The 57,671-nt window shown below is 72.5% G+C and carries 46 protein-coding genes and 1 pseudogene (1 of these 47 running past the window's edge); 31 read left to right on the top strand and 16 right to left on the bottom strand.

The annotated features are described in order from the left end of the window. On the top strand, window positions 1-310 hold the 3' portion of the coding sequence (locus ABZX40_RS25385; protein ID WP_355742568.1) for an MFS transporter. 1,343 nt of this gene lie to the left of the window's left edge; the window shows 310 of its 1,653 coding nt (coding positions 1,344-1,653); its start codon lies beyond the left edge, outside the window; its stop codon occupies window positions 308-310. Window positions 311-375: 65 nt separating this feature from the next. Then, entirely contained in the window at window positions 376-2,607 is a 2,232-nt protein-coding gene (locus ABZX40_RS25380) for a SpoIIE family protein phosphatase (protein ID WP_355742571.1), read from the top strand. A 241-nt stretch (window positions 2,608-2,848) separates the two neighbouring features. Here the strand turns inward: ABZX40_RS25380 and ABZX40_RS25375 are convergent, their stop codons facing one another. Both ABZX40_RS25375 and ABZX40_RS25370 read right to left on the bottom strand, forming a co-directional pair. Then, entirely contained in the window at window positions 2,849-4,474 is a 1,626-nt protein-coding gene (locus ABZX40_RS25375; protein WP_355742574.1) for a 2-oxo acid dehydrogenase subunit E2, read from the bottom strand. A gap of 33 nt (window positions 4,475-4,507) precedes the next feature. Beyond that, a complete protein-coding gene (locus ABZX40_RS25370; protein ID WP_355742577.1) occupies window positions 4,508-6,688 on the bottom strand; it encodes a thiamine pyrophosphate-dependent enzyme in 2,181 nt (726 codons plus the stop codon). A 245-nt stretch (window positions 6,689-6,933) separates the two neighbouring features. Here ABZX40_RS25370 and ABZX40_RS25365 point away from each other — a divergent pair, with 245 nt between their 5' ends. Continuing rightward, window positions 6,934-7,434 (top strand): VOC family protein, encoded by a 501-nt coding sequence (locus ABZX40_RS25365; protein WP_355742580.1) that lies wholly within the window; start codon window positions 6,934-6,936, stop codon window positions 7,432-7,434. A gap of 40 nt (window positions 7,435-7,474) precedes the next feature. Beyond that, window positions 7,475-8,164 (top strand): GntR family transcriptional regulator, encoded by a 690-nt coding sequence (locus tag ABZX40_RS25360; RefSeq protein WP_355742583.1) that lies wholly within the window; start codon window positions 7,475-7,477, stop codon window positions 8,162-8,164. Between the two features lie 39 nt (window positions 8,165-8,203). Here ABZX40_RS25360 and ABZX40_RS25355 read toward each other — a convergent pair whose 3' ends face one another. Further along, window positions 8,204-9,196: a hypothetical protein gene (locus ABZX40_RS25355; RefSeq protein WP_355742586.1), complete on the bottom strand. Its 993-nt coding sequence runs from the start codon at window positions 9,194-9,196 to the stop codon at window positions 8,204-8,206. Window positions 9,197-9,361: 165 nt separating this feature from the next. On the opposite strand from ABZX40_RS25355, the gene ABZX40_RS25350 reads away from it, so the two are divergent. Then, a complete protein-coding gene (locus ABZX40_RS25350; RefSeq protein ID WP_356162676.1) occupies window positions 9,362-11,617 on the top strand; it encodes a heavy metal translocating P-type ATPase in 2,256 nt (751 codons plus the stop codon). Between the two features lie 95 nt (window positions 11,618-11,712). Further along, window positions 11,713-12,240 (top strand): hypothetical protein, encoded by a 528-nt coding sequence (locus tag ABZX40_RS25345; protein ID WP_355742591.1) that lies wholly within the window; start codon window positions 11,713-11,715, stop codon window positions 12,238-12,240. 14 nt (window positions 12,241-12,254) lie between these two features. On the opposite strand, the gene ABZX40_RS25340 is transcribed toward ABZX40_RS25345, so the two are convergent. The 3 genes and pseudogenes from ABZX40_RS25340 to ABZX40_RS25330 form a co-directional block, all read right to left on the bottom strand. Beyond that, window positions 12,255-13,433, bottom strand: coding sequence for a serine hydrolase domain-containing protein (locus ABZX40_RS25340; protein WP_355742594.1), 1,179 nt, complete (start codon window positions 13,431-13,433; stop codon window positions 12,255-12,257). Between the two features lie 124 nt (window positions 13,434-13,557). Next, complete coding sequence (locus ABZX40_RS25335; protein ID WP_355742597.1) at window positions 13,558-14,250, bottom strand: glycerophosphodiester phosphodiesterase; 693 nt, start codon at window positions 14,248-14,250, stop codon at window positions 13,558-13,560. A gap of 22 nt (window positions 14,251-14,272) precedes the next feature. Next, window positions 14,273-15,392, bottom strand: a pseudogene (locus ABZX40_RS25330) (adenosine deaminase). A 137-nt stretch (window positions 15,393-15,529) separates the two neighbouring features. On the opposite strand from ABZX40_RS25330, the gene ABZX40_RS25325 reads away from it, so the two are divergent. Together ABZX40_RS25325 and ABZX40_RS25320 are read left to right on the top strand one after the other, a co-directional pair. Beyond that, window positions 15,530-16,222 carry a DUF4190 domain-containing protein gene (locus tag ABZX40_RS25325; protein WP_355742600.1) on the top strand — a complete coding sequence of 231 codons (693 nt, stop codon included), beginning with the start codon at window positions 15,530-15,532 and terminating at the stop codon, window positions 16,220-16,222. Window positions 16,223-16,322: 100 nt separating this feature from the next. Continuing rightward, window positions 16,323-16,775, top strand: coding sequence for a DUF4190 domain-containing protein (locus tag ABZX40_RS25320; RefSeq protein WP_355742603.1), 453 nt, complete (start codon window positions 16,323-16,325; stop codon window positions 16,773-16,775). A gap of 28 nt (window positions 16,776-16,803) precedes the next feature. Here ABZX40_RS25320 and ABZX40_RS25315 read toward each other — a convergent pair whose 3' ends face one another. Beyond that, window positions 16,804-17,403 (bottom strand): NADAR family protein, encoded by a 600-nt coding sequence (locus tag ABZX40_RS25315; protein WP_355742606.1) that lies wholly within the window; start codon window positions 17,401-17,403, stop codon window positions 16,804-16,806. Between the two features lie 211 nt (window positions 17,404-17,614). On the opposite strand from ABZX40_RS25315, the gene ABZX40_RS25310 reads away from it, so the two are divergent. The 8 genes from ABZX40_RS25310 to ABZX40_RS25275 all read left to right on the top strand — a co-directional run bounded on the left by ABZX40_RS25310 (window position 17,615) and on the right by ABZX40_RS25275 (window position 27,599). Beyond that, a complete protein-coding gene (locus tag ABZX40_RS25310; RefSeq protein WP_355742609.1) occupies window positions 17,615-19,150 on the top strand; it encodes a gamma-aminobutyraldehyde dehydrogenase in 1,536 nt (511 codons plus the stop codon). A 52-nt stretch (window positions 19,151-19,202) separates the two neighbouring features. Next, window positions 19,203-20,450, top strand: coding sequence for a spermidine/putrescine ABC transporter substrate-binding protein (locus ABZX40_RS25305; protein WP_355742612.1), 1,248 nt, complete (start codon window positions 19,203-19,205; stop codon window positions 20,448-20,450). Between the two features lie 7 nt (window positions 20,451-20,457). Continuing rightward, window positions 20,458-21,609, top strand: coding sequence for an ABC transporter ATP-binding protein (locus tag ABZX40_RS25300; protein WP_355742614.1), 1,152 nt, complete (start codon window positions 20,458-20,460; stop codon window positions 21,607-21,609). Beyond that, window positions 21,609-22,541 carry an ABC transporter permease gene (locus ABZX40_RS25295; RefSeq protein WP_355742617.1) on the top strand — a complete coding sequence of 311 codons (933 nt, stop codon included), beginning with the start codon at window positions 21,609-21,611 and terminating at the stop codon, window positions 22,539-22,541. The genes ABZX40_RS25300 and ABZX40_RS25295 overlap by 1 nt, the downstream gene beginning before the upstream one ends. Then, on the top strand, window positions 22,542-23,342 hold the full coding sequence (locus ABZX40_RS25290; RefSeq protein WP_355742619.1) for an ABC transporter permease: 801 nt from the start codon (window positions 22,542-22,544) through the stop codon (window positions 23,340-23,342). 36 nt (window positions 23,343-23,378) lie between these two features. Further along, window positions 23,379-24,806 (top strand): FAD-dependent oxidoreductase, encoded by a 1,428-nt coding sequence (locus ABZX40_RS25285; RefSeq protein WP_355742622.1) that lies wholly within the window; start codon window positions 23,379-23,381, stop codon window positions 24,804-24,806. Between the two features lie 140 nt (window positions 24,807-24,946). Next, window positions 24,947-25,447: a hypothetical protein gene (locus ABZX40_RS25280; protein ID WP_355742625.1), complete on the top strand. Its 501-nt coding sequence runs from the start codon at window positions 24,947-24,949 to the stop codon at window positions 25,445-25,447. 367 nt (window positions 25,448-25,814) lie between these two features. Then, complete coding sequence (locus ABZX40_RS25275; RefSeq protein ID WP_355742710.1) at window positions 25,815-27,599, top strand: glycoside hydrolase family 18 protein; 1,785 nt, start codon at window positions 25,815-25,817, stop codon at window positions 27,597-27,599. Here the strand turns inward: ABZX40_RS25275 and ABZX40_RS25270 are convergent. Further along, window positions 27,538-28,140, bottom strand: a complete 603-nt coding sequence (locus ABZX40_RS25270) for a phosphatase PAP2 family protein (protein WP_355742713.1) — start codon at window positions 28,138-28,140, stop codon at window positions 27,538-27,540. The two genes, ABZX40_RS25275 and ABZX40_RS25270, sit on opposite strands and share 62 nt — an antisense overlap. A gap of 341 nt (window positions 28,141-28,481) precedes the next feature. Between ABZX40_RS25270 and ABZX40_RS25265 the strand changes: the two genes are divergently transcribed. Further along, on the top strand, window positions 28,482-28,691 hold the full coding sequence (locus tag ABZX40_RS25265; RefSeq protein ID WP_355742628.1) for a DUF2180 family protein: 210 nt from the start codon (window positions 28,482-28,484) through the stop codon (window positions 28,689-28,691). Window positions 28,692-28,706: 15 nt separating this feature from the next. Here ABZX40_RS25265 and ABZX40_RS25260 read toward each other — a convergent pair whose 3' ends face one another. From ABZX40_RS25260 to gabT, 4 genes are all read right to left on the bottom strand, one after another. Beyond that, a complete protein-coding gene (locus ABZX40_RS25260; RefSeq protein ID WP_355742631.1) occupies window positions 28,707-29,159 on the bottom strand; it encodes a transcriptional repressor in 453 nt (150 codons plus the stop codon). A 105-nt stretch (window positions 29,160-29,264) separates the two neighbouring features. After that, window positions 29,265-30,173, bottom strand: a complete 909-nt coding sequence (locus ABZX40_RS25255) for an alpha/beta hydrolase (RefSeq protein WP_355742634.1) — start codon at window positions 30,171-30,173, stop codon at window positions 29,265-29,267. Window positions 30,174-30,240: 67 nt separating this feature from the next. Further along, complete coding sequence (locus ABZX40_RS25250; RefSeq protein WP_356162673.1) at window positions 30,241-31,113, bottom strand: hypothetical protein; 873 nt, start codon at window positions 31,111-31,113, stop codon at window positions 30,241-30,243. Window positions 31,114-31,779: 666 nt separating this feature from the next. After that, window positions 31,780-33,114, bottom strand: a complete 1,335-nt coding sequence (gabT, locus tag ABZX40_RS25245; RefSeq protein WP_355742640.1) for a 4-aminobutyrate--2-oxoglutarate transaminase — start codon at window positions 33,112-33,114, stop codon at window positions 31,780-31,782. A gap of 506 nt (window positions 33,115-33,620) precedes the next feature. On the opposite strand from gabT, the gene ABZX40_RS25240 reads away from it, so the two are divergent. The 4 genes from ABZX40_RS25240 to ABZX40_RS25225 all read left to right on the top strand — a co-directional run bounded on the left by ABZX40_RS25240 (window position 33,621) and on the right by ABZX40_RS25225 (window position 41,839). After that, complete coding sequence (locus ABZX40_RS25240; protein ID WP_355742643.1) at window positions 33,621-36,131, top strand: ATP/GTP-binding protein; 2,511 nt, start codon at window positions 33,621-33,623, stop codon at window positions 36,129-36,131. A gap of 135 nt (window positions 36,132-36,266) precedes the next feature. Next, entirely contained in the window at window positions 36,267-37,802 is a 1,536-nt protein-coding gene (locus ABZX40_RS25235) for a PucR family transcriptional regulator ligand-binding domain-containing protein (RefSeq protein WP_355742646.1), read from the top strand. A gap of 404 nt (window positions 37,803-38,206) precedes the next feature. Further along, a complete protein-coding gene (locus ABZX40_RS25230) occupies window positions 38,207-39,655 on the top strand; it encodes an aldehyde dehydrogenase family protein (RefSeq protein ID WP_355742649.1) in 1,449 nt (482 codons plus the stop codon). A gap of 249 nt (window positions 39,656-39,904) precedes the next feature. Next, the gene (locus ABZX40_RS25225; protein WP_355742652.1) at window positions 39,905-41,839 is read left to right on the top strand and encodes an acyl-CoA dehydrogenase family protein; all 1,935 of its coding nucleotides are present in this window, start codon (window positions 39,905-39,907) and stop codon (window positions 41,837-41,839) included. 76 nt (window positions 41,840-41,915) lie between these two features. Here ABZX40_RS25225 and ABZX40_RS25220 read toward each other — a convergent pair whose 3' ends face one another. Then, the gene (locus tag ABZX40_RS25220; protein ID WP_355742655.1) at window positions 41,916-42,377 is read right to left on the bottom strand and encodes a lamin tail domain-containing protein; all 462 of its coding nucleotides are present in this window, start codon (window positions 42,375-42,377) and stop codon (window positions 41,916-41,918) included. Window positions 42,378-42,575: 198 nt separating this feature from the next. Here ABZX40_RS25220 and dxr point away from each other — a divergent pair, with 198 nt between their 5' ends. The 6 genes from dxr to ABZX40_RS25190 all read left to right on the top strand — a co-directional run bounded on the left by dxr (window position 42,576) and on the right by ABZX40_RS25190 (window position 50,010). After that, a complete protein-coding gene (gene dxr / locus ABZX40_RS25215) occupies window positions 42,576-43,850 on the top strand; it encodes a 1-deoxy-D-xylulose-5-phosphate reductoisomerase (RefSeq protein ID WP_355742658.1) in 1,275 nt (424 codons plus the stop codon). Between the two features lie 8 nt (window positions 43,851-43,858). Then, window positions 43,859-45,151 carry a site-2 protease family protein gene (locus ABZX40_RS25210; RefSeq protein WP_355742716.1) on the top strand — a complete coding sequence of 431 codons (1,293 nt, stop codon included), beginning with the start codon at window positions 43,859-43,861 and terminating at the stop codon, window positions 45,149-45,151. Between the two features lie 171 nt (window positions 45,152-45,322). Next, the gene (gene ispG, locus ABZX40_RS25205; protein WP_355742661.1) at window positions 45,323-46,480 is read left to right on the top strand and encodes a flavodoxin-dependent (E)-4-hydroxy-3-methylbut-2-enyl-diphosphate synthase; all 1,158 of its coding nucleotides are present in this window, start codon (window positions 45,323-45,325) and stop codon (window positions 46,478-46,480) included. Between the two features lie 280 nt (window positions 46,481-46,760). Then, on the top strand, window positions 46,761-47,609 hold the full coding sequence (locus tag ABZX40_RS25200) for a GNAT family N-acetyltransferase (protein WP_355742663.1): 849 nt from the start codon (window positions 46,761-46,763) through the stop codon (window positions 47,607-47,609). 99 nt (window positions 47,610-47,708) lie between these two features. Further along, window positions 47,709-48,236 carry a GNAT family N-acetyltransferase gene (locus ABZX40_RS25195; RefSeq protein WP_355742666.1) on the top strand — a complete coding sequence of 176 codons (528 nt, stop codon included), beginning with the start codon at window positions 47,709-47,711 and terminating at the stop codon, window positions 48,234-48,236. A gap of 73 nt (window positions 48,237-48,309) precedes the next feature. Continuing rightward, window positions 48,310-50,010, top strand: a complete 1,701-nt coding sequence (locus ABZX40_RS25190) for a proline--tRNA ligase (protein ID WP_355742669.1) — start codon at window positions 48,310-48,312, stop codon at window positions 50,008-50,010. 84 nt (window positions 50,011-50,094) lie between these two features. Here the strand turns inward: ABZX40_RS25190 and ABZX40_RS25185 are convergent, their stop codons facing one another. From ABZX40_RS25185 to ABZX40_RS25175, 3 genes are read right to left on the bottom strand one after another with little or no spacing between them, the layout of a single operon-like run. Beyond that, the gene (locus ABZX40_RS25185) at window positions 50,095-50,994 is read right to left on the bottom strand and encodes an aminoglycoside phosphotransferase family protein (RefSeq protein ID WP_355742672.1); all 900 of its coding nucleotides are present in this window, start codon (window positions 50,992-50,994) and stop codon (window positions 50,095-50,097) included. A gap of 25 nt (window positions 50,995-51,019) precedes the next feature. Continuing rightward, on the bottom strand, window positions 51,020-51,490 hold the full coding sequence (locus ABZX40_RS25180) for a ferritin-like domain-containing protein (RefSeq protein ID WP_355742675.1): 471 nt from the start codon (window positions 51,488-51,490) through the stop codon (window positions 51,020-51,022). A gap of 10 nt (window positions 51,491-51,500) precedes the next feature. Continuing rightward, complete coding sequence (locus ABZX40_RS25175) at window positions 51,501-52,004, bottom strand: hypothetical protein (RefSeq protein WP_355742678.1); 504 nt, start codon at window positions 52,002-52,004, stop codon at window positions 51,501-51,503. A 333-nt stretch (window positions 52,005-52,337) separates the two neighbouring features. Here ABZX40_RS25175 and rimP point away from each other — a divergent pair, with 333 nt between their 5' ends. The 4 genes from rimP (at window position 52,338) to infB (ending at window position 57,567) form a co-directional block, all read left to right on the top strand. Continuing rightward, window positions 52,338-52,901 carry a ribosome maturation factor RimP gene (gene rimP / locus ABZX40_RS25170; RefSeq protein WP_355742681.1) on the top strand — a complete coding sequence of 188 codons (564 nt, stop codon included), beginning with the start codon at window positions 52,338-52,340 and terminating at the stop codon, window positions 52,899-52,901. Window positions 52,902-52,903: 2 nt separating this feature from the next. After that, on the top strand, window positions 52,904-53,914 hold the full coding sequence (gene nusA / locus ABZX40_RS25165) for a transcription termination factor NusA (RefSeq protein WP_355742684.1): 1,011 nt from the start codon (window positions 52,904-52,906) through the stop codon (window positions 53,912-53,914). Window positions 53,915-54,004: 90 nt separating this feature from the next. Further along, window positions 54,005-54,310: a YlxR family protein gene (locus ABZX40_RS25160; RefSeq protein ID WP_355742687.1), complete on the top strand. Its 306-nt coding sequence runs from the start codon at window positions 54,005-54,007 to the stop codon at window positions 54,308-54,310. A gap of 149 nt (window positions 54,311-54,459) precedes the next feature. Next, window positions 54,460-57,567, top strand: a complete 3,108-nt coding sequence (infB, locus tag ABZX40_RS25155) for a translation initiation factor IF-2 (protein WP_355742690.1) — start codon at window positions 54,460-54,462, stop codon at window positions 57,565-57,567. The last annotated feature ends 104 nt before the right edge of the window (window positions 57,568-57,671 follow it).

The raw sequence follows: 57,671 nt of genomic DNA, 5'->3' as shown, positions 1-57,671 counted from the left end.
CTCCCGCTACCGTCCCGGCCGCGCGACGACGGTCCGCACGTTCCTGTCCGGCTACCGCCCCGGCCGCAAGACGACGGCGGCAGCCCGTACGCTCCTGTCCGGCTACCGCCCCGGCCGCAAGACGACGGCGGCAGCCCGTACGCTCCTGTCCCGCTACCGCCCCGGCCGCACCACAACGGCCCGCACGTTCCTGTCCCGTCGCCGCCCCGTTCCGACCGTTCCGGCCCGTCACCACCCGGGCGGCGCAACGGCGCCCCGCACCCTCCCGGCCCGTCAGCGCCCCCGCCGCACCCCGGCCGGACGGTCCTGAGGCGGGTGCAGGCCACCGGGTTGGCCGCCGGGTTGTCCGGGCATGTCGGGCATAGCATGGAACGCATGGAAGGTGATCCCAGCCCGCGCGACGAGCGGCGCCGGGCCCTGCTCGACGGGCAACGGGACATGTCTCTGGCCCAGACCCTGCGCGGCGTCCATGTGGCGCTGAGCCCCGCCACCAGCACCATCTACCTGGCGACCGGCACCCCCGGACACCAGGTGGACGGTCACGGTGTGACCCCGATGCTGCTGCCCGCGATGTCCGTCGACACCCTGCTCGGCTTCACCATCACCCCCGGCATGCCCTGCGACGACAAGCGGTTCGCCACGGCCATCGCCCACTGCGCCGGACGCCCCGTCCAGTGGGACGAGGCCCGCATCCGCGACCTGATGCGCAGCGAGCCCGCGGTCTTCCAGTTCGTGCCCTACGCGATGAATGTGATCTCGGTGCCGATCCGCACCCAGCGCCGCCGCTTCGGCGCGCTCACCCTGCGCTGGGCCCCGCCCCGCCCGACGGGCGACGAGACCGTCGAGTACCTCACCGTCGCCGCCGACCGCCTCGCCCTCGAACTGGAACGGCTGGCCGGAAAGGGCGCCCGGATGGAACCGCCCCCCGCACCCGTCTTCATCCCCGAGACCGTCGACGAGCCCTGGGGACCGGCCTCCAGCACCGGCTTCCTCTACCGCTTCCAGCGGCTCGCCACCGGCCTCACCTCCGCCAAGACCGTCCGGGACGTCCTCGCCACCGCCCTGACGGAGGTGGTCCGGCCGTTCGGCGGACGGTCGATGGCGCTGTGCCTGACCGAACGGGGACGGCTGCGGGTCGCCGGGTCCGCCGGGTTCTCCCGTACCGAACTGCGCGGCCTGGACGGACTCGTCCTCACCGGCCGCTCCCCGGAGGCCGACGCCACCGTGGGACTGCGGATGCTGTTCCACCCGTCGGCCACCGACCTCCACCGCGCCTACCCCGGCCTGGACCGCTACGACGACGACAGCTGCGCCTGGCTGTTCCTGCCGCTGATCGCCGACGGCCAGGCGGCCGGGTGCTGCGTCCTGGCCGCCGAACGCCCCCGCCTCCTGCACGACGCCGATCTCTCCGCCCTCATGATCATGATGGGCCAGGTCGGCCAGTCCCTCCAGCGGGCCCGCTCCTACGAGCGCGAGCACCTCATCGCCCGCAGCATGCAGCACGGCCTGCTGCCCCGCACCCTGCCCCACCTCCCCGAGATCGTCTCCACCGCCCGCTATCAGCCCGCCGACGTCGGCGCCGAGGTCGGCGGCGACTGGTACGACATGATCCGGCTGCCCGGCGACCGGGTCGCCCTGGTCATCGGTGATGTCGAGGGCCACAGCCTGGAGGCCGGCGGCACCATGGGCCAGCTCCGCAGCGCCGTCCGCGCCTACGCCACCGAGGGCCACGACCCCGCCGAGGTGCTGATCCGCAGCAACCGGCTGCTGAGCGCCCTCGACACCAACCACTTCGCCACCTGCTGCTGCCTCTGGCTCGACCTCGCCACCGGCACCGCCACCCTGGCCTCCGCCGGGCACCCCGTCCCGGTCCTCATCGACGCCCAGGGCCGGAGCCTGAGCTGCGAGGTCCAGGTCGGCCCGCCGCTCGGCGTGGACGCCGACTCCGGCTACCTCCAGACCGAGTGCGCGCTGACCCCCGGCTCGGTCGTCGCCCTCTTCACCGACGGCCTGCTCGACCTCAGCCACCGGGACGTCGACACCGGACTCGCCCGGCTGCGCGCCACCCTCACCGGCGGTCGGCACGAGGACCTGGAGATCCTCGCCGACCGCCTCGTCGGCGAGACCGGCTCCGCCGCCCTGCGCGACGACGACCTCGCCCTGCTCCTGGTCCGCTACGACGGCCACAGCGAGAGCCCGTACGGCAGGGTCGCCCAGGTCTTCGTCCAGCGCCGCGATCTGCGCCATGTCGGACGGCTCAGGCACTATGTGCAGGATCTGCTGCCCGGCTGGGGGCTCGCCGGACTCCAGGACGAACTGGAGCTGCTGCTCACCGAGGTCGTCACCAACGCCCTGGTGCACGCCGACAGCGATGTGGACGTACGGCTGCGCGAGTACCCCGACCATCTGCGGGTGGAGGTCCGCGACAGCGACCCCCGGCCACCGCTGCTGGTCGCCGACCTCGGCCCCGGCGAGACCGGCGACGCCGAGGCGGAGTCCGGCCGGGGCATGCTCATCGTGGACGCCCTGGCCACGGCCTGGGGCAGCTCACCGGCCGGACGCGGCAAGACGACCTGGTTCGAACTGGGCGTCCCGCAGCGCGGCTGAGACCTCCGGCCGGGGTCAGGCGACCGACCGGGGCCCGGCTTGAGGCGCCCGCCCGGCGTTTCGGACGATCGGCCCGCGGCCCGGCCGAGGGTGCCCGTCAGATGATCGGCCGCAGCCCGGCCGACGGCGTCCGTCAGGCGATCAGCCGCAGCCCGGCCGACGGCGTCCGTCAGGCGATCAGCCGCAGCCCGGCCGACGGCGTCCGTCAAGTGATCAGCCGCAGCCCGGCCGGTGACATCCGTCAGGCGATCAGCCGCAGCGGCTCCTCCAGCGCCGTCACCAGCGTCTGCATCCAGCGGGCCGCCAGCGCTCCGTCGATCGCCCGATGGTCCACGGACAGGGTCAGTGCCATCTGCGTGGCCACCTCCACCCCGCCGTCCACCACCACCGGCGCCGGGCGGCCCGCGCCCACCGCGAGGATCGCCGAGTGCGGGGGGTTGATGATCGCCGAGAACTCCTCGACCCCGTACATCCCCAGGTTGGTGACGGTGATGCTGCCGCCCTCCAGCTCCCCCTGGCGCAGGGTGCCGTCGTCCGCGCGGGTCACGTACTCCCGTACCGCCTGGGCGATACCGCTCGGGGACAGCCGCTCCACCTCCCGGACCACCGGGGTCACCAGTCCCCGGTCCGAGGCGATGGCCACCGCCACATCGACCGAGCCGAAGCGGCGCATCCCGTCGTCGGTCCAGATGACATTGGCGTCCGGCACCTCCCGGTGGGCGACCCCGACCGCCGCGATCACCAGATCGTTGACCGAGATCTTCCGCGCCGCCACCGCGTTGAGCTGCTGCCGCAGCGCGAGCAGCGCGTCGATACGGGCCGTGCGCCGCAGATAGAAGTGCGGGATCTGCTGCTTGGCGGCCGTCAGCCGGTGCGCGATGGCGAGACGCAGCCGGGAGTGCGGGACCGGATCCCCGGCCGAGACCTCGGGCGCCCTCAGCGGCGTGACCGCTGGCACCTCCGGCACCGCCACCGCTGGCACCTCCGGCACCGCCACCGCTGGCACCTCCGGCACCGCCACCGCTGGCACCTCCGCCACCGCTGGCACCACCGCCTCCGCGACCGCCCGCTCCGCGTCCCGCCGGACGATCCGGCCCCCCGGACCCGTCCCGCGCACGCCGTCCGTGCTCAGGCCCGCCTCGCGCAGCAGGCGCCGGGCGATCGGGCTGATGAACACCCGCCCGCGCTCCGCCTCCACGACGCCCGACGGCGCGACCGGGCCCGCCTGGGCCTCCGGTGTCCGCGGCCCCACCGCCCTGGCCGCCTCCGGCGTGACCGGCCCCGCCTGGGCCTCCGGCGTCCGCGGCCCCATCGCCCCGGCCGCCTCCCGCGCGACCGGGCCCACCGGGGCCTCCGGCGTCCCCGGCCCCACCGCCCTGGCCGCCTCCGCCGCGCCCCGGCCCACTGGCGCCTCCGCCCGCACCGACCCAGCCGCCCCGGGAGGCCCCGCCTCCACCGCCCCGGCCGCCCCAGGAGGCCCCGCCTCCACCGCCCTGGCCGCCCCAGGAGGCCCCGCCTCCACCACCCCGGCCGCCCCGGAAGGCCCCGCCTCCACCACCCCGGTCGCCTCCCCCGCGCCCCCCACCCCCAGTTCGGCCAGCAGTCGGGTCACCTCCGTGTCCGTTTCCGCCCCGTCGCCGATCAGGGCCATCGGGGCGCCCACGGGGACCGTCGTCCCGCCCGGGACCAGCGCGCGCAGCAGCACCGCGTCCGTCTCGGCGGCCACCTCCACCAATGCCTTGTCGGTCTCCAGGACGACGATCGGATCGCCGGTGCGGTACGGGGCGCGTTCCTCGACCAGCCACTCGGACAGGACGGCTTCCGTCGCTCCGGCGGCGACTTCGGGCACCCGAAGCAGCGTTGCCATGGTCTTCTCCTAGCTGGGTCTGGGTCGGTGGGCTCAGTGGGCGGCGAGTGCGCGCAGCGCGGTGACGACTTCCTCGGTGCGGGCGATGGCCGCCCGCTCCAGCACCCTGCTGAGGTTGGGCGACGCCTCACCCCCGCTGACCCGCTCCACCGGCGCGTCCAGCCAGTCGAACAGCCGCCGCTGGATCTCGTCCGCCAGCCACCCGCCGTACGACGTCCCGCGCGCGCCCTGCTCCACGATCAGCACCCGGTTGGTCTTGCGGACGCTCGCCCCGACGGTCTCCCAGTCCAGGGAGGCGCGGTCGAGCCAGCGCAGGTCGATCAGGTCGGCGGACAGCTCCGGCACCTGGTCCAGCGCCTCCTGGCAGTGCCGGACCATCGAGAGGTACGAGATGACGGTGAGGTCGCCGCCCTCGCGGCGCAGCGCCGCCCTGCCCACCGGGATGCGGTAGTCGAGGTCGTCCACCGGCGCGCTGCCGGTCGCGGTGTAGAGGTCGGTGTGCTCCAGCACCACCACCGGGTCGTCGCAGGCCAGCGCCGTGTTCATCAGGCCCACGTAGTCGAACGGGGTGGACGGGGCGACCACCCGCAGCCCGGCCGCCGTGGTGAGCACCCCCGCCGGGTCCATGGTGTGCTGCGAGCCGTAGCCGCTGCCCGCCGCCAGCTTGGAGCGCAGCACGAACGGCACCGCCTCCGTCCCGCCGAACATGTGCCGGGCCTTGGCGATCTGGTTGAACAGCTGATCGGCCGCCACCCACATGAAGTCGGCGTACATGAACTCCACGACCGGCCGGAACCGCCCGTCCAGCGCCATCCCCCCGCCGAGCCCGGCGAACGCGTTCTCGCTGATCGGCGTCCCGAGCACCCGCTCAGGGAAGCGCTCAAGGGCCCGCTTGGTGGCCCCGTTGGTGCCGCCGCGCAGCCGGTTGACGTCCTCGCCGAGGACGACGATCCGCTCGTCGGTCTCCATCCGCCGCCCGATCACCTCGCTGACCAGGTCGATGAACCGCCGCTCGGCCAGCTCCCCGGAGAAGGTCTCCGCCTCCTCGTAGCGGCTGCCGTCCAGCTCGGTGAGGTCGCCGCGCACCCCGGTGTTCACGGACGCCGGATCGGGCCAGGCGGACGGGCGGATCCGGCGCACCCCGGGCCTGCCGCCGGGGTCCTGCTCCAGCAGCGAGTCACCGATCTCCCGGAGGACCTCCTCGACCCGGTGCTGCGCGGCCGTCAGCCGGCGGGCGGTGGCCAGCTTGCGCCGGACGACCTGGCGGCGCAGCTGGTCCAGCGGGTCGCGCTTCCGCCACGCCTGCTCCTCCGCCTTGTCCCGGTAGCCGAAGGCGCTGCCGGGGGAGGGGCCGTTCTGGTGGAAGTAGCGGTACACCTCGGCCTCGACGATCGTCGGACCGTGCCCGGCGCGCATGTGCGCCAGCGCCTCGGTCATGGCCAGCCGCACGGCGAGCGCGTCCATGCCGTCCACCCGCCAGCTGGGGATGCCGAAGCCGGGGCCGCGGCCGGACAGCCGGGGCTCGGCGGTCACCTCGGCGACCGGGGTGGAGACCGCGTAGAGGTTGTTCTCGATGAAGAAGCAGACCGGGAGTTTCCAGGCCGCCGCCAGATTGAAGGTCTCCAGCACCGAGCCGATGTTGACGGCCCCGTCGCCGAAGTAGGTCACGGTGACCGCGTCCGTCCCGGAGCGCAGCTGGTTGAAGGCGAACCCGGCGGCCTGCGGGACCCCGCCGCCGACGATGGCGTTGGTGCCCATCGCCCCGGCCTCCCGCCACTGGAGGTGCATCGAGCCGCCCCGGCCCCGGCAGAAGCCGTCGGCCAGCCCGCAGATCTCGGCGAGGGTCCGGCGCAGCACCATCCGTACGTCGTCGGTCAGCTCGGGCAGTCCGCCGGAGGGCGCGGGCAGGACATGGGTGAGGGCCTTGGCGAGGAACTGGTGATGGCCGCGGTGCGAGCCGTTGATGAGGTCGTCGCTCCGCAGCGGCAGCACCGAACCGACCGCGCCGCCCTCCTGCCCGATGCTGGAGTGCACGGGGCCGTGGATCAGCCCCTGCCCGGCGAGTTCGAGCGCGTACTCCTCGAAGGCCCGGATCCACAGGCCCTGGCCCAGCATGGCGAGCAGCGCACCGGGCTCGGCGGCGTCCCAGTCGGCCGCCGAGGCGCTCAGCTCCACCCAGGGGGTGCCGGGGGACAACGGATCACGACTGGGCATGGACGCTCCCTGAAGATCATGGGGTGGGTGGAGGAGTACGGGCATCCCGACCGGATCCCGACCGGATCCCGACCGGATCCAGTCCCGATCCAGCCCGGATCCAGTCCGGATTGGATCCATTGGTGGATCCTCCTCGGCGTTCGGGGCCCGCTTGACCAAGACTATGCGCCTCGGAAAGTATGACCGCAAGACCAAATGGATCCATTCTTGAATGTGGATCCCCTCAGATGGGAAGCGGAGGGATCATGCCGATACCCGGACTGACCGGGCTCGACCACATCGGGCTCACCGTGCCGGACCTGGACCAGGCCCACACCTTCTTCGTGGACGTACTGGGCTGCGCGTACCTGTACGAACTGGGCCCCTACCAGGACACCGGCCACTGGATGAGCGAGCATCTGGACGTCGACGACCGGGCCGTGATGCGGCGGCTGCGCTTCTACCGGCTGGGCGGCCGGGCGGTCTTCGAGGTCTTCGAGTACGAGGCCCCCGACCAGCGCCCGACGGGCCCCCGCAACAGCGACATCGGCGGTCACCATGTGGCGCTCTACGTCGAGGACCTGGACGCGGCGGTGGCCGATCTGCGGCGGCGCGGACTGCGTGTGCTGGGCGAGCCGACCGTCAGCCGGGGCCCCAGCGAGGGCCAGCGCTGGGTCTACTTCCTGGCGCCCTGGGGGATGCAGTGCGAGCTGGTTTCCTATCCTGGCGGCAAGGCGTTCGACCATGATCCGGCGGCCTTCGCCTGAGAGCCGGCACAGAGGTACGGGGACGGAAGTGGGTGAGTCGGTGTCCGAGAGCAACGGCCCGCTGCGGGCCGGGGTGGCCAGCCAGCGGATCGCCGATCAGCTGCGCGAGCGGATCCTGTCGGGCCGGCTGGCCCCCGGCACCCGGATCATCCAGGACGAACTGGCCGACGAACTGCGCACCAGCCGCCTCCCGGTGCGCGAGGCGCTGCGCATCCTCCAGTCCACGGGCCTGGTCACCCTGCGCGCCAACCAGGGCGCCTGGGTGACCCGGATGGATCTGCGCGAGTGCGAGCTGAGCTACAAGATGCGCGAGCGGCTGGAGCCGCTGCTGCTCGCCGAGTCCGCCCCGCACCTCAGCAGGGCGGACCTCGCCGAACTGGCCTCCCTCCAGGACCGGATCGAGGCCACGGACGACGTCGAGGAGTTCCTGGTCCTGGACCGCGCGCTGCACTGGGCGACCTACCGGCACCACCGGGCGGACGAACTCGCCGGGATCGTGGCCCGGCTGTGGGACACCACCCAGCACTACCGGCGCGCCTTCACCCGGCTGACGCTGGTCCGGCGGGGCTGGGTCGTCAACGCCGAGCACCGGCTGCTGATCGAGGCCCTGCGCGACGGCGACGGCCGCTCGGCGGAGCAGGTCCTCGAACTGCACATCCGCCGCACCCGCGTCGAACTGGCCCAGCACCCCGAGGTGTTCACCGACGGCGACGGGCCCGGCCCCCGCTGATGGTGCGGGAGCCGGGCCCGTGGTGTCACCCGGGACGGTTCAGTGCCCGTGCGGTGCCTCCTCGTCGGCCGGGGCGTCGCCCGCCGCCGGGCTCGCGGCCCCGCCCGGCGCCGCCTCACCCGCGCTCACCGTGAACGCCGCCGTCCGCACCTCGCCGTCCGCCTTGAAGTCGAGGAAGAGCCGGTAGTCGCCGCCGCTCGGCGCCGCCGCGGTGAACGCCACCTCCGGAGTGCCGGACGGGGTGTCGCCGCTCGCCTCGGTGTGCGGGTGGACGTGGAGATACGCCAGGTCGCCGGAGCGCAGGGCGACCAGGTGGCCATAGGCGCCGAGGTAGGGCTCCAGATCGGTGACCGGCTCGCCGTCCCGGGTGACGGTGAAGGTCAGCTCGCTCTGCGCGCCCGCCGCCAGGGTGCCGTCCAGCGTCACCTCGTACCCGTCGACCGTCGCCGTGGCCTTCGCCGGGGGCAGGGCGGTCGGCTCGTACGGGCCGGAGACCGCGAGGTCGGCGCCCAGGGTGAGGCCCTCCTGCTCGGCGGCCGGGCGGAAGTCGGCGAAGACGCGGTAGCCGCCGGGCTCGGGGAGCGTGGTCCGGGTGCTCCAGGTGCCGTCGGCCGCGCGGACCGGGTGGAGGTGGCGGAAGGTGGTCAGCTCGCGTGAGGCGACGATCAGGTGCAGTTCCTTCTCGTGCTCCTTCGCGAAGCCGGTGACCGCCCGGCCGTTCTCGTCGCGGATGGTGAGCCGGAGATCGGCCGGCTCCCCGGCGGCGACCCGGGGCGTGGCCAGATCCAGGGTGTAGCCGTCCTGGGAGATCTGGAGGCCGCCCGGGGCGGTGTCGGCGGCCGGGGCGGGCCCGCCGCTCTGCTGTCCGCCGCTCTTCTCGGGCTCCGGGTCACCGCCGTGGCCCGCGTCGGCGTGCGCGGCCGGCTCGGGGTCGGTGTTGACCGGGGAGACCGCGGTGCCGACTCCGTAGGCGGCGGCGAAGCAGACGGCGAGGGCCGCGCCGAAGGTGCCGATCTTCTGGAGGGGACTCATCGTGGACTCCTGGGGTCGTAGCCTTGCCAACCTTGCGTTTCATACCCACGGGGGGTATACATGGAAGCAGCTTATACCCCCTAGGGGTATAAAGTGAAGTGGAAGCGGTCAGAGGACGCGGTAAGAGGAAGCGGTCCTGGAGGAGCGATGAGGAGTGAAGTCGCCGTGAGTACCAGCACAGCACCCGGTGCCACCGAGGTCGAACTCGCGATAGGCGGGATGACCTGCGCCTCCTGCGCGGCCCGCATCGAGAAGAAGCTCAACCGCATGGACGGCGTCACCGCGACGGTCAACTATGCCACCGAGAAGGCCAAGGTCAGCTATGACGGCGACATCGCGGTCGCCGATCTGATCGCCACCGTCGAGGCCACCGGCTACACCGCCCGCGAGCCCGAGCCGCCCCGCCGGGCGGGCGCCGCTCCGGCGGATGACGCGGACGGGCCCGACGAGCTGCGACCGCTGCGCCAGCGCCTGATCACGGCCGTCGTCCTCTCGGTCCCGGTGATCGCCATGGCGATGGTCCCGGCCCTCCAGTTCGAGTACTGGCAGTGGCTGTCCCTGACCCTCGCCGCCCCCGTCGTCGTCTACGCGGCCTGGCCCTTCCACAAGGCCGCCTGGACCAACGCCCGGCACGGCGCGGCCACCATGGACACCCTGATCTCGGTCGGCACGTCGGCGGCGATGATCTGGTCCCTGTGGGCCCTGTTCTTCGGCACCGCCGGCACCCCCGGGATGACCCACCCCTTCGAGCTGACCATCGCGCGCAGCGACGGCGCCGGGAACATCTATCTGGAGGCCGCGGCCGGAGTCACCGCGTTCATCCTGGCCGGGCGCTACTTCGAGGCCCGCTCCAAGCGCAAGGCCGGTGCCGCCCTGCGCGCCCTGATGGAACTGGGCGCCAAGGACGTGACCGTGCTGCGCGACGGCCGCGAGACCCTCGTGCCGGTCTCCGAACTCGCCGTCGGCGACCACTTCCTGGTCCGCCCCGGCGAGAAGATCGCCACCGACGGCACGGTCGTGGAGGGCACCTCCGCCGTCGACGCCTCCATGCTCACCGGCGAGTCCGTGCCGGTCGAGGTCGGCCCCGGCGACGGCGTGACCGGCGCGACCGTCAACGCGGGCGGCCGGCTGGTGGTCGAGGCCACCCGGGTCGGCGCCGACACCCAGCTCGCCCGGATGGCCAGGCTGGTGGAGGACGCCCAGAACGGCAAGGCCGCCGCCCAGCGCCTCGCCGACCGGATCTCGGCGGTGTTCGTGCCGATCGTGATCGCCCTGTCGCTGGCCACCCTCGGCTTCTGGATCGGCAACGGCGCCGGTGCCGCCGCCGCCTTCACCGCGTCCGTCGCCGTCCTGATCATCGCCTGCCCCTGCGCGCTGGGCCTGGCCACCCCGACCGCGCTCATGGTCGGCACCGGCCGCGGCGCCCAGCTCGGCATCCTGATCAAGGGCCCGGAGGTGCTGGAGACCACCCGCAAGGTCGACACCGTCGTCCTGGACAAGACCGGCACGGTCACCACCGGAAAGATGACCCTGCTGGCCGTCCGTACCGCCGAGGGCACCGACGAGAAGGACGTCCTGCGGCTCGCGGGCGCCCTGGAGCACGCCTCCGAGCACCCCATCGCCCAGGCCATCGCCACCGGCGCCGCCGAGCGCACCGGCACCCTCCCGGTGCCGGAGGACTTCGCCAACATCCCCGGACTCGGCGTCCAGGGCATCGTGGACGGCCACGCGGTCCTGGTCGGCCGGGAGAAGCTGCTCGCCGAGTGGGCCATGGACCTGCCCGCCGAGCTGAAGCTCGCCAAGCAGCAGGCCGAGTCCGCCGGGCGCACCGCGGTCGCGGTCGCCTGGGACGGCGAGGCACGGGCGGTCCTGGAGGTCGCCGACGCGGTGAAGGACACCAGCGCCGAGGCCATCGTCCGGCTCCGCGCGCTGGGGCTGCGCCCGGTGCTGCTGACCGGCGACAACCAGGCGGTCGCCGAGTCCGTCGCCGCCGAGGTCGGCATCGACGAGGTGATCGCCGAGGTGATGCCCGAGGACAAGGTCGATGTGGTCAAGCGGCTCCAGGCCGAGGGCCGTTCGGTGGCCATGGTGGGCGACGGGGTCAATGACGCCGCCGCGCTCGCCCAGGCCGACCTGGGCCTGGCGATGGGCACGGGCACGGACGCCGCCATCGAGGCGAGCGACCTGACCCTGGTGCGCGGAGACCTCCGGGCCGCCGCCGACGCCATCCGGCTGGCCCGCAAGACCCTGGGCACCATCCGGACCAACCTGTTCTGGGCCTTCGCCTACAACGTGGCCGCCCTGCCGCTCGCCGCGGCCGGGCTGCTCAACCCGATGATCGCGGGCGCGGCCATGGCCTTCTCCTCGGTCTTCGTGGTCGGCAACTCGCTCCGCCTGAGGGGCTTCCGCCCCACGAGCTGACCCCGTCCGCCCCTACCCGACGCTCCGGTCCCCGCCCAGGGCCCGGAGCGTCACCCGTTTTTGAACGCGTTCAATTCCAGGCGTACGCTGCCGCCATGAGCGACAGAGCCGCCCTGCTGAAGGGCATTCGCGCGTGGCTGATCCTCTTCGTCGTCTGCCTGGTGCTCAGCGGTGCCACGGCCTTCCCCCTGGTCCATGAACTGCGCTGGACCGAGTCCCTGCTGACCTCCCTGAACACCGGCGACCACCTCCCCGCCCTGATGGACTGGATCCAGCGGGTCCGCGAGGGCCTGGACACCGCCGACGCCGAGTACCCCTTCCTCCTCTACGGCACCGACTGGCTCGCCTTCGCCCATCTGGTCATCGCCGTCGCCTTCTACGGCCCCTACCGCGACCCGGTCCGCAACATCTGGGTGATCGAGTTCGCGATGATCGCCTGCGTCGCCGTCGTCCCGCTCGCCCTGATCTGCGGCCCGATCCGGGGCATCCCCCTCTGTTGGCAGCTGATCGACATGTCCTTCGGCGTCTTCGGGATCGTCCCGCTGCACGCGGTCCGGCGGCGGATCAAGCGACTGGAGGCCCTGACGCCGTACCGCCCCGCCCCCGCCGCCCTCCCCGCCTGACCGGACCCGGCCCCCTACGGCCGCAGCGCCGGAAGCCCGAACCGCTGGGGCACCGCGCCCGAATCGTCCTTCGCGTCGGTCGCGTTGACCGAGTACACCAGCGTCCGGGAGAGATCCCGGGTCGCGACGACGGCCGTCGCGTACCCGGGCCGCGACCCGGACTTCACCCAGTACTCGACCTCCCCGACCGGGAGCCGCTCGAAGGCCATCCCGTACCGCGCCCCGCCCTCCTCGACCTCCGGCACGGTCAGCATCTGGTCGAGCAGCGGCTCCGGCAGCAGCCGTCCGCCGAACAGCCCCTCGATCAGCCGCTCCAGATCGGCCGCGGTCGAGATCAGGTCACCGGCCGCCCACCGGTCCGCCATGTTCCACTCGGTGACATCGGTCAGCTTCCCGTCGATGACGTCATAGCCCCGGTTGTGCGCCCCCGGCACCCGCGGATCGGTCCCGGCCGGGAACGAGCTGTGCCGCATCCCCAGCGGCCGGAACACCAGCCGCTCCGCCAGCCGCGCGTACGACTGCCCGGTCACCCGCTCCACGACCATCCCCAGCACGGTGTACGAGATGTTCCCGTACCGCTGAAGCTGCCCCGCCGGGGCCTCCGGGCCCGCCGCGACCGACGCGGCGACCACCTCCTCGGGGGTCACCGTCTCGAACCGGTGCGGATAGCTCTCGTCCACCGACCCGCCCGGCTGCGCCGCCCCCACCTTCAGCCCACTGGTGTAGTCGAGCAACTGCCGTACGGTGATGGGCCCGAAGTCCTCGGTCAGCAGCCCGGGGAGATACTCCTGGACCGTGCCGTCCAGGCTGATCCGGCCCTCGGCGACCAGCCGCAGCACCACCGCCGCCGTCACCACCTTGGTCACCGATCCGGCCCGGAACCGCCCGTTCTCCAGCGCCGGAGCCCCGGTCCGGACGTTCCGTGTGCCGTCCGCCTCGCTCCAGGCGCAGTCCCCGTCCAGCCGCAGGGTCGCGGCGGTCGCGACGGCGTCCGGCAGCGCGTCCAGCTCCCGGGCGAGCGCGGCGATGTCCGGCCCCCGGTCGGCGCCGGCGGCGCACTGCGGCACGGCGGGCCAGGCGGACGCGGCGGCGGCCGGTGCGGCCGTCGCCCCCGCGCCGAGGGTGAGGGCGAGCGCGGCGGCGGTGGCGGCGAGCACGGCCGAACGGCGGTGCGGCACGGGCGACTTCGACATGGAGCGGCTCCGGAGGGTCGCGGCAGGGGAACGTGATCATCCTCCGGCCGCACCCCGCCGCCCGGATCCTCACCGGGGACGATCCACGACCCCGAGCACCCCTGGGGGCCTCCCCGGGGTCTCCCTAGGGGTTCAGCGCCTCACGCACCGCGTACAGGGCGTCCACCCGGTTGGTGGTGATGGAGTCCACGCCCATCCCGATCAGCCGGCGCATCGAGCGGCGGGTGTCCGGGGTCCAGGTGGAGACCAGGAGCCCGGAGCGGTGGACATGGCTCACCAGGTCGTGACTGAGCAGGGTGAAGCGGTAGTTGAGCCAGCGCGGCCGGATCGCCGCCAGCAGTCCCGCCCTCGGCGGGGCCAGGGTCGACCGGGTCAGGGCGATCTCCGCCGCCGGGTCGGCCGCGCGGACCGCCAGCATCGCCTGGGCGTCCGCCGTGTAGTACACCCGGTCGGCTGCCCCGTGGGCGCGGACCACCTCGACGATCCGGCGGGCCGCCCGCACATCCGGCAGTCCCGGCAGGTCCAGCATCAGCCGGGCGTCACCGGTCGCGGTGAGCGCCTCGGCGAGGGTCGGGACCCCGCCCGCCGTCAGCTCCCGCACCTCGTCGGCGGTCACGGCGGACAGCGGGCGGTCGTGCTCCCAGAGCCGGTTCAGCGTCTCGTCGTGCAGCAGCACGGGGACGCCGTCCCGGGTCAGTCGGACATCGATCTCCACGGCGTCCGCGCCCCGCCGGAGCGCGGACCGCAGGGAGTCGAGGGTGTTCTCACGGACACGGTAGGGGTCACCGCGATGGGCCACGGCGGTCACGTTCTGCATGGCCCCATGCTCGCGCGGCGACTCACCCGCCGGCCACCCACCCCTCGGTGTACGCGTCGATCTCCGCCCCGATCCGGTCCTTGCCCGCCCGGTCCAGGAAGGACGCCTCGACCGCGTTCTTCGCCAGCGCCGCGATGCCCCGCGCGTCCAGGTCGAGCAGCCGGGCGGCGACCGCGTACTCGTTGTCGAGGTCCGTACCGAACATGGGCGGGTCGTCGGAGTTGATGGTGACCAGGACGCCGGCCCGGGTGAACTCCTTGATCGGGTGCTCGTCCAGCGTGCTGACCGCGCGGGTCGCGATGTTGGAGGTGGGGCACACCTCCAGGGCGATCCGGTGCTCGGCGAGATGCGCGAGCAGCTTCTCGTCCCGCGCGGAACTCGTGCCGTGCCCGATGCGCTCGGCCCGCAGATGGGTCAGCGCGTCCCACACCGTCTCCGGCCCGGTCGTCTCGCCCGCGTGCGGCACCGACCGCAGCCCGGCCGCGATGGCCCGGTCGAAGTACGGCTTGAACTGCGGCCGGGGCACGCCGATCTCCGGACCGCCGAGACCGAAGGAGACCAGGCCCTCCGGGCGCAGCCGGTCGTCGGTGGCGAGCCGGACGGTCTCCTCGGCGGCCTCCAGACCGGCCTCGCCGGGAATGTCGAAGCACCAGCGCAGCACCGTCCCGAACTCCGACTCGGCGGCCTTGCGGGCGTCCTCGATGGCGTCCATGAACGCCCGCTCGTCGATCCCGCGCCGGGTGGAGGAGAACGGCGTGATGGTCAGCTCCGCGTACCGCACCTGCTGGCGGGCCAGTTCCCGGGCCACCTCGAAGGTGAGCAGCCGGACGTCCTCCGGGGTGCGGATCAGATCGACGACGGAGAGATAGACGTCGATGAAATGGGCGAAGTCCGTGAAGGTGAAGTAACGGGCCAGCGCCTCGACATCGGTGGGGACGGCGGAGTCGGGGTGCCGGGCGGCCAGTTCGGAGACGATCCGCGGGGAGGCGGAGCCCACATGGTGGACATGGAGTTCGGCCTTGGGCAGTCCGGCGATGAAAACGCGCGGGTCGAAGGTCTGCTGGGTCATCGGGGCCTCCCCGGGATGGGCGCCGGGCACCCTCGGGGGGTGCGGCGCGGGCGATCGGCTGATCATGTGGCAGGCAACATCGTAGGCCGGAACCGCGCGGCCGGTCAGGGCCGTCCCTCCCGGCGGGGCGACCGCGCCGGGAGACCGGCCGCGGGGCCCGCCGGACCAGGCCGTAGCATGGCCGGGACGAACGACCCAGGGGGGCGCGACATGACGGACCCGACGACACCGGGCGGCGCGAACGGCAACGGCGGCTACGACCCCTGGGCGGCGCCCGGGAGCCGGCAGCCCGACGGCCCGGCCGGTACGCCCGGCCCGCCGCCGCCCTCGGTGCACGACCAGCCCACCATGGCCTCGATGCCCTCGCCGGGCGGCTTCCCGCCGCCCCCCGCCCCCTCGCCCTACGACACCGGCGGCCACTCCCCGTACGACACCGCGGGCCATGCCCCGTACGACCCCACCGGCACCGGCGCGATACCGCCCGCCCCGGCCGCGCCCGGGGGCTACGGCTACCCCGGCTACCCGCAGAACTACGGCGGCTGGGGCGGTGCCCCGGTGGCCCCGCAGAACGGCATGGGCGTCGCCGCGATGGTGCTCGGCATCCTGGCCTGCGCCCTGTTCTGTCTCTACGGCGTGGTCTCGATCGCCCTCGGCGTCCTCGCGATCGTCTTCGGCATCAAGGGCAAGAAGCGCGCCGAGCAGGGCGTCGCCAACAACCGCGGCCAGGCCCAGGCCGGACTGATCACCGGCATCATCGGTCTGATCCTGGGCGTCGCGATGATCATCCTCATGATCATCGGCTTCACCGCCGCGTTCAACGAGATCGACGAGGACCCGTCCTACGACGACCCGTACTACGGCGCCCACAGCGCCCCCCTGGACCCCGCCGCCCAGGCCCGCTGACCCGGGGCCCCGGACCCCTTCGACCTTCACCGCATCCGTCCCCCGGGCACCCGGCGGGACCACTACGATGCCTTGTCGGTCAACGAGGGGAGTCACATCCATGTCCGGTGCCAATCCCGGTGGGTTCGGACCGCCGCCGCCGCCTCCGCAGCAGCCGCCCGGCGGAACCGGAGGCTACGGGCAGCCGCAGTCCCCGCCGCCGGGCTACGGCTACCCGAGCCCCGCCTATCCACCCGCCCCGCCCGTCGGCTACCCGCAGGCCCCCGCCGGCTATGTCGTCGCCGTCCAGCCGAGCAACGGCCTCGGCACCACCGGTCTGGTGCTGGGCATCATCGGCGTGGTGTGCAGCGTGACGTTCTTCCTGTGGTTCCTCGGCGTCATCCTGGGCATCCTCGCGATCATCTTCGGCGCCATCGGGCGCGGCAAGGCGAACCGGGGCGAGGCCACCAACAGGGGCGCGGCCACCGCCGGTCTGGTCTGCGGCATCGTGGCGACCGTGGTCCTGCCGGTGCTGGGCTTCGTGGTCTTCGCCAGCTTCATGAGCGCGATCTGACCCGCCCGCCCCCCGTCGCCCGGCGCGGTCATCCCACCGCGCCGGGACCGGACCCCTTCTCCTGGGCCCGCAGCCGCTCCCGCGCCGCCATCAGCGCGAAGCCCAGCAGATTCAGCCCCCGCCAGTGCTCCGGCTCCTTGACCGCCGGGTCGCCCGGCGGGAGCCCGATGCCCCAGATGCGGTCCACCGGACTGGCCTCCACCAGCACCCGCGACCCCGTACCCACCAGAAACGCCCGCAGCGCCGGGTCCGAGGCGAACTTGTGGACATTGCCCTCGGTCACGATCCGCAGCCGCTCCCGCCGCCACACGCTCTCGTCGAAGCCGCGCACCAGCGCCCCCGCCTTCTTCGCCTCGGCCGGATGCCGGGCCGCCAGCGCCTGCCGCTCCGCCTCCGGGTCGTCGAACAGCCGGGCCTTCTCCGCCATCATCCAGTGCTCGGCGGTCGCGTAACGCACCCCGTCCACCACGAACGGTGACGGCCGCCACTGGCTCAGACAGGCCGCGTCGAGCCGCCCGTCCGGCGGCGGATGGTGCTTCCAGAACGGCAGAAAGCGCGGCCTGACCCCCTCGCGGACCGCGCTGACCAGCGCCTCCACCGAGTCCGGTACCCCCGTGATCCTCGTCATGCATGCGAGTCTGGCACGCACCACGGACACTCCGTCCTGGCTTTTCCTGGTGAACTCGACACCTGGTCGACAGATTCCGTCGCGTAACCAAAAGGCAACAACGGAATCACTTGTTGGCCTCCCGTCCCTCTGTCAGGATCGGCACTCAAATCGAGCTGGAGCTACGCCACCCACCCCGCAGTGAAGCGGGGCGAAGGCGGAGGAGAGCGACATGCACAACCCGGGCAAGACCATCCCGGAACGGTTCCCCGCCCAGGAGCGCTTCGCGGACGGTGCGCAGTTCATCGCGGGCCGCCTCACGAAGGGCACCTCCGGCCGCGGCTTCGCGGTCGTGGACCCCGCCAGTGGTGAGGAGGTGTACCGCTACGACCTGGCCGGTCCCGACGATGTGGACGCGGCCGTCGCCGCGGCCAGGGCCGCCTTCCCGGGCTGGTCCGGCGCCACCCCGGGCGAGCGCTCGGACGCGCTGCACCGCTTCGCCGCCGTCCTCGCCGAGCGCGCCGAGGACTTCGCGCGCGCGGAGTCCCTCCAGTGCGGCAAGCCGCTCAAGCTGACCCGGGAGTTCGACGTACCGGGCACCATCGACAACACCGCGTTCTTCGCGGGCGCCGCCCGGCATCTGGCGGGCCAGTCGGCCGGTGAGTACTCCGGCGACCACACCTCCTATGTGCGCCGCGAGGCGATCGGGGTGGTCGGGTCCATCGCGCCCTGGAACTATCCCCTCCAGATGGCCGCCTGGAAGATCCTCCCGGCCATCGCCGCGGGCAACACCATCGTGCTCAAGCCCGCCGAGCTGACCCCGCTGACCTCGCTGCTGTTCGCCCAGGCCGCCACCGACGCCGGGATCCCCGACGGCGTGATCAACATCGTCACCGGCACCGGCAAGGAGGCCGGGGAGCACCTCGTCGGCCACCCGGACGTGGCCATGACCTCCTTCACCGGCTCCACCGCGGTGGGCAAGCGGGTCGCCGAGGTCGCCACCGCCACCGTCAAGCGGCTCCATCTGGAGCTGGGCGGCAAGGCCCCCTTCGTGGTCTTCGACGACGCCGATCTGGAGGCCGCCGCCAACGGGGCCGTCGCCGGGTCCCTGATCAACACCGGCCAGGACTGCACCGCCGCCACCCGCGCCTATGTCCAGCGCCCGCTGTACGACGCCTTCGTCGCCCGCACCGCCGAGCTGATGGCCTCCGTACGGCTCGGCGACCCGTTCGCCGCCGGGACCGACCTCGGCCCGCTGATCTCGCACGTCCAGCGCGACCGGGTGGCCGGGTTCATCGACCGGGCCCGTGGCTACGCCCGGGTCGTCACCGGCGGTGAAGCTCCCCTGGGCGATCTGGAGCGCGGCGCGTACTATCGGCCCACGCTCGTCGCCGACGCGGCCCAGGACAGCGAGATCGTCCAGTCCGAGATCTTCGGGCCCGTCCTCGTCGTGCTGCCCTTCGACACCGACGACGAGGGCATCCGGCTCGCCAACGACACCCCGTACGGGCTCGCCTCGTCCGCCTGGACCCGCGATGTGTTCCGCGCGAACCGGGCCACCCGGGAGATCAAGGCGGGCTGCGTCTGGATCAACGACCACATCCCGATCATCAGCGAGATGCCGCACGGCGGGTACAAGGCGTCCGGCTTCGGCAAGGACATGTCCGCGTACTCGTTCGAGGAGTACACCCAGATCAAGCACGTCATGTTCGACAACACCGCGGTGGCCCGGAAGGACTGGCACCGCACGATCTTCGGGGACCGATAGCGAATCCGGCCGCCGACCACGGCCGCCCACCTCCCGAAAGGGCATTACGCGCATGGAGCAGTTCGAGCCCGACCGCCTGTCACCGGCCCAGGTGGCCGCCATGCGGCGCAGCCTCGGCCGTGGCGGCCGGGCCTCCCTCAGCCGCCGTTCGCTGCTGCGCGCCTCCACCGGCGGCGCGCTCGCGCTGGGCGGCATCGGGGCGCTGAGCGCCTGCGGCATCCCCCCGGCGGCCAAGACCTCCGGGGTGTCGTCGGAGGACCACTCGGCCAAGGAGAAGACCGTCAACTTCTCCAACTGGACCGAGTACATGGACGTCGACGAGAGCGGCCAGGGCCGGCCCACCCTGGAGGCGTTCAAGAAGCGGACCGGGATCTCGGTCAAGTACACCGAGGACGTCAATGACAATGTCGAGTTCTTCGGCAAGATCAAGCCGCAGCTCGCGGCCGGTCAGGACACCGGCCGCGATCTGATCTGCGTCACCGACTGGCTGGCCGCCCGGCTGATCCGGTTCGGCTGGGTGCAGAAGCTCGACCCGGCGAACCTCCCGCACGCGTACACCAACCTCTCCGCCCAGTTCCGCAACCCCGACTGGGACCCGGGCCGCTCCTACTCCTACCCCTGGCAGGGCATCTCCACGGTCATCGCCTTCAACCGCAAGGCACTCGACGGCGAGGAGGTCACCTCGCTGTCCGACCTGCTGGACAACCCCAAGCTCAAGGGCCGGGTGGGGCTGCTCTCCGAGATGCGCGACACCATGGGCCTCGCCCTGCTCGACCTGGGCAAGGACCCCGGCCGGTTCGGCGACGACGACTTCGACGCCGCCATCGCCCGGCTCCAGAAGGCCGTCGACAGCGGCCAGATCCGCCGCTTCACCGGCAACGACTACACCTCCGACCTCTCCAAGGGCGACTTCGCCGCCTGTGTCGCCTGGGCGGGCGACGTCGTCCAGCTCAAGGCCGACAACCCGGACGTGGACTTCGTCATCCCCGACAGCGGCTACATGACGTCCTCGGACAATCTGCTGGTGCCCAACAAGGCCCGCCACAAGACCAACGCCGAGAAGCTCATCGACTACTACTACGAGCCCGGCCCGGCCGCCCAGCTCGCCGCGTACATCAACTTCGTGTGCCCGGTGGACGGCGTGAAGGCGGAACTCGCCAAGATCGACGAGGACGCGGCCAACAACCCGCTGATCATTCCCGACCAGGACATGGCCGCCAAGTCCCGGGCGTTCCGCTCACTGAGCGAGGACGAAGAGACGGCGTACGAAGCGAAGTTCGCGAAGCTCACAGGGGCGTGACGAGACGATGACGACGACAGACAGCAGCGGCGACGTCCGCCTCACCGGTATCAGCAAGACCTACGGCTCCTTCACCGCCGTGCACCCGCTCGACCTGACCGTGCCACAGGGCTCCTTCTTCGCCCTGCTCGGCGCGTCCGGCTGCGGCAAGACCACCACCCTGCGCATGATCGCCGGTCTGGAGGAGCCCAGCGGCGGCACGGTCCACCTCGGCGACCAGGACGTGACCCGGCTCCCGCCCTACAAGCGCCCGGTGAACACCGTCTTCCAGTCCTACGCGCTCTTCCCGCACCTCGACATCTTCGAGAACGTGGCCTTCGGGCTGCGCCGGCGCGGCATCAAGAGCGTGAAGAAGCAGGTCGGCGAGATGCTCGACCTGGTCCAGCTCGGCGAGCAGGCCCGCAAGAAGCCCCACCAGCTCTCCGGTGGCCAGCAGCAGCGCGTAGCGGTCGCCCGCGCCCTGATCAACCACCCCAAGGTGCTCCTGCTCGACGAGCCGCTCGGCGCCCTCGACCTCAAGCTGCGCCGCCAGATGCAGCTGGAGCTGAAGCGCATCCAGACCGAGGTGGGCATCACCTTCGTCCATGTCACGCACGACCAGGAGGAGGCCATGACCATGGCCGACACGGTCGCCGTGATGAACGCGGGCCGGGTCGAGCAGCTCGGCGCCCCCGCCGATCTCTACGAGAACCCGCGCACCACCTTCGTCGCCAACTTCCTGGGCACCTCCAACCTCATCGAGGCCGAGGTCGACACCCGCTCCGGCGACGACATCGTGCTCAAGGCGGGCGGCGGCAAGCTCACCCTGCCCGGCGCCCGGTGTTCCGCCCCCGCCGCGACCGGCGGCAAGGTGCTGCTCGGGGTGCGCCCGGAGAAGATCTCCCTCACCCACGCCGACGACGCCGGGGAGATCCCGGCCGGCCGCAACCGCCTCACCGGCACCATCGCCGACGCCAGCTTCATCGGTGTCTCCACCCAGTACGTGGTGGACAGCCCCGCCTGTCCTGACCTGGCCGTCTATGTCCAGAACGTCGACCGCGACGCCCGGCTCGTGCCCGGCGCCGAGGTCGTCCTGCACTGGAGCCCCGCGCACACCTTCGGTCTGGACGCGGCCCAGGACATCGACGCCGGGGTGGAGAAGGTCGAGGAAGAGGTCTGATGGCGACGACCCTCGCCGAGGCGCCCGCACCCCCGGCGCCCGAGACACCGACGCCGAAGCCACCGCGCAAGCGGGGCCGCTGGACGCCGTATCTGCTGCTGCTGCCCGGACTGCTCTGGCTGGTCGTCTTCTTCGCCCTGCCGATGGTCTACCAGGCGTCGACCTCGGTGCAGACCGGCTCCCTGGAGGACGGCTACGAGGTCACCTGGCACTTCGCGACCTACTGGAACGCGGTTGCCGAGTACTGGCCGCAGTTCCTGCGCTCGGTGCTCTACGCCGGGTCCGCGACGGTGCTGTGTCTGCTGCTGGGCTATCCGCTGGCGTATCTGATCGCCTTCCGGGCGGGCCGCTGGCGGAACCTGATCATGATCCTGGTGATCGCGCCCTTCTTCACCAGCTTCCTGATCCGCACCCTGGCCTGGAAGACCATCCTCGCCGACAGCGGACCCGTGGTCAGCGCGCTGAACTCGCTGCACATCCTGGATGTGACCAGCTGGCTCGGCATGACCGCCGGGGACCGGGTGCTCGCCACCCCGCTCGCGGTGATCTGCGGTCTGACCTACAACTTCCTGCCGTTCATGATCCTGCCGCTCTACACCTCGCTGGAGCGGATCGACGGCCGGCTGCACGAAGCCGCCGGGGATCTGTACGCCCGGCCCTTCACCACCTTCCGCAAGGTCACCTTCCCGCTCTCCATGCCCGGTGTGGTCTCCGGCACCCTGCTGACCTTCATCCCGGCCACCGGTGACTATGTGAACGCCGATCTGCTCGGCTCGACCGACACCCGCATGATCGGCAATGTCATCCAGACCCAGTTCCTGCGGATCCTGGATTATCCGACGGCCGCCGCGCTGTCGTTCGTCCTGATGTTCGCGATCCTCATGATGGTGACGCTGTACATCCGTAGGTCCGGTACGGAGGATCTGGTTTAAATGGCCTTCGTCAACTGGCTCAAGCGCCACTTCGTCGTCATCGCCGGGCTCATCACCCTCGGCTATCTGCTGCTGCCGAATGTGATCGTCACGGTCTTCTCCTTCAACAAACCGAAGGGCCGCTTCAACTACGAGTGGCAGGAATTCTCGCTGGACGCCTGGAAGGACCCGTGCGGGGTCGCCGATATGTGCGGCTCGCTCTCGCTCAGCCTCCAGATCGCCCTGTGGGCCACCCTCGGCGCCACCCTGCTGGGCGCGATGATCGCCTTCGCCCTGGTCCGCTACCGGTTCCGGGCGCGCGGCGCGGTCAACTCGCTGATCTTCCTGCCGATGGCGATGCCCGAGGTCGTGATGGCCGCCTCGCTGCTCACCCTGTTCCTGAACATGGGCATCCAGCTGGGCTTCTGGACCATCCTCATCGCCCACATCATGTTCTGCCTCAGCTTTGTGGTGACGGCGGTCAAGGCGCGCGTGATGTCGATGGACCCCCGGCTGGAGCAGGCCGCCCAGGACCTCTACGCCGGGCCGGTGCAGACCTTCCTGCGGGTCACCCTGCCGATCGCCGCACCCGGTATCGCGGCGGGCGCCCTGCTGGCCTTCGCCCTCTCCTTCGACGATTTCATCATCACCAATTTCAACGCGGGCTCGACCGTCACCTTCCCCATGTTCGTCTGGGGCTCGGCGCAGCGCGGTACGCCCGTTCAGATCAATGTCATCGGTACGGCCATGTTCCTGATCGCCGTACTGTTGGTGGTGACCTCCATGGTCATCGGCAATCGCCGCAAGAAGCAAAAGGCATAAAGCAAAAGGCATAAGCCGCTGTAGGGAGTTGAAATCATGGCCGGAAGCGCCATGAGCCGTGGTACCGACTGGACGAAATCCCTCTCCGACGCACAGCCCGTCCCGTACTGGCTGGACGACCCCGGCCGTCCCCGCCCGGAGGCCGCCCTCACCGGCGCCGAGACCTGCGATCTGCTGGTCGTCGGCGGCGGGTACAGCGGGCTGTGGACCGCGCTGATCGCCAAGGAGCGCGAGCCGGAGCGGGATGTCGTCCTGGTCGAGGGCCGCGAGATCGGCTGGGCCGCGTCCGGCCGCAACGGCGGCTTCTGCGCCGCCTCCCTCACCCATGGGCTGTCCAACGGGCTCACCCGCTGGCCCGACGAGATCCACAAGCTCCAGGAGCTCGGCGCCCGCAACCTCGACGAGATCGAGGCGGCGGTCGCCCGGTACGCGATGGACTGCGAGTTCGAGCGCACCGGCGAGATCGATGTGGCCACCGAGACCTACCAGGCGTGGGAGCTGCGCGACTGGTACCAGGAGCTGGATCGCGAGGGCCTCGCCGACGGCCTGGACCTGCTGGACGCGGACCAGATCCGGGCCCAGGTCGACTCCCCGACCTTCCAGGGCGGCCTCTACGACCGGCGGGGCGTCGCCATGGTCCACCCGGCCAAGCTCGCCTGGGGCCTCAAGCGGGCCTGCGCCAGGCTCGGCGTCCGCGTCTACGAGCACACCCCCGCCCTGGACCTGAAGCCGTACGGCGCCGGAATGGCCGTGCGCACCCCGTACGGCTCGATCCGGGCCCGCAAGGTCGCCCTGGGCACGAACATCTTCCCGAACCTGGTCAAGCGGGTCCGCGCCTACACCGTCCCGGTCTACGACTACGCCCTGATGACCGAGCCGCTCACCGCCGAGCAGCTCGGCGCGATCGGCTGGAAGAACCGGCAGGGCCTCGGCGACTCGGCCAACCAGTTCCACTACTTCCGCCTCTCCGCCGACAACCGCATCCTGTGGGGCGGCTACGACGCCATCTATCCGTACGGCGGACAGGTGCGCGCCGAGTACGACGACCGCCCGGAGACCTACGCCAAGCTCGCCGGGCACTTCTTCACCTGCTTCCCCCAGCTGGAGGGGCTGCGTTTCAGCCATGCCTGGGGCGGCGCGATCGACACCTGCTCGCGCTTCTCCGCCTTCTTCGGCACCGCCCATCAGGGCCGGGTCTCCTACGCCGCCGGGTACACCGGGCTCGGGGTGGGCGCGACCCGGTTCGGCGCCGAGGTGATGCTGGATCTGCTGGCGGGGGAGCGGACCGAGCGGACCGAGCTGGAGATGGTCCGGAAGAAGCCGCTGCCGTTTCCGCCGGAGCCGTTCGCCTGGACCGGGATCGCCCTCACCAAGTGGTCGCTGGCCCGCGCGGACGAGCGGGGCGGGCGGCGCAATCTGTGGCTGCGGACCATGGACCGGCTGGGCCTGGGCTTCGACAGCTGATCCCGCCCGACATCGCAGCAGGTCAGGTGGTGTGAGCCGGTTCACTCGAAGGATTTGGCCCGACCGGCGTAATGCCGGGCCAGGACCTCTCTCTTAATGCCGACGCGAGCGCGTCGAACGACAAGAGGGAGGTCTTTCCCATGACAGGTGCCAAGACGGCGGTCGAGTGGCTGACATCCGTCGCACCGGATCCCGAGTCCTGCCGCTGGGAGTGGGAGCGCAACCCCCTGGGGGTCGCTCTGCTGCCGGCGGGCCAGGCCTGGGACGTACTGATCGTGCCGGGCGAGCTGGGCTATCCGACCCTGGATGTGCTCACCCGGATCCTGGACCGGCCGGGTCCCGTCCTGGTCGATTTCTCCGACGCCCGGATGGGGTTCCTGGTGCCGCCCGGCACCGCCGCCCGCTGGGTCGGCACCGGTATCCGCACCGCGGGCACCGGGTCCTGGATCGTCGTCCCGTACCCCGGCCGGGCCACCGGCGGGGTGCGCTGGCTGGTCACCCCGGACGGCTCCGGCACCCTCACCGACCCGGCCCTGCTGGAACTGGCGATGCACGAGGCGGCGGCGGGACTGAGGATCGACCGCGACCGGAACCGGGACCGGGAGCCCGGCCGGGATCGCGACCGGGACCGGGACGGCTGAGCGGGGGCCAGTCGAGCCGGAGTCCATGTGACCGGTTGACGCCCGTCGCCCCGTCCGGGTCCAGGGACGGCGGCGGGTGAGGAAGAGCCCGGTTCGCCATCGAACCGGGCTCTGTCGCGTCCAGAGGTCTTGACAACCGAATTGGTCTGGACCAAATTCGTCCTGCTGCCCGCTCCACCCGGCCCGCTCCACTCGGGTCCGCCGCACCCCTGCCCGCCGCACCCCGGTCCGCCCCGCTCCACCCTGCCCGCTCCACCCCTGCCCTCTCCCCTCGCCGGAGGCACACGTGGAACGCACCGAACGCCCTGAACGCACCGCCCGCCCCGAACGCCCCGACCGCACGAGACGCTCCCGCCGCCCCAGATCCCTGGTCCGCCGCGGACTGCTCGCCCTGCTCACCACCGGGGCGCTCGCCGCCTCCGGGATCACCTCGGCCGCCCTCGCCGCCGATGTCGACCTGGCCCGCAACGGCGGCTTCGAGTCCGGCCTCACCCACTGGACCTGCACCAACGGAACCAATGTCACCACCCCGGTGCGCAGCGGCAGTTCGGCGCTGCGGGCCACCCCGGCCGGCAGCGACAACGCCCGCTGCTCCCAGACCGTCACCGTGCAGCCCAACTCCCAGTACACCCTGACCGGCCATGTCCAGGGCTCGTACGTCTATCTCGGCGCCAGTGGCACCGGCACCACCGATGTCTCCACCTGGACCCAGAACGCGCCGAGCTGGCAGCAGCTCACCACCACCTTCCGCACCGGCCCCGCCACCACCCGCGTCACCCTCTACACCCACGGCTGGTACGGCACCCCCGCCTACTACGCCGACGACATCACCCTGATCGGCCCCGGAGTGGACCCCGGCCAGCCGCCCGCCGTGCCGACCGGGCTCAGGGCCGGCACGGTCACCGCCACCAGCGCCACCCTGTCCTGGTCCGCCGTGACCGGCGCCACCGGCTACGCCCTCTACCGCGACGGCGTCCGGATCCAGACCCCCACCGGCACCTCCGCCACCGTCACCGGCCTCACCGCCGCCACCGCCTACTCGTTCCAGATCGCGGCGGTCAACGACGCCGGGGAGTCGGCCCGTTCGGCGGCGGTCGCCGTCACCACCCCCGACTCCGGCGGCGGAGACCCCGGCCAACTGCCCCCGCACGCCCTCGTCGGCTACCTCCACGCCAGCTTCGCCAACGGCTCCGGCTACACCCGGCTCGCCGATGTCCCCGACAGCTGGGACGTCATCGACCTGGCCTTCGGTGAGCCCACCTCGGTCACCTCCGGCGACATCCGCTTCGAGCGCTGCCCGGTCACCGAGTGCCCGAACGTGGAGAGCGACGCCGAGTTCAAGGCGGCCATCCAGGCCAAGCAGGCGGCCGGCAAGAAGGTGCTGATCTCCATCGGCGGCCAGAACGGCCAGGTGCAGCTCACCACCCCCGCCGCCCGGGACATGTTCGTCACCTCCGTCTCCCGGATCATCGACGAGTACGGGCTCGACGGCCTCGACATCGACTTCGAGGGCCACTCCCTGTCCCTGAACGCCAACGACACCGACTTCAAGAACCCCACCACCCCGGTGGTCGTCAACCTCATCGCGGCGGTGAAGACCCTCAAGGCCAGGTACGGCGCCGACTTCGTGCTGACCATGGCCCCGGAGACCTTCTTCGTCCAGCTCGGCTACCAGTACTACGGCACCGGCCCCTGGGGCGGCCAGGACCCGCGCGCCGGGGCCTACCTCCCGGTCATCCACGCCCTGCGCGACGACCTCACCCTGCTGCACGTCCAGGACTACAACTCCGGCCCGATCATGGGCCTGGACAACCAGTACCACTCCATGGGCGGCGCCGACTTCCACATCGCCATGACCGACATGCTGCTCACCGGCTTCCCGGTGGCCGGCAACCAGAACAACGTCTTCCCGCCGCTGCGCCCCGACCAGATCGCCATCGGCATGCCCGCCTCGGTCAACGCCGGCAACGGCTATGTGGCCCCCGGCGAGGTCACCAAGGCGCTGGACTGCCTGACCAAGAAGACCAACTGCGGCTCGTACGCCACCCATGGCACCTGGCCCGGTCTGCGCGGCCTGATGACCTGGTCGATCAACTGGGACCGCTTCGCGAACTGGGAGTTCCAGCGGACGTTCGACGGCTACTTCCCGTGACCGGGAGCCGGCGGGTGAGCGCCCGCGCATAGCCCAGCAGCAGTACCGCGCCGAGGCACCAGCCGGCCACCACGTCCAGCGGCCAGTGATAGCCCCGGCGCACCAGCCCGTAGGACACCCCGAGGACCGCCGCCGCGCACAGCAGGACCAGTGCGCGGCGCGCGGCCGTCCGGCGCAGCCAGGGCAGCAGAAGCAGGGCGCCTGCGCCGTACGCGATCAGCGCGGTGACGGTGTGGCCGGACGGGAAGTAGCCGGTCGCGGGCGGTACGGCCGGGGTGCCGGGCCGGTCGGTGAGCATCTTGACCGGGACGACGAGGAGCGGCACCAGCGCCATCAGGACCCCGGCGCCCGCCGCCGGGAGCCACCAGCGGGCCCGCCCCGCCGCCCGTGCCCGCCAGGCCGCCCAGCCCGCCGCGAGCGCCAGCACCGGGACCGCGACCTGGACATTGCCGAGGTCGGAGAGCAGCTCCGAGAACCGGTCGGGCCGGATCAGCGCCCGGCTCAGCCGCTCGTCGAGCCCGATCAGCGGTCCGTCGCCCATCACCTGCCAGGTGAGCAGCAGGAAGACGGCGACCAGGGCGAGGAGCAGGACGAGAAGGGGCACCCGCCCAGCTTCGCAGCCGCACCCGGCGCCGCGGAAACCGCCGCCCGACCCCTCGCTACAGTTGACTGTGTCTAATCTGGCCGTTAGCTTGGATGGCGGGGCCGAGGCGGGCCCGGCAGTGGCCGCTCTCCCGACCCCCCTTCCGAGGACTCCTCCCGCGGAGTCTCCTCGTCCGGAGTCTCCGCTTCCGAGGACTCCCCGCCGCGCTCACCGTCGAGCGGCGACCCTCCCCTTCCCCGTGTCCGGCCAAGTGCCGTCCCTCACCCCGGAGTTGAACCATGACGTGCTACGACTGCGCCCTTGAGGACCGTACCGGTACCTCCGCCATCGGTGTCTGCGCCCGCTGCGGCCTCGCCGCCTGCCAGGACCACGCCCGGGTGCTGGTCGCCCAGGTGTCCCAGGTCAACGGCATGGGCCTGTCGACCGGACCGGTCGCCGCCCGCCGCTTCGTCTGCAACGCCTGCCACACCGCCGAGCGCGCGTACTGAGCGCCGCCCGGGTCCTCAGGGGGTGCGCGTGGCCGCGTCGAAGCGGCGGCAGTCGCCGCACACGCCCCACCAGGTGATCTCGGCCTCGTCCACGGCGAAGCCCTTGTCCTCCGCGAGGTCCAGACAGGGCGCCCGGCCGACCGTGCAGTCGACGTCCTCGATCCGGCCGCAGCTGCGGCACACCAGATGATGGTGGTTGTCGCCGACGCGCAACTCGTAGCGGGCCGGGGAACCGGCGGGCTCGATACAGCGGATCAGCTCCGCCCGGGTGAGGTCCTCCAGCACGTTGTAGAGGCCCTGCCGGGACAGACCGCTCGGGGCGGCCCGGCCCACTCCGACCCGCCCCTCGATCTCCGAGGCGGTGGAGTGCGGATTGCCCAGCAGCGCGGTCAGCACCGCGCGCCGCTGGGAGGTGCTGCGCAGGCCCTTGCCCCTCAGCAGATCACCGGCCAGCTGTTCCGTGTCCATCCTGTGCCCCACTTCGACGCGGCCCCCTGGTCCTTCGGAATCCCTCGGACCCACGATCAAGGATGCCCACAAAATTGATTGTGTCAAATGTGAGGGCGTCCCAGGTCACACCGGACGCAGCAGGTCGGTGAGGATCTCCCGGGCACGGGTCCAGGGCAGTGCCGTCCCCGCGTCCGCCAGGACCTCGCGCCGCGCCCCGGGGATCCGCGCGGCGAGACCCGCCCCGAGATCCGGCGAGTGGAACGGGTTCCGGTCGCCCGCGCTGTACCAGAGCCGCACCGGGACCCGCAGCGCCGCCGGGTCGAACGGCCAGCGCGTCGCCGCCAGCACCGTCTCCCGGGCATACCCCCGCGACCCCTGGAGAAAGCCCTCCGTCAGCGCCTCCCGGTACGCCCGCCGGAACCCGGGGTCGCCGAAGACCCGCCGGTCGTGCTCCCCGGGCGCCCCGGTGACCACCTCGAACAGCGCCTCGGCATCGGCCGCCTCGGCGAGCAGCCGCTCCGCCCGCTCCGGGTCACCGGCGGCCCGCCGGACCAGGAACTCGGCCTCCGGTTCGCGGACGCCGTCGAAGGCGGGGTGGGCGATCTCGTCCGTCCCCGACACCACCGCCACCCGGTCCACCAGCCCGGCGGCGGCGCAGGCCAGCGCGAAGGGGGCGCCGACCGAGTAGCCGACGGCGGCCCGGAAGCGGTGCGCCCCGCGCAGCCGGGCGAACTCGGCGAGGTCCGCCGCCCAGTCCGTCAGGGTCCACCCGGGGCGTGCCTCGGACACCCCGAGCCCCGGCCGGTCCACGGTGATCAGCCGGACGCCGAGCGCGGTCACCGCGTCCGTGTCCAGGCCCAGCCGGCGGCCGGTCGCCGACCCGGCGCACAGCAGCACCGGCGGCCCCGACTCCGGCCCCCACTCGGCCCAGCCGAGCCCCCGCCCGTCGGCCAGCCGGACCCGCCCCAGCCGCTCGGGCGCCCGCACCGCCACCGCCCCGCTCGCCGGGGGCCACGGGGATCGGTCGGCCACGGCTCCTCCTCGCCCCGGACGGCTCCCGGATCCGCCCACCCTACCCTCGGGAGCCCGCAGAATGGACTCACTCCAATCTGATCTCGGGGCCGGGCAGCACCACCGCCCCCCGCTCCCGCCGCCGCTCCGGGATCTCGTACGGCGACTCCCAGTACGAGTGGGTGACCGCCGCCCACCAGATCTCGAAGTCACCCGCCAGCTCACCCACCGTGCACTCCCGGGCCACCCGCATCGTCGCCCGCTCGTCCCACCGGCAGCCCAGCCGCCCCGGCCGGGCCTGACGGGCCAGCGCCTTCAGCCGCCGCTCCAGCCCCATCGCCGTCAGCGGTTCCGGCGAGCCGCCCACCGGGTCACCGGGCCGGGCCACGGGCTGGACGTCGTACCGGAACACCCAGACCTCGCGGGAGCCGCCGTACTCGGTCAGGGTCCAGCCCCACACCGGCTGCGCGGCCACCGCCAGATGGCGCCGGGACTGCTCCCGGCGCCGCTCCTGGTCCCGCTCGGCCCGCTCCCGCCAGCGCCGGTTCAGCTCCTGCTGCCGGCGCCGCCGCTCGGCCTGCTCGGCGGCCCGGCGCCGCTCGATCTCCGCGATCACCGGCCCGTACGCCCGTACCGCGCCGCCCAGCACCGCGCGGCAGTGCGCCGCGGCCAGCGTCCGGCGCCGGGCGCCGCCGGGCAGGAAGCGGTTGCGCAGGCTGTACTGCGCCGCGGCCCGGCGGCGTTCGGCCGCCACCACCGTCTCCTGGAAGCGCCGGGTCGCGGCCCGCCACGCCGTGTGCTCGTCCGGTGTCGCCGCGACCGAGTCCGCCGGACCCCAGTCGATCGCGCCCGGCGGCCCGTCGGTGAGGCGGGCGTACATCGCGTCGGCGGCCTCCCCGAAGCTGCCGCCGACCTGGTGCGCCAGCTCACGCAGGACGACGCGGCCACTCGCAGACGTCATGGACATCGCTGGGTCTCCCTCCCGACAAGGTCACCGCCCGACAGGCTCACAACCCAACAGGATCGAGCGCCCGGCACCCGCCCGGGAAGGGGCGGACGGGCGGCGCACAGGGGGTGGGGACCGGGGCATGGGCGGGGGAGCGGGCCGGGGGAGCGGGCGACAGCGGTTTCCGGCCGTCAGAGGTCTGGACCCCCTGGCAGCCCGGACATGCCGAAGGGCCGGCGCAAGGGGGGGAGTGCGCCGGCCCTTCGGGGGCGTGCCGTCCGGGGCGGCCTCCGCGAGCTGCTCACGCAGGCGGCGGTGGCGGTACCGCGTCGGCCGTCCGGACCGGATCGTCGCACGCCCCGGGGGGTGTGGGGCGGGCGACCGTCCGATCCTGAGGAGAATCCGGAGCCCGAGGGCCCCGGGTGTGTGCGCGAGGCACGACCAGGTCGAAGCGGGGGAAGCCCCGGCCTGATACCGCCCACAGTCCCCTGTGGACGGGTGTATCTCTCATCCGCGACGAACCTACGGCAGGGGATCCGGCGAGGACACCCCGATCGGCGACCCGCCATCCTCCCCGCACACTCTCTTCACACGCTCTGCCGCGGCCCTGACCGCGCCGGATGCGCCGGATGCCCCGGACGTCCCGGACGTCCCGGACGTCCCGGATGCGCCCCGGACGGCTCAGATCCGGGTGAACGCCTGCTCGATGATGTCCAGGCCCTCGGTGAGCAGCTCGTCGCCGATGACCAGCGGCGGCAGGAAGCGCAGCACATTGCCGTAGGTGCCACAGGTCAGGACCAGCAGCCCCTCGGCGTGGCACGCCTTGGCCAGCGCGGCGGTCGCCTCCGGGTTCGGCTCCTTGGTCGTGCGGTCCTTGACCAGCTCGATCGCGATCATCGCGCCCCGGCCCCGGACATCGCCGATGATGTCGAACTTCTCGGCCATGGCGGTCAGCCGGCCCTTCATGACCGACTCGATGTGCCGGGCCGCCGCGTTGAGGTCCAGCTCCTTCATCGTCTCGATGGAGCCGAGCGCGCCCGCGCAGGCCACCGGGTTGCCGCCGTAGGTGCCGCCGAGGCCGCCCGCGTGGGCCGCGTCCATGATCTCGGCGCGCCCGGTGACCGCCGCCAGCGGCAGCCCGCCCGCGATGCCCTTGGCAGTGGTGATCAGATCCGGGACGATCCCCTCGTCCTCGCACGCGAACCACTGGCCGGTACGGCAGAACCCGGACTGGATCTCATCGGCGACGAAGACGATCCCGTTGTCGTTCGCGTACTGCACGATCGCCGGGAGGAAGCCCTTGGCAGGCTCGATGAAACCGCCCTCGCCGAGCACCGGCTCGATGATGATCGCCGCGATGTTGTCCGCGCCGACCTGCTTGGACATCTCGTCGATGGCCTGCGCGGCGGCCTCGGCGCCGGCGTTCTCGGCACCGGTCGGCCAGCGGTAGCCGTAGGCCACCGGCACCCGGTACACCTCGGGCGCGAACGGGCCGAAGCCGTGCTTGTAGGGCATGTTCTTGGCGGTCAGCGCCATGGTGAGGTTGGTCCGGCCGTGGTAGCCGTGGTCGAAGACCACCACCGCCTGCCGCTTGGTGTGGGCGCGGGCGATCTTCACCGCGTTCTCCACGGCCTCGGCGCCCGAGTTGAACAGCGCGGTCTTCTTGGCGTGGTCGCCCGGCGTCAGCTCGGCGAGCGCCTCGGCGACCTCCACGTACCCCTCGTAGGGCGTGACCATGAAACAGGTGTGGGTGAAGTCGGCGAGCTGGGCCGAGGCCCGGCGTACGACGGCCTCGGCGGAGGCGCCGACCGAGGTCACCGCGATCCCGGAACCGAAGTCGATCAGCCGGTTGCCGTCGACGTCCTCGATGATCCCGCCGCCCGCGCGCGCGGTGAACACCGGCAGCACGGAGCCGACACCCTGCGCCACCACGGCGGTACGGCGGGCCTGGAGCTCCTGCGACTTCGGGCCGGGAATGGCGGTGACGACGCGGCGCTCCTGCGGGACTGCGGTCATGGGGGGCTCCCTGTGATCGTGCGGTGGTGTGCGGCGGCCTCCGGGTGTGCGGTGGCCTGCGGTGGTGCGGGGGTCTGCGGTCGTGCGGTGGTGTGCGGTGGCCTCCGGGTGTGCGGTGGCCTGGGGTGGTGCGGTGGCCTGGGGTGGTGCGGGGGTCTGCGGTGGTGCCGGGGTCGGTGGTACTGGGTTCTGCGGTGGTGCCGGGGTCTGCGGTGGTGCCGGGGTCCGTGGTCGTCGTGCGGACCGGCGGTGATGGTGTGCCGCTCGGACGACGCCCGGGTGCTGTTTCTCGCAGGCTAGGTGGGGGAGCGGGGGGTGGGCATGCTCCATGTGGGCGTTTTCGGCGAGCCGCGTTGTCCGCCGTGGACATACCCGGGACCGGGAGCCGTCCGGGACGCGTGGCCGGACCCGGCCGGGTATGCGGTGAACTCCCCTTGCGGGCGCGTTAGATTGACTCGCCGATGGTGCACGGAACCGCTGGGAGCGGCTGGTCAGGGGGCAGAACGATGGACAGCGACGGGACGCAGGACGCCCGGGGCACGCACGCCGACCCCGTACCGCGCCCGGCGGCACCACCGGATGCCCAGGGCGCCGGTCCCGGGGGCCCGGTGGACGCCCCTCGCCCGGGACCCGTGATTCCGCCCCGGCCGCGGACCGACCCCCACCTCCTCCCGCCCGGCGCCCCCACCGCCCCGTACGGCACCCCGCCCCGCCCCGGCACCCCGCCGGGACCCGCCCCCGTCGCCGGGTGGCTGGACACCCCCCGGCCCGCCGCCCGCCCCGGCGTCTGGCGGCTCGGGTACCGGCCGTCCGAGGGGGACGGGGCGGCCGAGCGGCTCGCGCCGATCACCGTTGTCGGACTGCTGATCCCGCTCGTCGTCGGGCTGCTCCTCTGGTCGCTGTGGCGGCAGGGCGGCATCCCCTACCAGTTCGCCCCGCTGCGCCTGGTCACCCCGGACGACTGGTGGTGGGGCGGCACCCTCGCCTCCCCCCGGGGCATGGAGGGCGCCGAGGCCCGGGTGGTCTACGACGGCGTCTTCTTCGCCGCCCTCGTCTACGCCATGGGCCGCCTCGGCAGCTGGCCCGAGGTCGTCCGCCACTACCTGGGCCGCCGCCCGCAGCCCGCCCGCGCGCTGCTCGCCCTGCTGGCCGCCCTGGCCGTGCTGAGCCTGGTCTTCCCGGACGCCTTCCCCGGCGTCGGCTGGGCCGCGCTGCCCATCGTCGCCCCCCTGTTCTCGCTGGTCGTGCTCATCTCCGGCGGCTACGACCTGTTCACCTCCCAGCTCTTCGTCGACTCGGTGTACGGGCTGATCACCCTGCTCGTGCTGATCCCCTTCGCCCGGATCGGCGGCTGGCTGCCCTACGCCCGCGCCCTGCTCGACGCCCGCCGCGACCGGCGGACGCGCCCGGTCGCCGGACCCGCCGAGCCGCCCCGCTCGCAGTGGCCCGCGCTGCGCGAGGCCGGCGGGCACCAGGCCGCCGACCTGCTCACCGCCGAGGTGCTCACCGGCCGGATGAACGACGTCGACTGCGCCCGCGTCGACCGCGCCTGGCGCGACGCCCGGCACGACGCCACCCGCCTCGCCGCCTTCACCGACACCGTGCTGCGCCAGGGCGCCGCCGCCTGGGTCCACCCCTCCGGCGCCCGCGACCTGCCCGCCCGCACCACCGCGCACGACCCCCTCGCCGAGCAGGTCCGCATCGGCCGCTGGACCACCGGCGACCGGGTCCCGGCCGCCTACCGGGGCGCGGGCGCCGCCCTCGGCCCGGCGGTGCTGGCCACCTCCCTGCTGGCCATCGGCCCGTCCGGCGCGGGCAAGACCCGGCGGCTGATCGCCCCGGTCGTCGAGTCCCTCGCCCTCACCGCGCTCACCGGCGGCGCCTCGGTCGTCGCCGTCACCGCCGCGGGCACCCCCCTCGGCCCCGACAGCGCCTACGACGTCGTCATCCGCGTCGGCGACCCCGCCTCCGCGCACGACCTGGACCCCTACGCCGAGACCGGCGACCCCGACGAGGCCGCCGCGATCCTCGCCGAGGCGCTGATCGGGGATGTCGAGCAGATCGGCAACCAGAGCGCCGCCACCGCCCTCGCCCAGCTCCTCGGCCCCTACCGCGCGGTGCACGGCCGCTTCCCGCCACTGCCGGTGCTGCGCGCCCTGCTGGAGGGCGAACCGGCCGCGCTGACCGCCCTGCGGGACGCCCTCACCGGCGAGCGGCACACCGTGATGCGGCGCGAACTGGAGGCCCGGCTCCGCCAGCGCGGCACCACCGCCGACACCGGCCCCGCCCTCGCCGACCGGCTGGCCCTCCTGGACCGCCCCGCCTTCGCCGACTTCTTCACCGGCACGGGAACCGCCCCCGGCACCGCCTCCGCTCCCCGCCCGTTCTCCCTGCGGGCCATCGCCCACCACCCCCTCCGCGTCCGCATCGATCTGCCCGCGCACGGCCATGAGGAGGCGTCCCGGCTGCTCACCCGGCTGATCCTGGCCCAGTTCACCGCCGTCGTCCGGGACGCCGGGCGGCGCCCGCACTTCGCCGCGCTGGTCCTGGACGACGCCACCGGCACGATCACCGCCGAGTCGCTGCGCCGCGTCCAGCGGCTGCGGTCGCAGAACGCCGGGGCGGTCCTGGCGCTGCGTACCGTCGGCGACGTACCGGAGGCGCTGCACGGCCCGCTGTTCGCGGCCGTCGGCTGCCGGATGGCGTTCTCCGGGGTGACCACCTGGGACGGCGGCCGGTTCGCGCAGGCGTGGGGCACCGAGTGGGTGGAGACCCGGGAGGTCGCGAAGCACACCGTCTTCGCCGACCAGCCCATGACCCGGGCCATCCACGCCCTGCGCAAACTGGTCACCGGCAAGGCGGTCACCACCGACGCGGTCACCGTCCGCCAGGTCGAGCGCGAACGCTGGTCCGCCTCCCAGCTCGCCCACGATCTGCCCCCCGGCCACGCGGTCCTCTCCCTCACCGACGCCCGCGGCGACCACGCCCCCCCGGCCCTGCTGGAACTGGGGTCCTAGCCACCCCCCACCCGACCGGCCAATGCGGCAGAATCGAAGAAGACCGTTCATACAGGACGTCCAATCCGCAGTCGGCCGCCGGAACCGCCCCCCGGCGGCCGACCGTGGCCGACCGATCCGAAGGCCCAGGCCCGTATGCCGCCCACGCTCGCCTCACTCGTCCACCACTCCGCGCTCCGGCTGACCGTGCGGGCGGGCCAGGACCGGCTGGATGTCCCCGTGCGCTGGGCCCATGTCAGCGAGCTGACCGACCCCGTGCCGTACATGGAGGGCGGTGAGCTGCTGCTGACCACCGCGCTCACCCTGGACGCGGAGAACCCGGAGGCGATGACCCGCTATGTCCGCCGCCTGGTGGATGCGGGCGTGGTCGGCCTCGGCTTCGCGATCGGCGTCAATTACGACGATCTCCCCGCCGCCCTCCTCGACGCGGCCGAGCGCGAGGGCCTCCCGCTCCTTGAGGTGCCCCGCCGCACGCCCTTCCTGGCGATCACCAAGGCCGTCTCCGCCGCCATCGCCGCCGACCAGTACCGGGCGGTCACGGCCGGGTTCGCCGCCCAGCGCGAACTGACCCGGCAGGCCCTGACCGACGGCCCCGAAGGGCTGCTCACCGCACTCGCCGCCCAGCTCGACGGCTGGGCCGCGCTCTACGACGCCTCGGGCGGCCTCGTCGCCGCGGCCCCGGAGTGGGCGGCCCGCCGGGCGGCCCGGCTGACGGCGGACGTCGAGAAGCTGCGCGACCGCCCGCCCCCCGCCAGCGTCGTCGTCGGCGGCCCCGACCACGACGACCGCGTCGAACTCCACTCCCTCGGCACCGGCCGCCGCCCCCGCTCCGCCCTCGCCGTCGGCACCGCGAGCGCCCTCGGCACCGCCGAGCGCTACGCCCTGCACTCCGCCATCGCCCTCCTCACCCTCACCACGGAGCGCTCCCGCTCCCTGCACGCCGCGGAACAGCGCATCGGCACGGCGGTCCTGCGCATGCTCCTCGCCGGCGAACCCGAGCACGCCCGCACCGTCGCGGGCGACCTCTACGGCTCCCTCCTCGACGCCCCCTTCCGACTGCTCCTCGCGGAGGGCCCGGCGGCCCACGACGCCCTCCCCGAACTCCTGGAGTCGGCGGCGGCCCGCGCCGGGGAGTCGATCCTCGTGGTCCCCGACGGCGACCGCCTGGTCGTGCTGGCGGCGGACGGGGGAGCGGCGACGGCCGCGTGCGCGGACCGGGAACCGGGCCCCGACGACGACGCCCTCACCCCGATCGGCCTCTCCGCCCCCGCGGGCCCGATCACCGTCCCCGCCGCCTACAAGCAGGCCGAGCAGGCCCTGTCCGTGGCCCGCCGCCGGGGCCGTCCCCTGGTCGAGCACGACCGGCTGGCCGCCGGCTCGGTCCTCCCCCTCCTCGCCGACGACGCCGTCCGCGCCTTCGCCGACGGTCTGCTCCGCCCCCTCCACGACCACGACGCGACCGGCCGGGGCGACCTGGTCGCCTCCCTCCGCGCCTGGCTCTCCCACCACGGCCAGTGGGACGCGGCGGCTGCTGACCTGGGCGTCCACCGCCATACGCTCCGCTACCGGATGCGCCGAGTAGAAGAAATCCTCACCCGCTCCCTGGACGACCCGGACGTCCGCATGGAGCTATGGCTGGCCCTGAAGGCAACACCCCCGGACCCCCAATGACCGCCCGCGCGCTCCAGGGCTTTCAACGGGAACCCCGGGCACCGTCGAAGCAAGGCGCGGGTTCAAGGCTTTTCAGCGGGCCCGCCGGGCACCTTCGAAGCGACGCGCGGGTTCAAGGCTTTTCAGCGGGCCTGCCGGGCTCTTTCCGGGCGACGCGCGGTCCAAGGCTTTTAGGGGCGCGGGGAACTGCGCGACCAGCCCCCACGCACCCGCACCCACCCACCGGCCCTCCCCACCCCCCACCCCCCCCCACCTCCCCCACCCCCACATCCATCCCCACCACCTTCATACGACAATCAGGCAAACCCCCACCCCCCACCACTCCACAACGTCCACCCCCCCACCCCCCACCCCACCCCTACCGTGGAACCCCACCGCACACCCACGGAGAGGCCAGCACACCCATGACCACCCCCACCACCCCCTTCTGGCTGGCCGGCCGCAAGGCCACCGGCGACGCCACCTTCCCCGTCACCTCCCCGTGGGACAACCGCCCGGTCGGCACCGTCAGCATCCCCACCGACCCCCAGATCGAAGAGGCCGTCGCAGCCGCCCACGCCGTCCGCGAGGACTTCGCCGCGACCCCCGCCCACACCCGCGCCGCCGCCCTGGACCACGTCAGCCGCGGCCTCGCGTCCCGCACCGAGGAGATCGCCCAGCTGATCTCCGCCGAGAACGGCAAGCCGATCAAGTGGGCCCGCGGAGAGGTCGGCCGCGCCGTCTCCGTCTTCCGGTTCGCCGCCGAGGAGGCCCGCCGCTTCAACGGCGGAGACGCCCAACGCCTGGACACCGACGCCGGAGGTCAGGGCCGCCTCGCCCTGACCCGCCGCTTCCCCAAGGGCGTCGTCCTCGGCATCGCGCCCTTCAACTTCCCGCTCAACCTCTGCGCCCACAAGATCGCCCCCGCCATCGCCGCGGGCGTCCCGATCATCCTCAAGCCGGCCCCGGCCACCCCACTCTCCGGCCTGATCCTGGGCGAACTCCTCGCCGAGACCGACCTCCCGGCAGGCTCTTGGAGCATCCTCCCGGTGCCGAACGACCGGATGCCCGCCCTGGTCCAGGACGAGCGCCTGCCCGTGATCTCCTTCACCGGCTCCGAGAAGGTCGGCTACGCGATCATGGACTCGGTGCCCCGCAAGCACTGCACCCTGGAACTGGGCGGCAACGGCGCCGCCGTGGTCCTCGCCGACTACGCCTCCGACGCCGACCTCGACTGGGCCGCGACCCGTATCGCGACCTTCTCCAACTACCAGGGCGGCCAGTCCTGCATCTCCGTGCAGCGGGTGATCGCCGACGCCGCCGTCTACGACCGCCTGCTCCCGAGGATCGTCGCCGCCGTCGAGGCCCAGGTCACCGGCGACCCCTCCGACGCCTCCACCGATGTCGGCCCGCTGGTCAGCGAGGACGCCGCCCGGCGCGTCGAGTCCTGGGTCGACGAGGCCGTAGAGAAGGGCGCGCGCCTGCTCACCGGCGGCAAGCGCGACGCCGCCGCCTACGCCCCGACCGTCCTCACCGATGTCCCCGCGGACGCCACCCTCGCCTGCGAGGAGATCTTCGGCCCGGTCCTCACGGTCCAGAAGGTCGACGGCGAGACGGCGGCCTTCGCGGCGGTCAACTCCTCCAAGTACGGCCTCCAGGCCGGCGTCTTCACCCATGACGTCCAGACCGCGTTCCGCGCCCACCGCGCCCTGGAGGTCGGCGGCGTGATCATCGGCGATGTCCCGTCCTACCGCGCCGACCAGATGCCGTACGGCGGCGCCAAGCTCTCCGGCGTCGGCCGCGAGGGCGTGCGCTACGCGATGGACGACTACACCTACGAGCGCGTCCTCGTCCTCACCGGCCTGGCCCTCTGAGCCCAGGACGCACCCCACGGCCGGAGCCCACTGTGCGGGGGCTCCGGCCGTACCCGCACACCCCGCCCGCACACCCCGCACGCACCCCCTCCGCACGCCCCCGTCCGCACCCCCGATGCGCGCCCCCCGGACGGCCGAACGGCCGCGCGTGGGGTGGTCGCCGCCCCCGGATTCCGGTAGATACGAACGGGTAGCACCCGTCGGTAACCGCAGGGCCCTCAGATCCCGATCCGCGGCGAGGTGAGCGTCATGTCCGCAGCCCCCACCCAGCCCAGCGTCTCCGAACGCGAGGCCCGCCGAGTCGCGGAGGCCGCCCGGGAACGGGACTGGCACCGGCCCAGCTTCGCCAGGGAACTCTTCCTCGGCCGCTTCCGCCTCGACCTGATCCACCCCCACCCCCTCCCCGCCCGGGAGGACACCGCCCGCGGCGAAGCCTTCCTCACCGCGCTCCGCGACTTCTGCGAACACCGCGTCGACCCGGCGCTGATCGAACGCGAGGCCCGCATCCCCGACGAGGTCGTCACCGGCCTCAAGGAACTCGGCGCGCTCGGCATGAAGATCGACACGAAGTACGGCGGCCTGGGCCTCACCCAGGTGTACTACAACAAGGCCCTCGCCCTGGTCGGCTCCACCAGCCCGGCGCTGGGCGCCCTGCTCTCCGCCCATCAGTCGATCGGCGTACCGCAGCCGCTGAAGCTGTTCGGCACCGAGGAGCAGAAGGACGCCTTCCTGCCGCGCTGCGCCCGCAGCGCCATCTCGGCGTTCCTGCTGACCGAGCCCGATGTCGGCTCCGACCCGGCCAGGCTGGCCACCACCGCCGTCCCGGACGGCGACGACTACGTCCTGGACGGCGTGAAACTCTGGACCACCAACGGAGTGATCGCCGACCTCCTGGTCGTCATGGCCCGGGTACCGGCGACGCCGGACGGACCCAGGGGCGGGATCACCGCCTTCGTCGTGGAGGCCGACTCACCCGGCATCACCGTCGAGCACCGCAACGCCTTCATGGGCCTGCGCGGCATCGAGAACGGTGTCACCCGCTTCCACCAGGTCAGGGTCCCGGCGGCGAACCGGATCGGCCCCGAGGGCGCCGGCCTCAAGATCGCCCTCACGACCCTCAACACCGGCCGTCTCTCGCTGCCCGCGATGTGTGTCGGGGCGGGCAAATGGTGTCTGAAAATCGCCCGTGAATGGTCGGCGGCGCGGGAGCAGTGGGGCAAGCCGGTCGCCCTCCACGAGGCCGTCGGCTCCAAGATCAGCTTTATCGCGGCCACCACCTTCGCCCTGGAGGCGGTCGTCGACCTGTCCTCCCAGCTGGCCGACGAGGACCGCAACGACATCCGTATCGAAGCCGCCCTCGCCAAGCTCTACGGCTCCGAGATGGCCTGTCTGATGGCCGATGAACTGGTCCAGATCCGCGGCGGCCGGGGCTTCGAGACCGCCGAGTCCCTCAAGGCCCGCGGCGAACGGGCCGTCCCCGCCGAGCAGATGCTGCGCGACCTGCGCATCAACCGCATCTTCGAGGGCTCCACGGAGATCATGCACCTCCTCATCGCCCGCGAGGCGGTGGACGCCCACCTCTCCGTGGCCGGCGATCTGATCGACCCCGACAAGTCCCTCCAGGACAAGGCGAGGGCGGGCGCGCACGCGGGCGCCTTCTACGCCAAGTGGCTCCCGAAACTGATCGCCGGACCGGGCCAACTCCCCACGTCCTACGGTGAGTTCAAGCACGGCATCGACCTCTCCGGCCACCTCCGCTTCGTCGAACGCACCTCCCGCAGACTGGCCCGCTCCACGTTCTACGCCATGTCCCGCTGGCAGGGCCGGATGGAGACCAAGCAGGGCTTCCTGGGCCGGATCGTGGACATCGGCGCCGAACTCTTCGCGATGAGCGCGGCCTGCGTCCGCGCCGAACTCCTGCGCCGCCAGGGCGACCACGGCCCGGCGGCGTACCAACTGGCCGACACCTTCTGCCGCCAGTCCCGCATCCGCGTGGAGGAACTCTTCACCCGCCTGTGGACCAACACGGACGACCAGGACCGCAAGGTGGTGAAAGCGGTCCTGGCCGGCACGTACGAGTGGCTGGAGGCGGGAATCACAGACCCATCAGGAAACGGCCCCTGGATCGCGGACGCGCCCCCGGGCCCATCCACGGCGACGAACGTCCACCGCAAAATCCCCTAGCGGGCATCTTTAGGGGCGCGAGGAACTGCGCGACCAGCCCCCCACCGACCCGCACCCGAATCCGAGACAGAACCGATCAGCACTTCTTGTCGCTGGCATCCCTCGTGGTCCAAGAACAAGAATCCACCTTGGACCCATTGGCCTTGGTCAGCGTCGCCGTATCACTCGTGTTGTTCCACACGTACCACCCACGGTCCTGGTACTTGTTCGTGGACGTGTCGTTCCCCGACCCCGTCCGGATCTTCATCGTCTTCCCCGCCCCGATCTTGATGTTGGCGAAGACGTACTTGTGGTTGGACTTGTCCTTCAGCACCCACCCCTTCAGCGAGATCGCCGAGCGGCTGGTGTTCTTGATCTCCGCCCACTCCCCGTTGAGGCTGGAGTTGGAGCCGTTGTCGGAACCGGGGCTGTCGAACCAGACCCGGTTCAGCACCACCCCGCCGGCCGCCTGCGCCGGACTGGTGAGCAGAGTGCCGGTGAGGACGGCCGCGCCCGTGAGGGCGAGCGCGGGCATGGTCAGAGCGGCGCGTATGCGCATGGAGAGATCCCCCCAAGGATGTCGTCCAGGAAAAGCGCGGAGCCGGACATCGGTCCACCGGCCCGCGGAACAGAAGTCGTATCACACGATCTTCACCGCTACTTCACAATGCGTGATTTCCGGGCAGGTGCCGTATCGCACCGCTTCCCGGGGGGACACCCTGTCCGGGTGGGCCGCCGATGCGGCAAGAATGGGGGGATGAGCGACAGTCCAGCCCGCCCCCTCGCCGACCCGCACCTCGTCTACGACCCCGTCGCGGGAACCGGCCCCAAGGACGTGGCGATCCTCGGCTCCACCGGCTCGATCGGCACCCAGGCCATCGACCTCGTACTGCGCAACCCCGACCGCTTCCGGGTCACCGCGCTCTCCGCCAACGGCAGCCGCGCCGAGCTGCTCGCCGAGCAGGCCCACCGCACCGGCGCCCGGACCGTCGCGGTCGCCCTCCCGGACGCCGTACCGGCCCTGCGGGCCGCCCTGAGCGCCCGCTACGGGCCCGGGGAGCCGCAGCCCGAGATCCTCGCCGGACCGGACGCGGCCACCGAGCTCGCCGCCTCCGACTGCCACACGGTGCTCAACGGCATCACCGGCTCCATCGGACTCGCGCCGACCCTCGCCGCCCTGGCGGCGGGCCGCACCCTCGCGCTCGCCAACAAGGAGTCGCTCATCGTCGGCGGCCCGCTGGTCAAGGCGCTGGCCCGGCCCGGCCAGATCATCCCGGTGGACTCCGAGCACGCGGCGCTCTTCCAGGCGCTCGCCGCCGGCACCCGCGCCGATGTCCGCAAACTCGTCGTCACCGCCTCCGGCGGCCCCTTCCGCGGCCGGACCAGGGCGGAGCTGGCCGAGGTCACCGTCGCCGACGCCCTCGCCCACCCCACCTGGGCCATGGGACCGGTGATCACCATCAACTCCGCGACCCTGGTCAACAAGGGCCTGGAGGTCATCGAGGCGCACCTGCTCTACGACATCCCCTTCGACCGCATCGAGGTGGTCGTGCATCCGCAGTCGTATGTCCACTCGATGGTCGAGTTCACCGATGGTTCCACCCTCGCCCAGGCGACGCCGCCCGATATGCGCGGTCCGATCGCCATCGGTCTGGGCTGGCCCGAACGGGTGCCGGACGCGGCCCCGGCCTTCGACTGGACCAAGGCGTCCACCTGGGAGTTCTTCCCGCTCGACACCGAGGCGTTCCCCTCGGTGGGCCTCGCCCGGCACGTCGGTACGCTCGCGGGCACCGCTCCGGCGGTGTTCAATGCCGCCAACGAGGAGTGCGTCGAGGCGTTCCGCCGGGGCGCGCTGCCCTTCAACGGCATCATGGACACCGTCACCCGGGTGGTCGAGGAACACGGAACCCCGGTGTCGGGAACTTCGCTGACCGTGTCGGACGTCCTCGAAGCGGAGACCTGGGCACGCGCCCGTTCCCGGGAACTGACGGCACAGACGGCACAGAAAGCCACCGCGGAGGCCCGTGCATGACGACCCTGATGATGATCCTCGGCATAGTCGTGTTCGCGGTCGGCCTGCTGATCTCGATCGCCTGGCACGAGCTGGGGCATCTGTCCACCGCCAAGTTCTTCGGCATCCGGGTGCCGCAGTACATGGTCGGCTTCGGCCCGACCATCTGGTCCCGCCGCCGAGGCGAGACCGAGTACGGCATCAAGGCCATCCCCCTCGGCGGCTACATCCGCATGATCGGCATGTTCCCGCCCGGCCCGGACGGCAGGATCGAGGCCCGCTCCACCTCCCCGTGGCGCGGCATGATCGAGGACGCCCGCTCGGCCGCCTTCGAGGAGCTGAAGCCGGGCGACGAGACCCGCCTCTTCTACACGCGCAAGCCGTGGAAGCGGGTCATCGTGATGTTCGCGGGCCCCTTCATGAACCTGATCCTGGCGGTGGCGCTCTTCCTCACCGTCCTGATGGGCTTCGGCATCTCCCAGCAGACCACCACCGTCTCCTCGGTCTCCCAGTGCGTCATCGCGCAGAGCGAGAACCGCGACACCTGCCGTGACTCCGACCGGCCCGCCCCGGCCGCCGCCGCCGGACTGAAGGCGGGCGACAAGATCGTCTCCTTCGACGGCGTCCGCACCGACGACTGGAACGAACTCTCGGACCTGATCCGCGCCAACCCCGGCAAGGAGATCCCGATCGTCGTCGACCGCGACGGCCGGGACGTCACGCTCCACGCCACCATCGCCACCAACCAGGTCGCCCGGAAGGACTCCAGCGGCCAGATCGTCCAGGGCGAGTACGTCAGCGCCGGTTTCCTCGGCTTCAGCGCCGCCACCGGCATCGTCCGCCAGGACTTCGGCGACTCGGTGGTCTGGATGGGCGACCGCGTCGGTGACGCCGTGGACTCCCTCGCCGCCCTCCCGTCCAAGATCCCGGCCCTGTGGGACGCCGCGTTCGGCGACGGCGAGCGCGAGGCGGACTCCCCGATGGGCGTGGTCGGCGCGGCCCGCGTCGGCGGCGAGATCTTCACCCTGGACATCCCGCCCACCCAGCAGCTCGCCATGGCCCTGATGCTGGTCGCGGGCTTCAACCTCTCCCTCTTCCTCTTCAACATGCTCCCGCTGCTCCCGCTCGACGGCGGGCATGTCGCGGGCGCGCTGTGGGAGTCGCTGCGCCGCCATCTGGCCCGGCTGCTGCGCCGCCCGGACCCGGGCCCGTTCGATGTGGCGAAGCTGATGCCGGTGGCCTATGTGGTGGCCGGAATCTTTATCTGCTTCACGGTCCTGGTCCTGATCGCGGACGTGGTCAACCCGGTCAGAATCTCCTAGCCACCCCGCGTTCACGGAGGCCGGAACCCGAACGGGTGTCCGGCCGCCCGTCGTGGGCCGGGTTTACCCGATGAATGTGCCCGGCGCGGGGCCCGTACCGTAATCTCGAAGGCCGGAGCCCGCCGCTTCTCGGGGCCGGACCTTGATCCACGACTTGGGGTTGCACAGCAGATGACTGCGATTTCTCTCGGCATGCCGACCGTTCCGCTCAAGATCGCCGAGCGCCGCCAGAGCCGGCAGATCCAGGTCGGCACCGTCGCCGTCGGCGGCGACGCCCCCGTCTCCGTGCAGTCCATGACCACCACCCGCACCTCGGACATCGGCGCCACGCTCCAGCAGATCGCCGAGCTGACCGCCTCCGGCTGCCAGATCGTCCGGGTCGCCTGCCCCACCCAGGACGACGCCGACGCGCTGTCCACGATCGCCCGCAAGTCGCAGATCCCCGTCATCGCGGACATCCACTTCCAGCCCAAGTACGTCTTCGCCGCCATCGAGGCGGGCTGCGCCGCGGTCCGGGTCAACCCGGGCAACATCAAGCAGTTCGACGACAAGGTCAAGGAGATCGCCCGCGCCGCCAAGGACCACGGCACGCCCATCCGCATCGGCGTGAACGCGGGCTCCCTGGACCGCCGCCTGCTCCAGAAGTACGGCAGGGCCACCCCCGAGGCCCTGGTCGAATCCGCCCTCTGGGAGGCGTCACTCTTCGAGGAGCACGGCTTCCGGGACATCAAGATCTCGGTCAAGCACAACGACCCGGTCGTCATGGTCGAGGCGTACAAGCAGCTCGCCGCCCAGTGCGACTACCCCCTCCACCTCGGCGTCACCGAGGCCGGCCCCGCCTTCCAGGGCACCATCAAGTCGGCCGTCGCCTTCGGCGCCCTGCTCTCCCAGGGCATCGGCGACACCATCCGGGTCTCCCTCTCCGCGCCCCCGGTCGAGGAGGTCAAGGTCGGCAACCAGATCCTGGAGTCCCTCAACCTCCGGCAGCGCGGCCTGGAGATCGTCTCCTGCCCCTCCTGCGGTCGCGCCCAGGTCGATGTCTACAAGCTGGCCGAGGAAGTCACCGCGGGCCTGACCGGCATGGAGGTCCCCCTCCGCGTCGCCGTCATGGGCTGTGTCGTCAACGGCCCCGGCGAGGCCCGCGAGGCCGACCTCGGCGTCGCCTCCGGCAACGGCAAGGGCCAGATCTTCGTCAAGGGCGAGGTCATCAAGACCGTCCCCGAGTCCAAGATCGTGGAGACCCTCATCGAGGAAGCCATGAAACTGGCCGAACAGATGGAAGCCGCAGGCACGGAATCAGGCGAGCCCACCATCTCAGTAGCCGGCTGACCCAAAGCCTTCATCCGACCACTGCCTCCAGTGGCGCGGGAAACTGCGCACCCCCCCACAACCCGCACTCTCCACCCCACCCCGCACCCCACCCACCCCCCAGGGGCGCGGGGAACTGCGCAACCACCCCCCACAACCCGCACCCGCAAGCCCCCCTTCAAGCCCCCCACACGAGGCGCCACAGCCAACCTCGCCCTACAACCCCCAGCGGGGCGGCACCACAAAGCAACCGCAGGTACAGTGCGGAGATCAGCAGAACCCACCCCGTGAGGCCCCGCCCGTGCTGACCCAGACCACCTCCCGGGTCCTCGAACCGAGCGACCTGGACGCCGCGCTCGCCGTCCTGCACCGCGAGCCGGTGGCGAACGCCTTCGTCACCTCCCGCGTCCAGATCGCCGGCCTCGACCCCTGGCGCCTGGGCGGCGAGATGTGGGGCTGGTACGAGGACGGCATGCTGACCTCCCTCTGCTACGCGGGCGCCAACCTCGTCCCCATCTGCGCCACCCCCCGCGCCGTGCGCGCCTTCGCCGACCGGGCCCGCCGGGCGGGCCGCCGCTGCTCCTCGATCGTCGGCCCCGCCGAACCCACCACCGCCCTGTGGCGGCTCCTGGAACCCCACTGGGGCCCGCCCCGCGAGGTCCGCGCCCAGCAGCCCCTCATGGTCACCGACCACCTGCCCGCCGACATCGCCCCGGACCCCTATGTCCGCCGCGTCCGCAAGGACGAGATGGAGACGATCATGCCGGCCTGCGTGGCGATGTTCACCGAGGAGGTCGGCGTCTCCCCGATGGCCGGCGACGGCGGACTGCTCTACCAGGCGAGGGTCGCCGAACTCGTCGGCTCCGGCCGCTCCTTCGCCCGGATCGACGAGACGGGCAGGGTCGTCTTCAAGGCGGAGATCGGCGCCGCCACCGACCGCGCCTGCCAGATCCAGGGCGTCTGGGTGGCCCCCGAGTACCGGGGCCGGGGCCTGGCCGCCCCCGGCATGGCCGCCGTCCTGAAGTACGCCCTCGCCGATGTGGCCCCCGTGGTCAGCCTCTATGTCAACGACTACAACACCGCCGCCCGCCGCACCTACACCCGGGTCGGCTTCCGCGAGGTCGGCGCGTTCATGAGCGTCCTCTTCTGACCACCCCACCCCACCCCGCGCGCGCCCACCCCCACCCGGCCCGCACCCCACCCCCACCGCGCGCCCCCCGCCCCCCACACCCCCCTGTACGCTCCCGCCATGGACCCCGTCATCGGCCCCTTGGACATGTCCGCCCACGTGGACGAGGCCCTCGCCGTCCAGGCCCTGGCCTTCGGGCTGAGCCCCGAGGAGGTCGCGGTCCGCCGCCAGATCGTGCTGCGCCACATGACCTACCCCGGCGCCCGCGCCTACGGCGCCACCGTCGCCGGACAACTGGCCGGCTTCGTGTACGGGATGCCCAACGACCGCGCCCACTGGTGGTCCACCGTCGTCGAGCCCTACCTCCGCGCCCAGGACAACACCCACTGGCTGGACGGCTCCTTCGTGATCACCGAACTCCATGTCCACCCGGCCCACCAGAACCACGGCATCGGCCGCGCCCTGATCACCACCATCACCGACACCGCCGCCGAACCCCGGTCGATCCTCTCCGCCATCGACACCGACAGCCCGGCCCGCGGTCTGTACCGCTCCCTCGGCTATGTGGACCTGGCCCGCCGGGTCCACTTCCCCAGCGCTCCCAAGCCCTACGCGGTCATGGGAGCCCCGCTCCCGCTGCCCCGATAACGGATTTCCACCGGCCCCCGCCCCCCGGCTAACCTCCTAGCCATCACCCTTTCCTGGCAGGAGTACGAGAACGATGGCGAACGCACCGGTCCAGCGCATGTCCCAGTTGTTGGCGAAGACCCTGCGCGACGACCCGGCGGACGCCGAGGTCCTCAGCCACAAACTCCTCGTCCGCGCCGGATACGTCCGCCGGACCGCCGCCGGCATCTGGTCCTGGCTGCCGCTGGGCAAGAAGGTCCTCGCCAATGTCGAGCGGATCGTCCGTGAGGAGATGGACGCGATCGGCGCCCAGGAGGTGCTGCTCCCCGCCCTCCTCCCGCGCGAGCCCTACGAGGCCACCGGCCGCTGGGACGAGTACGGCGCCGAACTCTTCCGCCTCAACGACCGCAAGGGCGGCGACTACCTCCTCGGCCCCACCCACGAGGAGATCTTCACCTTGCTCGTGAAGGACCAGGCGTCCTCGTACAAGGACCTGCCGGTGATCCTCTACCAGATCCAGACCAAGTTCCGCGACGAGGCCCGCCCCCGGGCCGGGATCCTGCGCGGCCGGGAGTTCCTGATGAAGGACTCCTACTCCTTCGACCTCACCGACGAGGGCCTGACCGAGTCGTACGGGCTGCACCGGGCCGCCTACCAGAAGGTGTTCGAGCGGCTGGGGCTCGACTACCGGATCTGCGCGGCCACCGCCGGGGCGATGGGCGGCTCAAAGTCGGAGGAGTTCCTCGCCCCCTCCGAGGCCGGCGAGGACCTCTTCGCGGACTGCCCCAACTGCGCGTTCGCCGCCAACACCGAGGCGATCACCTATGAGCTGCGGCCGGTCGACGGCTCGGCCGTACCGCCCGCCGAGAACATCGACACCCCCGACACCCCCACCATCGAGACCCTGGCCGCCAAGCTCGGCGTCCCGGCCTCCGCCACCCTGAAGAACCTGCTGGTCAAGGTGGACGGCGAGATCGTCGCGGTGGGCGTCCCCGGCGACCGCGAGGTGGACCTCGGCAAGGTCGAGGCGCACTTCGCCCCGGCCGGGGTCGAACTGGTCACCGCCGAGGACTTCACCGGCCGCCCCGACCTGGTCCGCGGCTATGTCGGACCCCAGGGCCTGGCCAAGGTCACGTACCTCGCCGACCCGCGCGTGGCCCCCGGCACGGCCTGGATCACCGGCGCCAACCAGGAGCACGTCCACGCGAAGAACGTGGTCGCGGGCCGCGACTTCGAGGTCGACGAGTACGTCGATGTCGTGGTCGTCCAGGACGGCGACCCCTGCCCCAACTGCGGCACCGGCCTCACGCTGGACCGCGCCATCGAGATCGGCCACATCTTCCAGCTCGGCCGCAAGTACGCCGACGCCCTCAAGCTGGACGTCCTCGGCCAGACCGGCAAGCCGGTCCGGGTCACCATGGGCTCCTACGGCATCGGCGTCTCCCGCGCGGTCGCCGCCCTCGCCGAGCAGACCGCCGACGACAAGGGCCTGTGCTGGCCCGCCGAGGTCGCCCCCGCCGATGTCCATGTGGTCGCCGCGGGCAAGGCCCTCCAGACCGAACTGGCCCTGGACATCGCCGGGAAGCTCGCCGCGGCCGGTGTCCGGGTCCTGGTGGACGACCGGGCCGGGGTCTCGCCGGGCGTCAAGTTCACCGACTCCGAGCTGATCGGCGTACCCAAGATCCTGGTCGCGGGCCGCCGGGCCGGGGAGGGTGTGGTCGAGCTGAAGGACCGCCGCACCGGGGAGCGCGAGGAACTGTCGGTGGCGGACGCCATCGCCCTGCTCACGGCCTGACGGGAAGGGCCCTCCTGGCCCTCTTGAGCCTCCTGGACCTCTTGGCCCTCTTGGACCTCCTGCCGGGCCCCGGCAGGAGGTTCTTCACAGCCACCCGGCGAACTCCAGCAGCAGTTCCGCGTCCCCCGGCCGCCCCACCCTGAGCGCCCGTACGCCCGACTCGACGGCCCGGAACAGCGTCCAGCCGCGCAGCCGCTCCTGGTCGACCTCCAGGGACTCCGCGAGGCGCTTGATCCGGCGCCGGGTGATTGCCGCGCCCGACGGGCTGCCGATCAGATCCTCCACCCGGTCCCGCACCAGCCGCGCCAGATCGAACGCGCACTCCCCGACCACCGGGTCCGGCCCCACCGCCAGCCATGGCATCCGCTCCGCCGACAGCACCTTGCTCTGTCGGAACGTCCCGTGCAGCAGCCGCCGCTCGGGCGGCCCGTCCAACAGCCCGGCACGGGCGTCCAGCGCCGCGTCCACCAGCGGCGCCAGGGCGGGGTCCGCCGCCGCGCTCGCCCGCATCGCCGCCGCCTGCCGCCCGGTGCGCTCACCGACCGTCTCGAAGGTCACCCCGGGCGGCGGCTCCACCCACAGCCGGCGCAGCACCCCGGCCGCCTCCAGCAGCGCCTTCGCCTCCGCCAGCGAGCGCAGCGAGACATCCTGGTGCAGCCGCTCCAGCAGCAGCGCCCCGTCCCCGGCCTCGTCCGGCAGCGGCAGCACGGCACCCCGGCCGCCCCAGTGCGCCAGCGCCGCCCGCTCGCCCTCCGGCCGGGCCCGCGGCGGGGCCAGCTTCAGCACGGCGGGGAACTCGTCGGCGTACCGGACGAGCACCACCAGGCTGCTGCGGCCACCGGGCACCTGGACCCGCTCCACGCCCAACTCGCGCCGCGCGAGGGCCTCCTGGAGGATCTCCGGCAGCCGCGCCAGCCAGTCGTCACCCTCCGGTGCCGTCTCGCCCAGCGCCCTGATCAGTCGCCCCGGCGGTGCGAAAGCCATACGCGCGTCGTTCCCTTCCCCTACCTCACGCCGAGGGCGCCGGTGACGCCGAGGCGGCCTCGGACCGCTCGGCGAGACCAGGGAAGGCTACGCTGCCGCCCCGCCAGCCCACCGCCCGGACCGCCGCCTCGCGCAGCCCCTCGGCCGCCGTGGCCCGCAGCCCGCCCTCGGCGGCCCGCACCAGGTCGGAGTAGACACCGGCCACCCGCTCCTCCAGTTCCGCCGCCAGCCGCACCGCCGCCGGGGCGTCCGCCACCGGGAACGGCAGCGCGTACCCGGCCGCCGCCGCCACCGGCTCGCCGCCCCGGTCCCGCACCAGGCGGGCCAGCGCGTCCCGCCGGGCGCGATGGGCGTCGTAGGCCGCCTGGGCCCGGGGCCGCCCGGCCTCGTCGATCCGGCCGCCGACGACCCCGTACCCGTACACGGCCGCGTGTTCGGCGGCCAGCGCGGCCTGGAGCGCCGTCAGCTCCGCCTCCCCGCTCGTGCCCTCGCTCATGTGTGCTCGCTCATGTGGTCTCGCCCTCGGTCAGCAGAAACGCGTGTGCCGCCCCGGCCGCCGCCACCGAGGCCAGCAGCCGGGCCGTCTCGCCCGGCAGATCCAGCAGTTCGCGGGTGCGCCGGTCGGCGAGGGTCCGCTCCGCCGCCGCCAGCGCGGCCAGCGCGCCCTTCGCGTCCCCGGGGACCGGCGAGGCGGAGGGCGCGGGCGATCCGCTCGGCCCCGGTGCCCCGCCGAACGCCCGCGCGTGCCGGACGACCGCCGCCCGCAGCGGACCCAGCCGCTCCGCGAGCGCCGGGTGGGCGGCGATCACGGCGTCGTACCGCCCGGCGAGGACCTGGCTCTCGCGGGCCGCCCGCGCGCGGGCCCGGTCGGCGGCGGCCGGGTTGTCCCCGGGGGTGCCGCCGTCGCCGTCGGCGGTGCAGCCGGTCAGCAGCAGGGTGCCCGCGGCCGAGACGAGCAGGGTTCTTCTGCGCGGCCCGGAGCGGGCACGCGACGGCGGGGGCAACGGCACGGCAGACGTCCTCGGCAGGCTCGTACGAACAGATCTAGTCATATACGGGATATATGAGCGGATATGCAGGGTCGCGAAACGGCGCGAACGGTCGGGAACGGACGCGAAGCAGAAGCGACGGAAAACGACGGAAAGTGATCGGGTGGTCGGGCCGGGCGGATCGCGTGTGATCACCGTACCCGCGCCCGCCCCCCTGACCCGTCAGCGGCACCGCTCCCGTGCGCCCCCGTCCACCGCCACCCAGGTGGACGGCAACACGTCCCGCGACCGGATACCCTTTGACCAGACACGCGCCCTTCCCACAACAGCACACGCGGCCGAGGAGTCACCCGGATGAGCACCACCCAGAGCGAGAGGCTGCGAGAGCTGCTGGAACCGCTCGTCGCCTCCCAGGGACTGGATCTCGAAGAGATCGCCGTGGACTCCGTAGGCCGCAAGCGTGTGCTGCGCGTCGTCGTCGACTCCACCGCCGGGGCGGATCTGGACCAGGTCGCCGAGGTGAGCCGCGCGCTGTCGGCGAAGCTGGACGAGACCGACGCGATGGGTGACGGCGAGTACACCCTGGAGGTCGGCACCCCGGGCGCCGAGCGCCCCCTCACCGAGCCGCGCCACTACGAGCGCGCCACCGGCCGGCTGGTCCGCTTCCAGCTCGCCGGGGACGGCGAGATCGTGGCGCGGATCCTGGCCGTGGACGAGGACGGCCTCGACACCGAGGTGCCCGGCGTCAAGGGCCGCCGGCCCACCGCGCGCAGACTCCTCTTCGCCGGGATCGAGAAGGCACGGGTCCAGGTCGAGTTCGGCCGCAAGGACCACAAGGACCAGCACGACCGGGACGACCTGGATGACCGGGACGACCGGGCGGACACGACGGACATGACGGAAGAGGAGGAGGCGTAGCCGTGGACATCGACATGAGCGCCCTGCGGGGCTTGGTGCGGGAGAAGGAGATCTCCTTCGACCTGCTGGTCGAGGCGATCGAGGCGGCCCTCCTCATCGCCTACCACCGCACCGACGGCAGCCGCCGCCACGCGCGCGTGGAGCTGAACCGGGAGACCGGGCACGTCACGGTGTGGGCGAAGGAGGACCCGGAGGACCTGGAGGAGGGCCAGCAGGCCCGCGAGTTCGACGACACCCCCTCCGACTTCGGCCGGATCGCCGCGACCACCGCCAAGCAGGTCATCCTCCAGCGGCTGCGCGACGCCGAGGACGACGCCACGCTCGGCGAGTACGCGGGCCGCGAGGGCGACATCGTCACCGGTGTCGTCCAGCAGGGCCGCGACCCCAAGAACGTGCTGGTGGACATCGGCAAGCTGGAGGCCATCCTGCCGGTGCAGGAGCAGGTCCCCGGCGAGACCTATACGCACGGCCTGCGGCTGCGGTCGTATGTCGTCCGGGTGGCCAAGGGGGTGCGCGGTCCGTCCGTCACCCTCTCGCGCACCCACCCCAATCTGGTGAAGAAGCTGTTCGCGCTGGAGGTGCCGGAGATCGCCGACGGATCCGTCGAGATCGCCGCCATCGCCCGCGAGGCCGGCCACCGCACCAAGATCGCCGTCCGCTCGACCCGCACGGGCCTGAACGCCAAGGGGGCCTGTATCGGCCCCATGGGCGGCCGGGTGCGCAATGTGATGGGCGAGCTGAACGGCGAGAAGATCGACATCGTCGACTGGTCGGACGACCCGGCGGAGATGGTGGCCAACGCGCTGTCGCCCGCCCGGGTCTCCAAGGTCGACGTGGTGGACCTCGCCGCCCGCTCCGCGCGGGTGACGGTACCCGACTACCAGCTGTCGCTGGCCATCGGCAAGGAGGGCCAGAACGCCCGCCTCGCCGCCCGGCTCACGGGCTGGCGGATCGACATCCGCCCGGACACCGAGCAGCCCGCCGAGCAGGGATCACCTGGGAGTGGGGAATAGATCCACGCCGAGTGTGGGTTGGATCACGACAACACGCGTTCGATCACTGCCCCGAAGGGGTGAGGTCGGTGCGGGGAGGTAGACTAAGGAGTGTCTGGCCGGACGCGCGCCACCGCACGCCCTGAGCGCACCTGTGTGGGGTGCAGGCAGCGAGCGGCCAAGACCGAACTGCTGCGGATCGTGGCGGTCGGGGGCGATTGCACCCCCGATCCTCGCGGTACGCTGCCCGGCCGGGGTGCGTATGTACACCCCGCCCAGGTCTGTCTGGACCAGGCGGTACGCCGCCGGGCGTTCCCGAGGGCGTTGCGTGCCCCGGGCCCGCTCGACGTAAAGGCGTTGCGCCGGTACGTGCAGCAGGCACAGAGTGACCCGGTTGCTGAACAGGCGACACGGTAGAAAGACATGCCGTGCGGACTCCCCGCGCGGTCAGGTACCTCGCGAGTCGGAAGTAGGTCGAGATTGCGATGAGCACTCGATGAGTACGCGATGAGTACGCCCATGAACTAGCGACGGTCCGGCCGCAACCCGGACCTCAGAGGAGCGAAGTGGCTAAGGTCCGGGTCTACGAACTCGCCAAGGAGTTCGGTGTGGAGAGCAAGGTCGTCATGGCCAAGCTCCAGGAACTCGGTGAATTCGTCCGTTCGGCGTCTTCGACGATCGAAGCGCCCGTAGTACGCAAGCTGACCGACGCCTTCCAGCAGGGCAGCGGCAATGGCAGGTCCGCCGCCAAGCCCGCCCCCCGGAAGGCGGCCCCCAAGCCCGGCGCGCCGTCCCCGGCGCAGGCGGGCCGTCCCGCTGCCCCGAAGCCCGGCGCCCCGCGCCCGGCTCCCGTGCAGCAGCCCGCGGCCCCGGCGGCCTCCGCCGCCCCGGCCGCGACGCCGGGCCAGGGCCCGCGTCCCACGCCGGGTCCCCGGCCCGCGCCCAAGCCGGCCCCGGCCGCCCCGGAGTTCACCGCTCCGCCGGCGCCCACCACCCCGGCTCCGGCCCAGTCCTCGCCCAAGCCCAACACGGGTCCGCGCCCCGGCGCGCCCCGTCCGGGGGGTCGCCCCTCCGGTCCCGGGCAGGGTCAGGGCCAGGGTCAGGGCCAGGGCCAGTCGCGTCCCGGTCAGGGCGCCCCGCGCCCCGGTGGCCAGGGCCAGCGTCCCGGCGGTGCCCGTCCCTCGGGTCCCCGTCCGGGCAACAACCCCTTCACCTCCGGCGGCAACGCCGGTATGGCCCGTCCGCAGTCGCCGCGTCCCCAGGGCGCGCGTCCCGGCCCCGGTGGTCCCGGTGGCGGCGGCGCCCGTCCCCAGGCGTCCGGCGCCCAGGGCGGCGGCGGTCCGCGTCCCCAGGCTCCCGGCGGCAACCGGCCGAACCCGGGCGCGATGCCCCGTCCGCAGGGCGGCGGTCCGCGTCCCGGTGGCGGTGCCGCGGGTCCGCGTCCCAACCCCGGCATGATGCCGCAGCGTCCGGCGGCCGGTCCGCGTCCCGGTGGCGGTGGCCCCGGTGGCCGCGGTCCCGGTGGCGGCGGTCGCGGTCCCGGTGGCGGTGGCGGCGGTCGTCCCGGTGGCGGCGGCGGCGGGTTCGCCCGTCCCGGCGGTGGCGGCGGCGGCTTCGCCGGTCGTCCCGGCGGTCCCGGTGGCGGTGGCGGCGGTTTCGCCGGTCGTCCCGGTGGTCCCGGTGGCGGTGGCGGCGGTGGCCGTCCCGGCTTCGGCGGCCGTCCCGGCGGTCCCGGTGGCCGCGGTGGCACGCAGGGCGCCTTCGGCCGTCCCGGCGGTCCGGCCCGGCGTGGCCGCAAGTCGAAGCGGCAGCGGCGCCAGGAGTACGAGGCCATGCAGGCCCCGAGCGTCGGCGGCGTGATGCTGCCGCGCGGCAACGGCGAGTCGATCCGGCTCTCCCGCGGCGCGTCGCTCACCGACTTCGCCGAGAAGATCAACGCCAACCCGGCGTCCCTCGTCGCGGTCATGATGAACCTCGGCGAGATGGTCACGGCCACCCAGTCCGTCTCGGACGAGACGCTGGAACTCCTCGCGGGCGAGATGAACTACACGGTTCAGATCGTCAGCCCCGAGGAGGAGGACCGCGAGCTGCTGGAGTCCTTCGACATCGAGTTCGGCGAGGACGAGGGCGACGAGGACGACCTGGTCGTCCGCCCGCCGGTCGTCACCGTCATGGGTCACGTCGACCACGGAAAGACCCGGCTCCTCGACGCCATCCGCAAGACCAACGTCATCGCGGGCGAGGCAGGCGGCATCACCCAGCACATCGGTGCCTACCAGGTCGCGACCGAGGTCAACGACGAAGAGCGCAAGATCACCTTCATCGACACCCCGGGTCACGAGGCGTTCACCGCCATGCGTGCCCGTGGTGCCCGCTCGACCGACATCGCCATCCTGGTGGTCGCGGCCAACGACGGCGTCATGCCGCAGACGGTCGAGGCGCTCAACCACGCCAAGGCGGCCGACGTCCCGATCGTGGTCGCGGTCAACAAGATCGACGTCGAGGGCGCCGACCCGACCAAGGTGCGCGGCCAGCTCACCGAGTTCGGGCTGGTGGCCGAGGAGTACGGCGGCGAGACCATGTTCGTCGACATCTCCGCCAAGCAGGGGCTGAACATCGACTCCCTGCTGGAGGCCGTGGTCCTCACCGCGGACGCCTCGCTCGACCTGCGGGCCAACCCGCACCAGGACGCGCAGGGCATCTCGATCGAGTCCCGGCTCGACCGGGGACGCGGTGCCGTCTCCACGGTCCTCGTCCAGCGAGGCACCCTGCGGGTCGGCGACACCATGGTCGTGGGCGACGCCTACGGCCGGGTCCGCGCCATGCTCGACGACAACGGCAACAACGTCGCCGAGGCGGGCCCGTCGACGCCGGTCCAGGTCCTGGGCCTGACCAACGTCCCGGGCGCGGGTGACAACTTCCTGGTGGTCGAGGAGGACCGTACGGCCCGCCAGATCGCCGAGAAGCGCGCCGCCCGCGAGCGCAATGCGGCCTTCGCCAAGCGCACCCGCCGTGTCTCGCTGGAGGACCTGGACAAGGTCCTGAAGGCCGGCGAGGTCCAGCAGCTCAACCTGATCATCAAGGGCGACGCGTCCGGATCGGTCGAGGCGCTGGAATCCTCCCTGCTCCAGCTGGACGTCGGCGAAGAGGTCGACATCCGGGTCCTGCACCGCGGTGTCGGTGCGGTCACGGAGTCCGACATCGACCTCGCGATGGGCTCCGACGCCATCGTCATCGGCTTCAACGTCCGTGCGGCCGGCCGGGCCGCGCAGATGGCCGAGCGCGAGGGTGTGGACGTCCGGTACTACTCGGTCATCTACCAGGCGATCGAGGAGATCGAGGCGGCCCTCAAGGGCATGCTCAAGCCGGAGTTCGAAGAGGTCGAGCTGGGTACGGCGGAGATCCGCGAGGTCTTCCGCTCCTCCAAGCTCGGCAACATCGCGGGTGTCCTCATCCGCTCCGGCGAGGTCAAGCGCAACACCAAGGCCCGTCTCATCCGCGACGGCAAGGTCATCGCGGAGAACCTCAACATCGACGGCCTGCGCCGCTTCAAGGACGACGTCACCGAGATCCGCGAAGGCTTCGAGGGCGGTATCAACCTCGGAAACTTCAACGACATCAAGATCGACGACGTCATCGCGACATACGAGATGCGCGAGAAGCCGAGGGTGTAAACCCTGAAGGGGCTGGCCGACGGGACTCCTGTCCCGTCGGCCAGCCCGCTTTAGGGGCGCTGGGGGTACCCCCTCTGGGGGAGGAACTGCGCGACCAGCCACCA

Source organism: Streptomyces sp. NPDC004610, assembly GCF_040609715.1.
Taxonomy (GTDB): Bacteria; Actinomycetota; Actinomycetes; order Streptomycetales; family Streptomycetaceae; genus Streptomyces.
This window is presented reverse-complemented; position numbering and strand designations above follow the sequence as displayed.

Coding starts and splice junctions, on each gene's coding strand:
- ABZX40_RS25375 (WP_355742574.1), bottom strand. CDS start 4,474: ATGGCAACGCTGCTTCGGGTGCCCGAAGTCGCCGCCGGAGCGACGGAA.
- ABZX40_RS25265 (WP_355742628.1), top strand. CDS start 28,482: ATGACGTGCTACGACTGCGCCCTTGAGGACCGTACCGGTACCTCCGCC.
- ABZX40_RS25370 (WP_355742577.1), bottom strand. CDS start 6,688: ATGCCCAGTCGTGATCCGTTGTCCCCCGGCACCCCCTGGGTGGAGCTG.
- ABZX40_RS25250 (WP_356162673.1), bottom strand. CDS start 31,113: ATGACGTCTGCGAGTGGCCGCGTCGTCCTGCGTGAGCTGGCGCACCAG.
- ABZX40_RS25380 (WP_355742571.1), top strand. CDS start 376: ATGGAAGGTGATCCCAGCCCGCGCGACGAGCGGCGCCGGGCCCTGCTC.
- ABZX40_RS25315 (WP_355742606.1), bottom strand. CDS start 17,403: ATGACGAGGATCACGGGGGTACCGGACTCGGTGGAGGCGCTGGTCAGC.
- rimP (WP_355742681.1), top strand. CDS start 52,338: ATGAGCACCACCCAGAGCGAGAGGCTGCGAGAGCTGCTGGAACCGCTC.
- ABZX40_RS25195 (WP_355742666.1), top strand. CDS start 47,709: ATGGACCCCGTCATCGGCCCCTTGGACATGTCCGCCCACGTGGACGAG.
- ABZX40_RS25210 (WP_355742716.1), top strand. CDS start 43,859: ATGATGATCCTCGGCATAGTCGTGTTCGCGGTCGGCCTGCTGATCTCG.
- ABZX40_RS25335 (WP_355742597.1), bottom strand. CDS start 14,250: ATGCAGAACGTGACCGCCGTGGCCCATCGCGGTGACCCCTACCGTGTC.
- ABZX40_RS25365 (WP_355742580.1), top strand. CDS start 6,934: ATGCCGATACCCGGACTGACCGGGCTCGACCACATCGGGCTCACCGTG.
- ABZX40_RS25235 (WP_355742646.1), top strand. CDS start 36,267: ATGCCGCCCACGCTCGCCTCACTCGTCCACCACTCCGCGCTCCGGCTG.
- ABZX40_RS25185 (WP_355742672.1), bottom strand. CDS start 50,994: ATGGCTTTCGCACCGCCGGGGCGACTGATCAGGGCGCTGGGCGAGACG.
- ABZX40_RS25220 (WP_355742655.1), bottom strand. CDS start 42,377: ATGCGCATACGCGCCGCTCTGACCATGCCCGCGCTCGCCCTCACGGGC.
- ABZX40_RS25225 (WP_355742652.1), top strand. CDS start 39,905: ATGTCCGCAGCCCCCACCCAGCCCAGCGTCTCCGAACGCGAGGCCCGC.
- ABZX40_RS25345 (WP_355742591.1), top strand. CDS start 11,713: ATGAGCGACAGAGCCGCCCTGCTGAAGGGCATTCGCGCGTGGCTGATC.
- ABZX40_RS25320 (WP_355742603.1), top strand. CDS start 16,323: ATGTCCGGTGCCAATCCCGGTGGGTTCGGACCGCCGCCGCCGCCTCCG.
- ABZX40_RS25270 (WP_355742713.1), bottom strand. CDS start 28,140: ATGGGCGACGGACCGCTGATCGGGCTCGACGAGCGGCTGAGCCGGGCG.
- ABZX40_RS25305 (WP_355742612.1), top strand. CDS start 19,203: ATGGAGCAGTTCGAGCCCGACCGCCTGTCACCGGCCCAGGTGGCCGCC.
- ABZX40_RS25290 (WP_355742619.1), top strand. CDS start 22,542: ATGGCCTTCGTCAACTGGCTCAAGCGCCACTTCGTCGTCATCGCCGGG.
- ispG (WP_355742661.1), top strand. CDS start 45,323: ATGACTGCGATTTCTCTCGGCATGCCGACCGTTCCGCTCAAGATCGCC.
- ABZX40_RS25295 (WP_355742617.1), top strand. CDS start 21,609: ATGGCGACGACCCTCGCCGAGGCGCCCGCACCCCCGGCGCCCGAGACA.
- ABZX40_RS25310 (WP_355742609.1), top strand. CDS start 17,615: ATGCACAACCCGGGCAAGACCATCCCGGAACGGTTCCCCGCCCAGGAG.
- ABZX40_RS25285 (WP_355742622.1), top strand. CDS start 23,379: ATGGCCGGAAGCGCCATGAGCCGTGGTACCGACTGGACGAAATCCCTC.
- ABZX40_RS25180 (WP_355742675.1), bottom strand. CDS start 51,490: ATGAGCGAGGGCACGAGCGGGGAGGCGGAGCTGACGGCGCTCCAGGCC.
- ABZX40_RS25300 (WP_355742614.1), top strand. CDS start 20,458: ATGACGACGACAGACAGCAGCGGCGACGTCCGCCTCACCGGTATCAGC.
- ABZX40_RS25260 (WP_355742631.1), bottom strand. CDS start 29,159: ATGGACACGGAACAGCTGGCCGGTGATCTGCTGAGGGGCAAGGGCCTG.
- ABZX40_RS25340 (WP_355742594.1), bottom strand. CDS start 13,433: ATGTCGAAGTCGCCCGTGCCGCACCGCCGTTCGGCCGTGCTCGCCGCC.
- ABZX40_RS25240 (WP_355742643.1), top strand. CDS start 33,621: ATGGACAGCGACGGGACGCAGGACGCCCGGGGCACGCACGCCGACCCC.
- ABZX40_RS25325 (WP_355742600.1), top strand. CDS start 15,530: ATGACGGACCCGACGACACCGGGCGGCGCGAACGGCAACGGCGGCTAC.
- ABZX40_RS25230 (WP_355742649.1), top strand. CDS start 38,207: ATGACCACCCCCACCACCCCCTTCTGGCTGGCCGGCCGCAAGGCCACC.
- ABZX40_RS25355 (WP_355742586.1), bottom strand. CDS start 9,196: ATGAGTCCCCTCCAGAAGATCGGCACCTTCGGCGCGGCCCTCGCCGTC.
- gabT (WP_355742640.1), bottom strand. CDS start 33,114: ATGACCGCAGTCCCGCAGGAGCGCCGCGTCGTCACCGCCATTCCCGGC.
- dxr (WP_355742658.1), top strand. CDS start 42,576: ATGAGCGACAGTCCAGCCCGCCCCCTCGCCGACCCGCACCTCGTCTAC.
- ABZX40_RS25190 (WP_355742669.1), top strand. CDS start 48,310: ATGGCGAACGCACCGGTCCAGCGCATGTCCCAGTTGTTGGCGAAGACC.
- ABZX40_RS25280 (WP_355742625.1), top strand. CDS start 24,947: ATGACAGGTGCCAAGACGGCGGTCGAGTGGCTGACATCCGTCGCACCG.